Origin of the sequence: Marinifilum fragile (assembly GCF_963677365.1) — a bacterium.
Taxonomy (GTDB): domain Bacteria; phylum Bacteroidota; class Bacteroidia; order Bacteroidales; family Marinifilaceae; genus Marinifilum; species Marinifilum fragile.
Genome location: NZ_OY781962.1, coordinates 4,613,721 through 4,671,391, shown reverse-complemented (window position 1 = coordinate 4,671,391; position 57,671 = coordinate 4,613,721). Strand labels below are relative to the sequence as shown.

The 57,671-nt window shown below is 35.9% G+C and carries 48 protein-coding genes and 1 tRNA gene (2 of these 49 cut by a window edge); 27 read left to right on the top strand and 22 right to left on the bottom strand.

The genetic code is table 11. The features are described from left to right. Together ACKPCA_RS19020 and ACKPCA_RS19015 are read left to right on the top strand one after the other, a co-directional pair. A protein-coding gene (locus ACKPCA_RS19020; RefSeq protein WP_321280486.1) for a sensor histidine kinase crosses the window boundary here: on the top strand, window positions 1-939 show its 3' portion. It extends 420 nt beyond the left edge of the window; the window shows 939 of its 1,359 coding nt (coding positions 421-1,359); its start codon lies off the left edge, out of view; it ends in the stop codon at window positions 937-939. A 104-nt stretch (window positions 940-1,043) separates the two neighbouring features. Continuing rightward, the gene (locus ACKPCA_RS19015) at window positions 1,044-1,292 is read left to right on the top strand and encodes a hypothetical protein (protein ID WP_054714501.1); all 249 of its coding nucleotides are present in this window, start codon (window positions 1,044-1,046) and stop codon (window positions 1,290-1,292) included. A gap of 77 nt (window positions 1,293-1,369) precedes the next feature. On the opposite strand, the gene ACKPCA_RS19010 is transcribed toward ACKPCA_RS19015, so the two are convergent. The 3 genes from ACKPCA_RS19010 to ACKPCA_RS19000 form a co-directional block, all read right to left on the bottom strand. After that, window positions 1,370-2,023 (bottom strand): redox-sensing transcriptional repressor Rex, encoded by a 654-nt coding sequence (locus ACKPCA_RS19010; RefSeq protein WP_054714499.1) that lies wholly within the window; start codon window positions 2,021-2,023, stop codon window positions 1,370-1,372. Between the two features lie 150 nt (window positions 2,024-2,173). Next, window positions 2,174-2,248: transfer RNA gene (locus ACKPCA_RS19005), tRNA-Val, on the bottom strand. A 57-nt stretch (window positions 2,249-2,305) separates the two neighbouring features. Beyond that, window positions 2,306-3,592, bottom strand: a complete 1,287-nt coding sequence (locus ACKPCA_RS19000) for a bifunctional folylpolyglutamate synthase/dihydrofolate synthase (protein WP_321280484.1) — start codon at window positions 3,590-3,592, stop codon at window positions 2,306-2,308. A 268-nt stretch (window positions 3,593-3,860) separates the two neighbouring features. Between ACKPCA_RS19000 and ACKPCA_RS18995 the strand changes: the two genes are divergently transcribed. The 6 genes from ACKPCA_RS18995 to ACKPCA_RS18970 all read left to right on the top strand — a co-directional run bounded on the left by ACKPCA_RS18995 (window position 3,861) and on the right by ACKPCA_RS18970 (window position 10,543). Further along, window positions 3,861-5,192: a PhoH family protein gene (locus tag ACKPCA_RS18995; RefSeq protein WP_321280482.1), complete on the top strand. Its 1,332-nt coding sequence runs from the start codon at window positions 3,861-3,863 to the stop codon at window positions 5,190-5,192. A 101-nt stretch (window positions 5,193-5,293) separates the two neighbouring features. Beyond that, window positions 5,294-6,199: a Ppx/GppA phosphatase family protein gene (locus tag ACKPCA_RS18990; RefSeq protein WP_054714490.1), complete on the top strand. Its 906-nt coding sequence runs from the start codon at window positions 5,294-5,296 to the stop codon at window positions 6,197-6,199. A gap of 133 nt (window positions 6,200-6,332) precedes the next feature. Then, a complete protein-coding gene (mtaB, locus tag ACKPCA_RS18985) occupies window positions 6,333-7,664 on the top strand; it encodes a tRNA (N(6)-L-threonylcarbamoyladenosine(37)-C(2))-methylthiotransferase MtaB (protein ID WP_321280481.1) in 1,332 nt (443 codons plus the stop codon). A 71-nt stretch (window positions 7,665-7,735) separates the two neighbouring features. Further along, window positions 7,736-8,536: an inositol monophosphatase family protein gene (locus tag ACKPCA_RS18980; RefSeq protein WP_321280480.1), complete on the top strand. Its 801-nt coding sequence runs from the start codon at window positions 7,736-7,738 to the stop codon at window positions 8,534-8,536. Between the two features lie 25 nt (window positions 8,537-8,561). Beyond that, entirely contained in the window at window positions 8,562-9,437 is an 876-nt protein-coding gene (locus tag ACKPCA_RS18975; RefSeq protein WP_321280479.1) for a lysophospholipid acyltransferase family protein, read from the top strand. Between the two features lie 71 nt (window positions 9,438-9,508). Then, window positions 9,509-10,543 carry a glycosyltransferase family 2 protein gene (locus ACKPCA_RS18970; RefSeq protein ID WP_321280478.1) on the top strand — a complete coding sequence of 345 codons (1,035 nt, stop codon included), beginning with the start codon at window positions 9,509-9,511 and terminating at the stop codon, window positions 10,541-10,543. 886 nt (window positions 10,544-11,429) lie between these two features. On the opposite strand, the gene sugE is transcribed toward ACKPCA_RS18970, so the two are convergent. From sugE to gldJ, 3 genes are all read right to left on the bottom strand, one after another. Then, window positions 11,430-11,756, bottom strand: a complete 327-nt coding sequence (sugE, locus tag ACKPCA_RS18965) for a quaternary ammonium compound efflux SMR transporter SugE (RefSeq protein WP_305067095.1) — start codon at window positions 11,754-11,756, stop codon at window positions 11,430-11,432. 2 nt (window positions 11,757-11,758) lie between these two features. Next, entirely contained in the window at window positions 11,759-13,048 is a 1,290-nt protein-coding gene (locus ACKPCA_RS18960) for a UDP-N-acetylmuramoyl-tripeptide--D-alanyl-D-alanine ligase (RefSeq protein WP_321280477.1), read from the bottom strand. Between the two features lie 93 nt (window positions 13,049-13,141). Next, entirely contained in the window at window positions 13,142-14,656 is a 1,515-nt protein-coding gene (gene gldJ / locus ACKPCA_RS18955; protein ID WP_054714475.1) for a gliding motility lipoprotein GldJ, read from the bottom strand. Window positions 14,657-14,995: 339 nt separating this feature from the next. Between gldJ and porU the strand changes: the two genes are divergently transcribed. The 4 genes from porU to ACKPCA_RS18935 all read left to right on the top strand — a co-directional run bounded on the left by porU (window position 14,996) and on the right by ACKPCA_RS18935 (window position 20,979). Then, window positions 14,996-18,775: a type IX secretion system sortase PorU gene (porU, locus tag ACKPCA_RS18950; RefSeq protein ID WP_321280476.1), complete on the top strand. Its 3,780-nt coding sequence runs from the start codon at window positions 14,996-14,998 to the stop codon at window positions 18,773-18,775. Window positions 18,776-18,834: 59 nt separating this feature from the next. Then, a complete protein-coding gene (gene porV / locus ACKPCA_RS18945) occupies window positions 18,835-20,010 on the top strand; it encodes a type IX secretion system outer membrane channel protein PorV (protein WP_321280475.1) in 1,176 nt (391 codons plus the stop codon). Then, a complete protein-coding gene (gene ispF, locus ACKPCA_RS18940) occupies window positions 20,010-20,486 on the top strand; it encodes a 2-C-methyl-D-erythritol 2,4-cyclodiphosphate synthase (RefSeq protein ID WP_321280474.1) in 477 nt (158 codons plus the stop codon). The genes porV and ispF overlap by 1 nt, the downstream gene beginning before the upstream one ends. A 124-nt stretch (window positions 20,487-20,610) precedes the next feature. Continuing rightward, window positions 20,611-20,979 (top strand): CoA-binding protein, encoded by a 369-nt coding sequence (locus tag ACKPCA_RS18935; RefSeq protein ID WP_054714464.1) that lies wholly within the window; start codon window positions 20,611-20,613, stop codon window positions 20,977-20,979. 52 nt (window positions 20,980-21,031) lie between these two features. Here the strand turns inward: ACKPCA_RS18935 and ACKPCA_RS18930 are convergent, their stop codons facing one another. The 5 genes from ACKPCA_RS18930 to ACKPCA_RS18910 all read right to left on the bottom strand — a co-directional run bounded on the left by ACKPCA_RS18930 (window position 21,032) and on the right by ACKPCA_RS18910 (window position 24,834). Further along, window positions 21,032-21,355: a thioredoxin family protein gene (locus ACKPCA_RS18930; protein ID WP_054714461.1), complete on the bottom strand. Its 324-nt coding sequence runs from the start codon at window positions 21,353-21,355 to the stop codon at window positions 21,032-21,034. Between the two features lie 71 nt (window positions 21,356-21,426). Then, window positions 21,427-22,263: a zinc ribbon domain-containing protein gene (locus tag ACKPCA_RS18925; protein ID WP_054714458.1), complete on the bottom strand. Its 837-nt coding sequence runs from the start codon at window positions 22,261-22,263 to the stop codon at window positions 21,427-21,429. 4 nt (window positions 22,264-22,267) lie between these two features. Next, window positions 22,268-23,362, bottom strand: a complete 1,095-nt coding sequence (locus ACKPCA_RS18920; protein ID WP_321280470.1) for a Nif3-like dinuclear metal center hexameric protein — start codon at window positions 23,360-23,362, stop codon at window positions 22,268-22,270. 19 nt (window positions 23,363-23,381) lie between these two features. Next, on the bottom strand, window positions 23,382-23,717 hold the full coding sequence (locus ACKPCA_RS18915) for a MerR family transcriptional regulator (protein ID WP_054714452.1): 336 nt from the start codon (window positions 23,715-23,717) through the stop codon (window positions 23,382-23,384). A gap of 148 nt (window positions 23,718-23,865) precedes the next feature. After that, on the bottom strand, window positions 23,866-24,834 hold the full coding sequence (locus ACKPCA_RS18910) for a M23 family metallopeptidase (RefSeq protein WP_054714449.1): 969 nt from the start codon (window positions 24,832-24,834) through the stop codon (window positions 23,866-23,868). 132 nt (window positions 24,835-24,966) lie between these two features. Between ACKPCA_RS18910 and alaS the strand changes: the two genes are divergently transcribed. Further along, window positions 24,967-27,600 (top strand): alanine--tRNA ligase, encoded by a 2,634-nt coding sequence (alaS, locus tag ACKPCA_RS18905; RefSeq protein WP_321280466.1) that lies wholly within the window; start codon window positions 24,967-24,969, stop codon window positions 27,598-27,600. A 262-nt stretch (window positions 27,601-27,862) separates the two neighbouring features. Next, window positions 27,863-28,213: a DUF5684 domain-containing protein gene (locus ACKPCA_RS18900; protein ID WP_054714444.1), complete on the top strand. Its 351-nt coding sequence runs from the start codon at window positions 27,863-27,865 to the stop codon at window positions 28,211-28,213. A 219-nt stretch (window positions 28,214-28,432) separates the two neighbouring features. On the opposite strand, the gene ccsA is transcribed toward ACKPCA_RS18900, so the two are convergent. The 5 genes from ccsA to ACKPCA_RS18875 form a co-directional block, all read right to left on the bottom strand. Continuing rightward, window positions 28,433-29,218, bottom strand: coding sequence for a cytochrome c biogenesis protein CcsA (ccsA, locus tag ACKPCA_RS18895; protein WP_321280462.1), 786 nt, complete (start codon window positions 29,216-29,218; stop codon window positions 28,433-28,435). A 42-nt stretch (window positions 29,219-29,260) separates the two neighbouring features. Then, window positions 29,261-30,502, bottom strand: a complete 1,242-nt coding sequence (locus ACKPCA_RS18890) for a cytochrome c biogenesis ResB family protein (RefSeq protein WP_321280461.1) — start codon at window positions 30,500-30,502, stop codon at window positions 29,261-29,263. A gap of 110 nt (window positions 30,503-30,612) precedes the next feature. After that, window positions 30,613-32,130, bottom strand: a complete 1,518-nt coding sequence (gene nrfA / locus ACKPCA_RS18885) for an ammonia-forming cytochrome c nitrite reductase (protein WP_321280459.1) — start codon at window positions 32,128-32,130, stop codon at window positions 30,613-30,615. A gap of 18 nt (window positions 32,131-32,148) precedes the next feature. Then, window positions 32,149-32,748: a cytochrome c nitrite reductase small subunit gene (gene nrfH / locus ACKPCA_RS18880; RefSeq protein WP_054714435.1), complete on the bottom strand. Its 600-nt coding sequence runs from the start codon at window positions 32,746-32,748 to the stop codon at window positions 32,149-32,151. Window positions 32,749-32,778: 30 nt separating this feature from the next. Then, window positions 32,779-34,038: an alginate export family protein gene (locus ACKPCA_RS18875; protein ID WP_321280457.1), complete on the bottom strand. Its 1,260-nt coding sequence runs from the start codon at window positions 34,036-34,038 to the stop codon at window positions 32,779-32,781. Between the two features lie 491 nt (window positions 34,039-34,529). Here ACKPCA_RS18875 and ACKPCA_RS18870 point away from each other — a divergent pair, with 491 nt between their 5' ends. Then, complete coding sequence (locus ACKPCA_RS18870; RefSeq protein WP_321280454.1) at window positions 34,530-37,595, top strand: cytochrome c biogenesis protein; 3,066 nt, start codon at window positions 34,530-34,532, stop codon at window positions 37,593-37,595. Window positions 37,596-37,665: 70 nt separating this feature from the next. Here ACKPCA_RS18870 and ACKPCA_RS18865 read toward each other — a convergent pair whose 3' ends face one another. Together ACKPCA_RS18865 and ACKPCA_RS18860 are read right to left on the bottom strand one after the other, a co-directional pair. Next, window positions 37,666-38,499, bottom strand: a complete 834-nt coding sequence (locus ACKPCA_RS18865) for an FKBP-type peptidyl-prolyl cis-trans isomerase (RefSeq protein ID WP_321280452.1) — start codon at window positions 38,497-38,499, stop codon at window positions 37,666-37,668. Window positions 38,500-38,664: 165 nt separating this feature from the next. Continuing rightward, window positions 38,665-39,486: a DUF4412 domain-containing protein gene (locus ACKPCA_RS18860; protein WP_321280450.1), complete on the bottom strand. Its 822-nt coding sequence runs from the start codon at window positions 39,484-39,486 to the stop codon at window positions 38,665-38,667. 159 nt (window positions 39,487-39,645) lie between these two features. Between ACKPCA_RS18860 and ACKPCA_RS18855 the strand changes: the two genes are divergently transcribed. Continuing rightward, complete coding sequence (locus tag ACKPCA_RS18855; RefSeq protein WP_321280448.1) at window positions 39,646-39,807, top strand: hypothetical protein; 162 nt, start codon at window positions 39,646-39,648, stop codon at window positions 39,805-39,807. A gap of 5 nt (window positions 39,808-39,812) precedes the next feature. On the opposite strand, the gene ACKPCA_RS18850 is transcribed toward ACKPCA_RS18855, so the two are convergent. Beyond that, window positions 39,813-40,790 carry a hypothetical protein gene (locus ACKPCA_RS18850; protein WP_321280447.1) on the bottom strand — a complete coding sequence of 326 codons (978 nt, stop codon included), beginning with the start codon at window positions 40,788-40,790 and terminating at the stop codon, window positions 39,813-39,815. A gap of 845 nt (window positions 40,791-41,635) precedes the next feature. On the opposite strand from ACKPCA_RS18850, the gene ACKPCA_RS18845 reads away from it, so the two are divergent. Next, complete coding sequence (locus tag ACKPCA_RS18845) at window positions 41,636-42,418, top strand: DUF6261 family protein (RefSeq protein ID WP_321280446.1); 783 nt, start codon at window positions 41,636-41,638, stop codon at window positions 42,416-42,418. 81 nt (window positions 42,419-42,499) lie between these two features. On the opposite strand, the gene ACKPCA_RS18840 is transcribed toward ACKPCA_RS18845, so the two are convergent. Both ACKPCA_RS18840 and ACKPCA_RS18835 read right to left on the bottom strand, forming a co-directional pair. Beyond that, window positions 42,500-43,357, bottom strand: coding sequence for a ChaN family lipoprotein (locus tag ACKPCA_RS18840; protein ID WP_321280445.1), 858 nt, complete (start codon window positions 43,355-43,357; stop codon window positions 42,500-42,502). A 364-nt stretch (window positions 43,358-43,721) separates the two neighbouring features. After that, a complete protein-coding gene (locus ACKPCA_RS18835; protein WP_321280443.1) occupies window positions 43,722-45,164 on the bottom strand; it encodes a sodium:solute symporter in 1,443 nt (480 codons plus the stop codon). 108 nt (window positions 45,165-45,272) lie between these two features. Here ACKPCA_RS18835 and recR point away from each other — a divergent pair, with 108 nt between their 5' ends. The 4 genes from recR to ACKPCA_RS18815 all read left to right on the top strand — a co-directional run bounded on the left by recR (window position 45,273) and on the right by ACKPCA_RS18815 (window position 51,485). After that, window positions 45,273-45,893, top strand: coding sequence for a recombination mediator RecR (gene recR, locus ACKPCA_RS18830; RefSeq protein WP_321280442.1), 621 nt, complete (start codon window positions 45,273-45,275; stop codon window positions 45,891-45,893). Between the two features lie 320 nt (window positions 45,894-46,213). Continuing rightward, on the top strand, window positions 46,214-47,530 hold the full coding sequence (locus ACKPCA_RS18825; RefSeq protein ID WP_321280441.1) for a dihydrolipoamide acetyltransferase family protein: 1,317 nt from the start codon (window positions 46,214-46,216) through the stop codon (window positions 47,528-47,530). Between the two features lie 292 nt (window positions 47,531-47,822). Then, window positions 47,823-50,909, top strand: a complete 3,087-nt coding sequence (locus ACKPCA_RS18820; RefSeq protein WP_321280440.1) for a hypothetical protein — start codon at window positions 47,823-47,825, stop codon at window positions 50,907-50,909. Between the two features lie 39 nt (window positions 50,910-50,948). Further along, window positions 50,949-51,485, top strand: coding sequence for a GNAT family N-acetyltransferase (locus tag ACKPCA_RS18815; RefSeq protein ID WP_321280439.1), 537 nt, complete (start codon window positions 50,949-50,951; stop codon window positions 51,483-51,485). Here the strand turns inward: ACKPCA_RS18815 and ACKPCA_RS18810 are convergent. Continuing rightward, window positions 51,472-51,930, bottom strand: a complete 459-nt coding sequence (locus ACKPCA_RS18810) for a type I restriction enzyme HsdR N-terminal domain-containing protein (protein ID WP_054714382.1) — start codon at window positions 51,928-51,930, stop codon at window positions 51,472-51,474. The two genes, ACKPCA_RS18815 and ACKPCA_RS18810, sit on opposite strands and share 14 nt — an antisense overlap. Before the next feature lie 60 nt (window positions 51,931-51,990). Here ACKPCA_RS18810 and ACKPCA_RS18805 point away from each other — a divergent pair, with 60 nt between their 5' ends. The 6 genes in view from ACKPCA_RS18805 to ACKPCA_RS18780 are tightly spaced (at most 38 nt apart) and all read left to right on the top strand, a layout consistent with a single transcriptional unit that may run on beyond the window. Next, a complete protein-coding gene (locus ACKPCA_RS18805; protein WP_054714378.1) occupies window positions 51,991-52,761 on the top strand; it encodes an AMP nucleosidase in 771 nt (256 codons plus the stop codon). A gap of 9 nt (window positions 52,762-52,770) precedes the next feature. Then, window positions 52,771-53,772 carry a DNA polymerase III subunit delta gene (gene holA, locus ACKPCA_RS18800; RefSeq protein ID WP_321280436.1) on the top strand — a complete coding sequence of 334 codons (1,002 nt, stop codon included), beginning with the start codon at window positions 52,771-52,773 and terminating at the stop codon, window positions 53,770-53,772. A 38-nt stretch (window positions 53,773-53,810) separates the two neighbouring features. Beyond that, entirely contained in the window at window positions 53,811-54,494 is a 684-nt protein-coding gene (locus ACKPCA_RS18795; protein WP_321280434.1) for a T9SS type B sorting domain-containing protein, read from the top strand. A 2-nt stretch (window positions 54,495-54,496) separates the two neighbouring features. Continuing rightward, window positions 54,497-55,450: a PorP/SprF family type IX secretion system membrane protein gene (locus tag ACKPCA_RS18790; RefSeq protein WP_321280433.1), complete on the top strand. Its 954-nt coding sequence runs from the start codon at window positions 54,497-54,499 to the stop codon at window positions 55,448-55,450. A 5-nt stretch (window positions 55,451-55,455) separates the two neighbouring features. Then, complete coding sequence (locus tag ACKPCA_RS18785) at window positions 55,456-57,537, top strand: OmpA family protein (protein WP_321280430.1); 2,082 nt, start codon at window positions 55,456-55,458, stop codon at window positions 57,535-57,537. Window positions 57,538-57,548: 11 nt separating this feature from the next. After that, window positions 57,549-57,671, top strand: partial view of a rhomboid family intramembrane serine protease gene (locus tag ACKPCA_RS18780; RefSeq protein WP_054714363.1) — the beginning only. It continues 483 nt past the right edge of the window; only the first 123 of its 606 coding nucleotides appear in the window; the start codon lies at window positions 57,549-57,551; its stop codon lies off the right edge, out of view.

Here is a 57,671-nt window from a genome sequence, read left to right as displayed (position 1 = left end):
GCTTCTAAAAAACTGTTTCAAATAAGTAATCTTAAAATGATTCAGGATTTAAAAACTTTTAGTCCTGATTTGGTTGAATCCTTACTAAGCTTAAAACATGGTGAAAACACCTTGATAAAAGTTAATGACAATGACGACATTTTACAATTGGCTGTTTACGCAACCGAATTTAAAATCAACAATCGTCAGGTTATTTTGGTATCTATAAAGAATATTCAGTACGAATTGGAAGAGCAAGAGATAGAATCCTGGCAAAAACTAATTCGTGTACTGACTCATGAAATCATGAATTCTATAACTCCAATTTCATCCTTATCTACAACTCTAACTACAATCCTCGATGATTTTGGAGAAAACAACACAAATCGTTTCGAAGAACAAGATTTGGAAACGCTTAACGAAGTGAAAATGGCTTTGGAGACCATTCATAAAAGAAGCGCAGGACTTCTTCACTTTGTAGATACCTATCGTAATCTTACAAAAATTCCTAAGCCTAATTTCAGCATTTTCCAGGTTCAAAAGCTATTCGATAACATTCATCGATTAATGGAGGAAGAAATCAAGAGAAATGGAATTGAGTGTGAAATAAGCATTAATCCACAGTCCATAGAACTTTCGGCCGATGAGCAATTAATTGAACAAGTGTTGATCAATTTGATCAAAAACTCAATTCATGCTGTGGAACATACCAAAAATCCTAAAATTGAATTAAAGGCCTACATGAATACACGAGGCCGAATTTCAATTCAGGTAAATGACAATGGACAAGGAATTATTAAAGAAGTTTTGGACAAAGTATTTATCCCATTCTTTACAACAAAACCAAAGGGTTCAGGAATTGGATTGAGTCTTTCAAAACAAATTCTACGCCTACATGGAGGAACAATTACAGCTCATTCTGTACCTGATGAACGTACCAGTTTTACCTTAACTTTTTAATTAATGCTGTAAGAATTAACATTCTAATAATTTTAATTTAAGAAATTCTTTCATTAAATTTAAAGGGCAAATATATTTCTAACCCTTAATAAAATATACAGCATATGACTAAGACAATCACATTTAATGAGCTAAGACAAATTAAGGATCGTTTGCCAGATGGCAGCATGCAAAGGATTGCGGAAGATTTACAATTAAACGTAGAAACAGTTAGAAATTATTTTGGTGGAACAAATTTTGATGAAGGTAAAAGTACTGGAATCCATGTTGAACAAGGCCCTGATGGAGGGATTGTTGAACTCGATGATACTACAATTTTAGATCACGCTTTCCGCATTTTGGAGGATGCCTAAAAAGAAATTTGACATCAAATAAATAAAAAAGGGTTTTGAAAATTTTCAAAACCCTTTTTTAGTATATAATTAAATACTTATTCTTCTCTCTTCTCTTGGTGCAACTTATTAAAAATAATTGCAAGGTTTGAATACAAAGTTGTATTCTGAACTATAATATCATCAGGCACCTTAATTCTTGCTGGAGTAAAGTTCCAGATTGCTTTAATTCCCCATGCCACCATCAAATCAGCTACAGTTTGAGCATTTTCAGCAGGAACAGTTATAATCCCCATGATCACATTCAATTCCTGAGCTAAGTCTCTAAATTGATCGATATGAAAAACCTCAACATCATTAATTTTTCGGCCTATTGTAGATGGGTTTATATCAAATGCAGCCTCAATTTTTAATCCAAAATGATTTAATCCACTGTCATGCAATAAAGCTGATCCCAAAGAACCGGCACCAACAAGGAATGCATTATCCATTACTGAAAAACCAAGGAAATCAGATAAAACTTCTACAATTGCTTTTACTTCATATCCAACCCTGGTCTTTCCAACTATTTTAGTGTAAGATAAATCCTTTGTGACCTGCGTTGGGTCTATATTCATATAATTTGCAATTTGAGTTGATGAAACAAATTGCTGACCTTTACGCATCAATCCTTCAGCAAACGCTAAATATGAAGGCATACGTCTAATAGTTGGTTCTGGAACCGCCTGAATTTTCTTAGAATATTGAACCATAGTAAATTTCTTATACCAAAATCAAGACAAAAATAAAGAAGTTTTTATTAAAGAAAAATTTCTCTATTACTTTTTTTACGTACTACTAAAAAAATGATTTTTTGGCGCCAGGGATAAGTTGCTAGTTTTCACAACTTAACAAATAAAAAGTGGGCGATATAGGATTCGAACCTATGACCCCTTGGGTGTAAACCAAGTGCTCTGAACCAACTGAGCTAATCGCCCTCTGAAGGTGCAAATATAAACAGAAATTTTTACGATGCAATATTTTTTTGCTTTTGTTTATACTACTTCTGCAACAACAAATGTACTGCCTCCTACAAAAATCATATCTTCTATTTCCGCATCTGATTTTGCAGCATTCAACGCTTCCTCCACAGTTGAGTAGGCTTTTCCTCTTAAATCATAAGCACTTGCAAGTTCCTGAAGTTTAATCTCATTTAGTGCTCTTGGAATACTCGCACGGGTAAAATAATAATTTGCTTCTTTTGGCATTAGGCTTAATACTTCATCCGTATTTTTATCATCAACCAAGCCAAAAACAATATTCAATTTTCTGTAATCAGTCATCCTTATTTGCTCAATTATTTCTCTAATTCCAGCTGAATTATGACCTGTATCACAAATAATCTTTGGATTTTCCTGCAAAACTTGCCAACGTCCTAATAGTCCTGTTTCCTTTACAATTTGGGAAAGTCCAGAGTGGATGTTCTCATCTGAAATATTGAGACCTTGAGATTTTAGTTGTTCTAATGCACAAATTGCAGTTCTAATATTCTTCTGCTGATATTTCCCCAGCAAGTCACATTCAATTAAAACATTCTCTAACTGTTGAGTCGAAAAGTAGCTTAATTCTTGCTTACCAATATTTATATTAGCATTTCTAAACTCATACATATCCTCCGCAAAAAGAATATTTGATTCTCTCTCGCGTGCAATATTTCTAAAAACATCTTCAACAAATTCTTGTCTTTCTCCTATCACTACAGGAACTCCTTGCTTAATAATACCAGCCTTTTCTTTTGCAATATCACATATGTCATTCCCTAATAGGTTGGTATGATCTTTACTAATGTTTGTAATTACTGAAACCAAAGGTGAAATAATGTTGGTGGAGTCCAATCTTCCTCCCAATCCAACTTCAATCACAGCGATATCAATCTCTTCCGATGCAAAATATTCAAAAGCTAATGCAACAGTCATTTCGAAAAACGATGGCTTCAACTCTTCAAATTTAGCCTTGTGATTTCCTATAAAATCAACTACAGCAGATTCCGAAATCACCTGTCCATTAATCTTGATTCTCTCCCTAAAATCACGCAAATGTGGGGATGTATACAAACCAACTTTAAAACCCGACTTTTGCAATACCGAAGCAATAGAATGAGATACCGATCCCTTTCCGTTTGTCCCGGCAACATGAACCGTCTTAAATTTTTTATGTGGATGATTAAAGTACGCATCTAAAGCCAAAGTATTATCCAAATTGGCCTTGTAAGCTGCTTTACCTGTACGCTGGTACATAGGCAGCTGAGTGAACATATAGTCTAGTGTTTCCTGATAAGTCATTTCAAAAATCTTTACTGATTTTAAATCTTTTGCAAAGAAGAGTAAAAATTCTTAAAAAAATATTTCATAGGATGATTTTCCTATATTTTTTGCTAAATTAAAACTATTAAAGACTGTAATATTTGAATATTTCAAAATAGAAAAGCCTTATTCGCTGATTTTTAATCAGAAACCAAAGTTTAACCAATTTAAGTTGATACAGTTTTTTAATCGCATTTGTAAATCGACTAAATCTATTGGTCGAAATTAACCTCTAAGAACACCCAATATGGCAAAACTCAAAAAGATTTTCGTTTTGGATACAAACGTTATCCTACACGACTTTAATTCAATTTATAATTTTGAAGAGAACGATGTTGTTATACCAATTACTGTTCTCGAAGAGTTGGATAAATTTAAAAAAGGAAATGATCTAATAAATTTTCACGCCAGAGAATTCACAAGAGAACTTGACAGAATCTCAGGTGATAACCTTTTTAAAGATGGAGCTAAGCTTGGTAAAGGTTTAGGAACACTTTACATTGAGACAGGAAAGGAATTCTCTCCTACAATGAAAGCCTCGTTTCATGAAAATATTCCAGATCACAGAATCTTGGCAATAGCTGAACACATTTTTAAACAATACAAGCGCAAAAAAGTAATCTTGGTAACTAAGGATATCAACCTCAGAATGAAAGCCAAGTCGTTAGGTATACTTGCTGAAGATTACAAGAATGACCAGGTTCAGGATTTAGATGATGTAATGAGTCTTGGCATTACGACTCTTGACAATTTTGATGATGAAAAAATTTCATCTCTCTACAACAGTCATGAAGGCATTCCTGAAGAAGAATTTGGAGTAGACTTGCTTAAATCTGGTCATGAGTACTTTATTTTGAAAGGAAATTCTTCTAGCGCTTTGGCACATTACGATCCGGTTGAAAAGTTAGTTACTCGAGTTGAAAAACCAAATGCTTATGGCATTTATCCGAGAAATGCTGAACAAACCTTTTCGATGCATGCTTTATTGGATCCCAAAATTTCTTTGGTTGCCTTAACTGGTAAAGCTGGTACCGGGAAAACTCTTTTAGCCTTAGCCTCAGCTCTTGCCCAACACGATATGTACGATCAGATATTTTTGGCAAGACCAATTGTTGCCTTGGCAAATAAAGATTTAGGATACCTTCCTGGTGATGCAAAGGAAAAAATTGGTCCATACATGCAACCTCTTTTTGACAACTTAAGTGTAATCAAGCATAAGTTCAATATTCACAGTAAAGAATATCTTAAAATTGATGAACTTCTGAAGGAAGAGAAGCTACAAATTACACCTCTGGCCTACATTCGAGGCAGAAGTTTGTCAAACACTTATTTTATTGTTGATGAAGCACAAAACCTAACTCCACATGAAATAAAAACGATAATTACAAGGGCTGGCGAAGGAACAAAAATGATTTTTACTGGTGATATAGAACAGATTGATTCACCATATTTGGATAAAAAATCAAACGGCTTGGCATATCTATCAGATAGAATGAAAGGTCAGGATATTTTTGCACATGTAAACCTACTGAAAGGGGAAAGAAGTCACTTGGCTGAACTTGCTAGTAACTTACTGTAAATATACCAGTTGCATTACTGCTAAATTTCTTTTAAATTGATTAGAGAAAGCATAAAATGATTTGATGCTTGTAACCAAAATTAAAATCAAATCCACCGCGTATGAAAATAATGAAATTTGCTGCCATAGACATCGGATCAAATGCTATCCGATTACTGTTTATGAACGTGTTTGAGGAAGGCGGAAATACGCATTTTAAGAAATCATCATTAATCAGGGTTCCTATTCGCTTGGGAACTGATACTTTCATTGATAAATTTATTTCCCCTATAAAAGGTGAGAAGTTGATTAAATCGATGAAAGCCTTTCGACATTTAATGGAAGTTCACGAAGTTGTTAATTATCGTGCATGTGCTACCTCGGCCATGCGTGAAGCTGCTAACGGACCAGAAATCATTAAACGAATCGAAGACGAATCTAATATTAAAATTGATATTATTGATGGTAAAGAAGAAGCCAGTATCATATTCGACAATAAAATTGCCGATACTTTAGAGCCGAATAAAGATTATTTGTACGTTGATGTTGGTGGTGGTAGTACAGAAATCACTCTATTCTCGAAAGGCATTTGTACTTTCTCAGCATCTTTCAATGTTGGAACCATTAAAATCCTGAAAGATTGTGTTCCCAAAGGTGAGTTCATTCGAATAAAAGAATGTTTATTGGACATTTGCCCTAACTGCGAAAATATTGAGATTATTGGTTCCGGAGGTAATATCAACCGTTTGGTAAAACTTGCTACCCCTAGAAAAGAAAAATACATCAGCTACAGGGAATTAAAAAACATTTATTACGACTTAAAGCAATACACCTACGAAGAGTTGATGATTAATTACAATATGAATCCCGACAGAGCCGATGTTATTATTCCAGCAGCAACAATTTTCTTAAGCGTGATGGAATGGGCAAAAGCAGATACAATTCATGTACCTAAAATTGGAGTTTCCGATGGTATTGTTCATCAACTTTATAAAGAATATAAGTCCAATAGGCTTCTAATTAGTTAGGAATTGCCTTAAAACCTAATTCTTTTTATAAATTTGCAAACTATTTTATTTGCAATAATTAGAACTGATTCAATTGAAATTGATTCAGTTCTTTTTTATCGCAATAATTTAATAATCAGCAGAGGGAAAGAATATGTTGCAAGGTAAAACTGTTGCATTTTATACATTAGGATGCAAATTGAATTTTTCAGAAACTTCAACCATAGGTAGATCATTTAAAGAAATGGGCTTCGAAACGGTGAAGATGACAGAAAAAGCTGATATCTACGTAATCAATACTTGTTCGGTAACCGATCAGGCCGATAAGAAATGCCGACAAGCCATTAAGAAAGTAATTAAAACCAATCCGAATGCTTTTGTTGCGGTTATTGGTTGTTACGCTCAATTAAAACCAAAGGAAATCCTTGAAATTCCAGGTGTTGATTTGGTTTTAGGTGCAAACGAAAAATTCAATATCCATAAGTACATCGATCACCTTGAGAAAAAAGGAACTGGCGACTTACAGCCTTGTGAGGTAGAATCGGTTAAAGATTTTCACTCATCCTACTCGATGGGCGACAGAACCAGATGTTTCCTGAAAATTCAGGATGGTTGCAATTACTTCTGTACCTATTGTACCATCCCTTATGCCAGAGGACGAAGCAGAAACAACAGCATAGCCGACACGGTAAAACAAGCTGAAAAGGTTGCTGCCGAAGGTGCTAAAGAAATAATCCTTACTGGTGTAAATATTGGTGATTTTGGTAAAAGTACCAACGAGACTTTTCTTGATCTGATTAAAGAATTGGAAAAAGTAGAAGGCATTGAGCGTTTCAGAATTTCATCAATAGAGCCGAACTTGTTGAGCAATGACGTCATTGATTTTGTTGCCGGTTCAAAGAAATTTGTAAACCACTTTCATATTCCATTGCAGGCAGGATCGAACAAGGTTCTGAAGCTGATGAAGAGAAGATACGACAGAGAGTTGTTCGCTCAACGTATCGAGAAAATCAAATCTTTACTTCCCGATGCTTTTATTGGTGTTGATGTGATTGCTGGTAGCCGTGGAGAAAGCGAAGAAGATTTCAACGATGCTTATAAATTCATTAACGAATTACCAATTAGTCAGCTTCATGTGTTCCCTTATTCGGAAAGACAAGGTACAAAGGCGCTTGAAATTAAAGAATCTGTTCCAGTTGAAGAGAGAAAGCGTCGTGCTAAAATGTTCCAGATCCTTTCTGATAAAAAACTAAGAGCTTTTTATCAGGAACACCTAAACGAGGAACTTGAAGTATTGTTTGAAGGATACAATGACAATGGTAAAATGTACGGATTCACCGAAAATTACATCAAGGTAGAAATTCCTTACAACCAAAACCTAAGCAATCAATTGGCAAAGGTTCAGCTTGTAAACATTAACGAAAATGGACATGTTGATGCTAAATTGTTAAATGAAGCGGAGTTCAGTTTTAGACCGATTATTTAATCATATTTCAAGAATTGATATTAGCTTTGAGGTAAATTATCAATTTTAAATCACTACCAATCGCATTTGTCATGAACCAATTGGAAGATTTATGCCTGAAAACCAACGAAATTGCTAAAAAAGCTGGTGCTTTTATCAAAGAGCAACAGAATAAAATTAAAGCCGATATAGTTGAAACCAAAGGCATGCACGATTTTGTTACCTACGTTGACAAAACATCGGAAGAATTAATTATTACCGAGTTGAAGAAGATTCTTCCTGAAGCAGGTTTTATTGCCGAAGAAGGAACCGAAACCTATCGTGCCGATCGTTTCAATTGGATCATCGATCCGCTTGACGGAACAACCAATTACATTCATGGCTTCTCTCCTTTTGCAGTAAGCATTGCCTTGCAGGAAAACGATGAGATTGTTTTGGGCGTAGTTTACGAAATAAGTCTTGACGAATGTTTTTACTCTTGGAAAGATGCTGATGGTGCTTTCTTAAATGGCAATTCAATTCATGTTTCAAAGGCAAATACAGTTGATGCTTCTTTAATCGCTACAGGTTTTCCTTACTACGATTACGATTTACTAAAAAACTTCATGGCAACATTGGAGTATTTCATCCTGAATTCTCATGGTGTTCGTCGTCCTGGTTCTGCGGCTACCGATTTGGCCTATGTGGCTTGTGGTAGATTCGAAGCATTTTACGAATATAGCCTTCAGGCATGGGATGTTGCAGCTGGTTCTTTCCTTGTAAAGCAAGCTGGCGGAGCGGTTTGCGACTTTAAAGGAGGTGATAATTACATCTTCGGAAAAGAAATCATTGCATCAAACGGATTGGTTCAGGAAGAATTCAAGTCGGTGGTGCAAAAGTACATGCTTAAATAACTCTCTTTTTATTGATCTAATAAACATGGCTAAGTTTTTTTCCTATATCGCATATGGCTTTATAAAACTATTGAGTTATTTGCCTTTACGAGTACTCTATATTTTCTCAGATATCATTTTCTTTATTGTGTACCATGTTGTGGGATATCGCAAGCAGGTTGTTCACACCAATTTAAAGAATGCCTTTCCCGAGAAATCTGATAAGGAGATTAAAAAAATAGGAAGAGAATTCTTCTCGCATTTCTGCGATAGCTTTATCGAAACCATTAAACTATGGACCATAAGCGAGAAGGAAATCAAAAAAAGATGTAAGTTCCTACAACCTGATTTTTTCAATCAGTATAAAGAATCTGGTAAAAGTGTAATGGCTATTCTTGGTCACTATGGAAATTGGGAATGGATGACTTCCTTTCCTGCCTGGAAAGATGTTAATTTGCTTCCAATTTACAAACCACTTCACAATAAGGTTTTCGATAAATTATACATCCAATTAAGAGAACGATTTGGTGCCAAAACGCTTCCGAAAGATGATACTTTGCGAACCATGCTAAGGTATAGAAGCGAAAAAGAATTTACCGTAACTGTTTTTCTTGGCGATCAAACTCCAAACAGAAACAGCATTCATTACTGGACCAAATTTTTAAATCAGGATACACCGATTTTGCAAGGAACCGAGCGTATTGCCAAGAAATTGGATCAGGCTGTGGTTTTTATTAACATGCAGAAGGTGAAACGTGGTTATTACGAGGTTGATTTCATTCCTTTGTTTGATCATCCGAAAGAGACAGAAGAATTCGAAATTACCGAAAAACATACTCGTGTTTTAGAAGAATACATTAGCAAAAATCCTGCTTACTGGTTGTGGTCGCACAAGCGTTGGAAACACAAGAGAGACAGTTAACAGTGAGCAGTAAATAGTTATCAGTCAACAAAACAATAGAGTTACTGATTTTTAGATATTTTTAAGAAGAAATGAATAGAATTGGAATTGTAATACTAAATTGGAATGGCAAAGAGCTTTTGAAACAGTTCCTTCCTTCAGTTGTTGGCCACTCTAAAAGAGAATGGGCCGAAGTAATTGTGGCTGATAACGCCTCAACCGACGATTCCATTGCATTTCTTGAGCAGGAATATCCTGATATCAGATTGATTCAATTGGATAAAAACTATGGTTTTGCCGAAGGATACAACAGGGCCTTGGCTCAACTCGATCATGAATACTTTGTTCTGCTGAACTCGGATGTAGAGGTCAGTGAAAACTGGTTAGATTCCATTTACCAGCAGTTCGAAAACAATACCGATATTGCTGCTGCTCAACCAAAAATTAAAGCTTACCACAACAAGTCGGATTTTGAATATGCCGGTGCTGCAGGAGGTTTTATCGATTATTTGGGATACCCATTTTGCCGAGGTAGAATTCTTGATACCATTGAAGAGGATACTGCCCAGTACGATAAAAATATTGATGTGCTGTGGGCCAGCGGTGCTGCCCTGTTTATCAGAGCTGAAATCTACAAGAATACAGGTGGTTTAGATGGAGATTTCTTTGCGCACATGGAAGAAATCGACTTGTGCTGGCGTATTAAAAACCAGGGTCACAGAATCATTTGCGACACCAACTCAACGGTTTACCATGTTGGCGGGGCAACCCTTCCCAACCACAGTTCGCGTAAGTTGTTCCTAAATTTCCGCAACAACCTGCTGATGTTGTACAAAAACCTACCACCCAATAAATTCATATCCACATTCTTTTACAGAATGGTATTAGATGGTGTTGCAGCTTTTAAATTCTTGCTTGGTGGCGAATTTGCCAACTTTGCAGCCGTATTTAAGGCGCACATGTCATTCTATGCCATGATTGGCCAATTCCGTAAAAAGCGTAAAGAATTGCTGCCTCTTGTAAGTAAGAATCATCATAAAGAAATTTACCGCAATAGCATCATTTTTGATTACTTTCTCAGATCAAAGAAAAGATATTCTGAGATTGAACAGCAACTAAAAGCATAGCCATACTGCCTGTTTGCTTTAAATTCCTAATTATTAATAATGCTTAAATGCCTGGTTGTAGCAATCAGACCCTATTTTGCCATGCCTCATCTAATGGTTAAGCTTTAGAACTGATGTGTTACAGCATTCCACTGCCTATTTATAGTATTCCGTCGCTCGGTTATGATCTTCCTTCATCGTGTTGCAGATTTTCGCCAAACGGTTGCAATTTTCCACCCTCAGGTTGAAGTATTCCTGTGATCGGTTGCAATCTTCCAGTGCTAGGTTGAAGTTTTCCATCGCTCGGTTACGATCTTCCACCACTCGGTTGAAGCATTCCACCGCTCGGTTGAAGCTTTCCATTGGGGCTACATAATAATATATAAAGTCACAAGAACAACACTACAAGCATGTATTGCAATACATTACAAACAAACTATCTTTAGAAAAACAAGTATCTCAACCAAGTAGGTACAAAAGATAACTGAATAACAGAACAACAGAAGAAGTTGTATTCAATAAATGAAAAATAAATCAGTAACTATTTTTCATTAATGTTTCAATGCAAATAAATAGGATGTCTGTTCTTTCCACAGATCATAAGCCGCTAAATACGAATTCCTGGAGATAAATAATTGGAAAAATTACGGTACGCTGTACCCCTGTTCATTTATATTGAACCTTGAGCTATAAATATTCTGGTGTTCCACACCAATCCAATATGAGTTTCCTACTTTATTTTGTCTTTAAGCAGCAGCGCTGTTTAATATTTATAGATAGGTTGACATTGCAATTATCATTAAGGTGCAGAGCACCGCAATATCTTACCAATCAATAACAATCGATTCTGCTTGGGTAATGATTCCTAATTCATCAAATGGATCTCAAACTATCGACAAAAAAACATCTAGGTAGTAGCCGTAAACTTCAATCCAATAATGGCAACCAGCAAAAGGAACATGAAGAATATACGAGAGAAATGAACAGGCTCTCCAAACAAAACGATTCCTAGTACCGCTGTAGATAAAGCTCCTATCCCTGTCCAAACAGCATATGCCGTACCAACTGGTAAATTTTTAATGGCCAAAGCCAAAAAGTACAGGCTAATGCCCATAGCAACAATGGTGATTACACTTGGCCACAGTTTCGTGAATCCTTGTGCATATTTTAGTCCAATGGCCCAAACGGCCTCAAATAATCCCGCTACAATTAAATAAATCCAAGCTATTCCCATTTCTATAATTTTTCAACCAACTTCTCCAATTGAATCCCTCTCGATCCCTTTATCAGGATATAATAATTCTTAACTTCTTCTTTCTCCAATATGGCAGCTACTTCCTCTGCCGTAAGAAATGTTTTAAACTGATTCTCAGTATTCACCTTCGAAAAAACATCTCCAACCAGGTATACATTCTCCAAAGATCTTTCCTGCAACAAGTCAATTAATTGCTGATGTTCCTTTTCTGAATCTTCTCCCAGTTCCAACATGTCTCCCAAAATCACCAACTTGTTTTTCATTGGCAAATCGGCAAAATTGTTCACCGCAACTCCCATACTGGTTGGGTTAGCATTATAGGCATCCAAAAACAAAACATTCTTTTCGGTTTTCTTCAGTTGCGAACGATTATTGCTTGGTTCGTAGTTCTCCAAGGCCACTTTTATATCCGATTCCTTGATATCGAAATATCGTCCAACCGTAACGGCTGCCAAGGCATTCTCGAAATTGTAGCCTCCAATCAATTTGGTTTTGATGTAAAGCTTGCCAATTTTCGGAGATCTTAATTCCAATACCAAGTAAGGTGCAGCTTGCAAGAACTTGGCTTTGCTATCGGCCTCTTCGCTATTGCCATAGCTATATATTTCCTGATCATTCAGCATTCTCATTAAATGATCATTCTCGCAATTCACAAAAACCTTGCCTCTACCCTGCAAGTAATCGTACAACTCCTTCTTGGTTTTCTTAACCCCTTCGAACGAGCCAAAACCTTCCAAATGCGCTTTCCCAACATTGGTAATGATTCCAAAATTTGGTTCTGCAATCTCACACAAAAACTTTATCTCCCCTGGGTGATTTGCTCCCATCTCAACAACTCCAAATTCTGTTTCCTCGGTCATTGATAGCAATGTTAAAGGCACGCCTATATGATTGTTAAAGTTGCCTTGAGTCGCAAAAGTTTTGTATTTCATGCTCAATACAGCATTAACCAATTCTTTGGTTGTAGTTTTTCCATTCGTACCTGTAATGGCCAAAATCGGAATTCCTAAACTCCTGCGATGCTCTCTGGCCAAATCCTGCAATGCTGTCAAAACATCATCAACCAAAATACAGGAGTCGTTCACTGCAAATTCTTCTTCATCAACCACAGCGTATTTACATCCTTTTTCAATTGCTGATTCAGCAAACTTATTCCCATTAAAATTTGCTCCTTTCAATGCAAAGAAAATCGAATTGGGAACAATCTTTCTTGTATCAGTAACAACAATTGGATACTGTTTAAATAAGCTGTATAGTTTAGAATTTTCCATTGGAATTGTCTCATAATATTTGAATGACGAAATTAATAAAAAACCCCATCCTTTTATAGAATGGGGTTTTGTTTTATTTCGAAAACTACTTCTCTATTTTCTAGTAGGTCTACCTACGCGAGTCATCGCACAACGGAAACCAATATCATCTCTTGCTTCTTTCTGATCCAAGAATCTTCGAGCACTTGGTGCCAACCAGAAAGCTCTGTCTTTCCAAGAACCACCTTTATACACTCTTGAGTTATCAGTAACCATAGAGCTGAAATCGCTACCATCTTGTCCTCTACCTTGCACATACATACGGCTTGAACCTTGTGTTTGATGTTCTGGATTGTTCCATTCGTAATCAGAAACAATACTTGAACTTACATCACCATCACGATAGTTACGATTATCGGCAGTCTTATAGTTTTCACGTCCTACCAATTCCTCATCTTTTTGCAATCTGTAACGAATGCGTCCTAAACTATCTTTTTCAGCGATATTTCCTTCCTCGTCACGTACTTTTGTTTTAAATACATTTCCACGATATGGATTAAATTCTGCAATATCTTCTGGCGACATTGGTCGGTAAACATCAGCAACCCATTCGCTAACATTACCTGCCATACAATACAAACCATAGTCGTTTGGCCAGAATGAATTTACAGGTGCTGTTATATCACCAGCATCATTCAAAGCACCAGCAGTACCCATATAGTCTCCTCGTCCACGAGCAAAGTTAGCCATCATCTTACCACGAACTTTTTTATTCTCGTTTCTCACCCAGTGTCCATTCCATGGGAAAATTCTTTTATCTGTAATTCGTTCTTCTTCCGAATTTCCAATCAATGCAGTAGCAGCGTATTCCCATTCTGCTTCGGATGGCAGGCGGTATTTAGGAAGTAGAATACCATCAGTCCAACGAACTTGTCTTTCTTCGTTATCCGGATCTAAATCAGGTAAGTTCTTGTTTACTGAACCTTCATACTGTCCAGCTAAATATGCTTCTGTATTAAAGTTATTCTCATCTCTCTGTGCAGGATCCGGATTTAAAATACCCTTATCAATCAGAATTTGTTCGTTTACACGATCGGTACGCCACTCGCAGTAATCAACAGCTTGTTCCCAAGATACACCAACTACTGGGTATTCAGCATAAGCTGGATGACGCAGGTAATTATTTACATATGGTTCGTTGTAAGCCAACTCATCACGCCAAACCAAAGTATCCGGCAATGCTTTCTTATAAACCTCAGGATAAGAAACGTAAACTCTCTTTGTCCAATGTAAGTATTCAAGATAATCAACATTACGAACTTCTGTTTCATCGATATAGAAAGATGGAAGCGTAACTCTTCTAGGTACATTATTCCAATCGTACATTACATCTTGTTGGGTTCTACCCATGGTAAAAGTACCACCTTCTACAAATTTTAGTCCGGGACCTGTAGCCTGTTGGTAACCGCTATGATATTCAAAACCTCCATTGTCAGGATCATTGTATGCCCATCCCGTAGTTTTTGACTTTTCTCCTTTACCTACCAAACTCTTAACCTTCGAACATGATGGGAAGATCATTAATCCAGCAGCAAAAACAGCAATAACTATGCTATAATTTAGTTTCATAATAGATTGAATGTAGTTTATCTTCAAAAATACTTAACTCAACAAATATAACTAAAAGTGCTATAATTTTATTGTATATGATTTTAGTTTTTCGATTAAATATTTAACATTTTTCATTGAAAAATCTAATCTTTACTCATCTAACTGATACTCTGAAGTAAAATTTAAATCCTGATTTTCTCTTCATTTCGCAAGCTGAATCATTTTTTAATAAAAGATTTTCAGCTACAAGTAAAAATATCAAGTTTCAGATATCATATGCAGTTTACTCGCCAATGTGTAAAGTTTTATTTAATTTGCGTTAATTCTGTTTTCAATAACGATACTTAAACCCAAAAAATGCGCTATCTCATAATTGTTCTAATTTTATTGATCGGAAAACTGAGTTTTTCGCAAACTTCCGAAACTTTCAAGCTAAATTGGTCTGATACTTATATTTCATCTCCAGATGGAGAAAACATTAGAACCATAAGCTTTAATGGCGCATCACTTGATCTGACGAACAACTGGTTACCTGAATTTTATCACTTACAAAGAACAGGTTCAGACGGAGAAATTTTCTCTGTTGAGTTATTGGATACGCATTTTGAACAGTTAAGTTCCATAGAACAGCAAATTTTACGAAATAAAACTTTTTCTTCAGAAATAAAGCCTGAAACAGAGTCGGTTTCAATCAGGAAAATTCAGTATCAAAAAGTACAATTTGTTCCAATTAGAAAAAATCCAACAAATGGTGCTATCGAAAAACTAATCAGTTTTAAACTTCGATTCAAAAAGATCAGTCAACAAACAAGTGTAAAATCAGCAAAAAACTATGTTAGCAACTCTATTTTAAGCAGTGGAAAATGGGTGAAAATTTCAGTTGACACGACTGCAATTCACAAAATTACCTATCAGCAGTTAAGCGATATGGGAATTTCGAATCCTGCAAATGTTCGTATTTATGGTTATGGTGGAGGAATGCTTCCCAAGATGAATTCAGAATTGGTAACAGATGATCTTCCTGTGGTTCCAGTATATTTTAATACTGGCAGCGATGGAATTTTTAATGATGGTGATTTTCTGTTATTCTACGCCAAGGGACCAAGAAATTGGAGATACGATGAAGAGAACTCTGAATTCGTTCATGAAAATCATTTGTATTCCGATCATGCATATTACTTTTTGAGTTCAGACCAAGGAAGTGCACAAATTATACAACAGCAAAACTCCGAATCAAGTTTTACAAATACAGTTAATTCCTTTAATGATTTTAGAGTAATAGACATTGATGAAACCAATTTATTGGAAAGTGGCAGGTTATGGCTAGGACAGGAATTCGATGTAACAACAGAATTTGATTACAGTTTCAACTTCTCCAACATACAAAATACTGCCAGTGCAATTGTTACAGCACGTTTCGCTGCAAGATCATCCTCTACAACCACCTTAAAGTTGAGTTCTGGCTCAATTAACATTGGTGCAATTAATTTTTCGGCAGTTAACACAGGAAGCTATACCGCTACTTATGCAAAATTGGAGGAAAAAAGCTTTACCAGTTTCACACCTTCAAATGACAAAGTTGATATCCATCTGGAATATGAAAAAAGTTCTGCTTCATCCATTGGTTGGTTAGATTACTTAAGGGTAAATGCTCGCTGCAATCTATTTCTAAAAGGTTCACAAATGGCGTTTAGAGATATCGAATCTGTAGCAACTGGCAATATTTCACGCTTTCAAATTCAGAACTGTTCCGCCTCAACAAGCGTTTGGGATGTTAGTAATCAAAATGCGATAAAACAAATTCCTCTTAGTTTAAATGGAACTACAGGCAGCTTTAACACATCAACCAACAGCTTAAAAGAGTTTGTAGTTTTCAATCCTGAAGGTAATTTTCCTGAACCAACAGTGATTGGCAGCCTACAAAATCAAAATTTACATGCCTTGCCACAAACTGACATGCTGATTGTTAGTGCCAATCAATTTTTATCTCATGCCGAACAGCTTGCTGCATTTCACCGAAACCATGATGATTTACACGTTACTGTCGTAGATCAGAATGCAATTTTTAATGAGTTTTCTTCAGGTGCACATGATGTTTCAGCCATTCGAAATTTTGTTAAGATGTTCTATGATCGCTCAACTGGCGAATCAGATATGATCAAATACCTATTGCTATTGGGAGATGGTTCCTTCGATAATAAATCGGATAGAGAAAGTAACACGAATAAGATATTGACCTACCAATCTGAGAACTCACTTAGTCCAACACAATCCTTCGTAACCGATGATTATTTCGGGCTTTTGGACGATGGTGAAGGAGAAGCAACGGGACTTGTAGATATTGGAATAGGAAGATTCCCCGTCAATACTTCTGAAGAGGCGCAAATCGTAGTTAAGAAAATTCTAAATTACAATTCTGCAGAAAAAGGTGATTGGCAAACAATGATTTGTTTTATCGGTGACGATGAAGATAGCAATACTCACATGCGAGATGCCAACAGGCTAGCTGTCCAAATTGAAAACAATTACCCTCAATACAGAGCTCAAAGAATATTTTTAGATGATTTTGAGCAAATAACAAGTTCGGCTGGTCAGCGATATCCTAGTGTAAATACGGAAATCAATGAAAGTATTAACAAAGGAACATTGATCATGAATTACACGGGACACGGTAATGAAAATGGTCTGGCTCACGAGCACATTCTAATGACTGATGACATATATTCCTGGCAGAATCCTGTAAAACTTCCATTGTTTATGACTGCAACATGTGAGTTCAGTCGATTCGACAACTACAAAAAATTATCGGCTGGAGAAATAATCTTTCTTCGCGATAATGGAGGTGGGATTGGACTATTCACAACTACCCGACTTGTTTTTTCATCTCCAAATTTTACCCTGAATCAAAATTTCTACAATTATGCATTTGAACGAACCTCAGATGGTAAGTTTTATCGTTTGGGTGATATCATGAGACTGACTAAAAATGCAACCTCCTCGGGAATCAACAAGCGAAACTTTACTCTTTTGGGTGATCCAGCACTACGCTTAAACTACCCGGAACACAATGCCATTAGTACACACCTAAATGATGTGGTAATATCCCAACCCGTGGACACATTAAAAGCTCTTAGCGAGATTAAAATTTCAGGTAAAATTACCTCCGGGGCCGGAGCAAATCTAAATGGTTTTAATGGCATTGTTTACCCAACCATTTACGACAAAGCCATCAATAAATCAACCAGGGGGAATGATGGAGATCCATTCGAGTACACCAGCCAAACCAGCATATTATACAAGGGAAAGGCAAGTATTGAAAATGGTATTTTCAATTTCTCATTCTTTGTCCCAAAAGATATAAACTATCAATATGGTAATGGTAAAATCTCATATTATGCATCAAGCAGCACTTCCGATGCTGCTGGTTTTACTAATTCTATTATAGTTGGAGGAACCAATCCTGGTGCTAGCGATGATAAAATTGGTCCGGAAATAGAATTGTACATGAATGATGAACAATTTACCCCAGGAGGAATGACCAATGAAAATCCCCTTTTATTGGCTATCGTTCAAGATGCAAGCGGAATCAATACCGTTGGTAACTCCATTGGTCATGATTTAATAGCAATACTGGATCAAAAATCTGAAACCCCAATTGAATTAAATGATTTCTACGAAGCAGATCTGGACAACTACAAAAGCGGAAAAGTAAGTTACCAGCTTAGTGAATTGGAAACCGGAGAACATGAAATACAATTAAAAGTTTGGGATAATGTGAATAACTCATCGGTTGCCAGTTTAGACTTTGTTGTTGCCGAAACAGCTGATTTGGTGATCAAACATGTGCTAAATTATCCTAATCCATTTACCACAAATACTGGCTTTTACTTTGAACACAATCAAGCTTCGAGCGAATTGGATGTTCTCATTCAAATTCTAACAGTATCAGGAAAATTAATTAAAACCATCGAAACTACAATTAGTTCATCTGGCAACAGGGTTGGACCCATTCAATGGGATGGAAAAGATGATTTTGGAAATTCCATTGGCCGTGGAGTTTACTTCTATCGTGTAAAAGTTCGAGCTGATAATGGAAAAACTGTAAATAAATTTCAAAAATTAGTGATCCTGAAATAATAAAACTCCACAAAACTAGTTAATTGATTTATATTTGCAGACTATTATATATTTTTATTATGACTAAAAAACTAACTTTAATCACAATCGTACTATGTCTATTAATTGTTTCAGGCATTGGTAAGGTTTCTGCCCAGACTTCAACTTCTGGTGCAAACTACATTTCAACTGCGGTTTCTTTTTTAACCATTACTCCAAACTCAAGAGCTGGTGCAATGGGTGATGCGGGTGTGGCAACATCTCCTGATGTAAATTCTATGCATTGGAATCCGGCAAAATTTGCCATGATAGATGGAAATTATGGTGTATCAGCATCATATACTCCTTGGCTTAGGGATTTAGTAGATGATATGAGCATTTCTTACCTTACCGGATATTATCGATTGGATAAGAATCAAGTTATTGGCGCATCTCTTCGCTACTTCTCTTTAGGTGAAATTGCGTTTTTAGAAAGAGCTGAAGACATTCCGGTTGCACAAAACCCAAACGAATGGGCATTTGATATTGCATACTCAAGAAGACTGAGCGATGAGTTTTCAGGAGGTATTGCTTTCAGATACATTAGATCAGATTTAACCCAATCTCAATATGTAGCTGGCATAGAAACTCAAGCAGGAAATGCTTTTGCAGCAGACGTTTCTATTTATTATCAGCATGAATTCAGAAGAAATCGAAGAGACATGGTATGGTCCTGGGGACTAAACATTTCTAATATTGGTTCTAAAATCAGCTACACTAACGATGATGAAAAGGAATTTATTCCTACCAATTTGAAATTGGGTACTGCACTAAAAATGGAATTGGACAGATACAATTCGCTTACCATTGCTGCAGACCTGAATAAGCTTTTGGTTCCAACTCCAAATAGCGGATCATTAGATGAAGATAATAATGATGGCGTTATTGTTGGAAGTGAAACCTCAGATAAATCTGTAGTAAGCGGTATTTTTAGCTCTTTTACAGATGCTCCAGGAGGAATGAGTGAAGAGTTTAAGGAAATTGCATGGTCACTTGGTCTTGAATATTGGTATCAGGAGCAATTTGCACTTAGAGGTGGATACTACTATGAACACGAAGACAAAGGGAATCGCAAGTATTTCACAGCGGGTTTAGGAGTAAAACTAAACATGTTTGATATTGATTTTTCTTACTTGATTCCAACAACCCAAAACAACCCTCTTAAAAATACTTTAAGATTTACCTTAACTGCTAATCTTGATAAAATTATTAAGTAATGAAGATTAGAGTTGGATTTGGCTACGATGTACATCAATTGGCCGAAGGAGAAGAATTTTGGTTGGGAGGAATTAAAATTGAACACAACAAAGGTTGTGTTGCTCATTCGGATGGTGATGTTTTGATTCATGCAATATGCGATGCTCTTTTAGGAGCAGCAAACATGAGAGATATTGGCTATCATTTCCCAGATACTTCAAATGATTTTAAAGGAATTGATAGCAAAATTTTACTAAAAAAAACTATTGAAATCATAGCTGAGAAAGGTTATTCAATAGGAAATATCGACTCAACAATTGCATTACAAAAACCTAAAATCAAACCATTAATTCCTGAAATGCAAGAAACACTTGCAAAAGTAATGGGAATAGATTTGGATGATTTGGCCATCAAAGCCACAACAACCGAAAAATTAGGTTTTGTGGGAAAACAGGAAGGTATATCAGCTTATGCAACTGTTTTAATTGAGAAATAATTATTCAAGAATACAAAAAGAAGCCTTTTGCATATCTGTAAAAGGCTTTTTTTATTTCGTTTTGCAAGGCTACTTTCATCAATTTTACTATATTTATTACATATAGATATATAAATATTTTAAAATGCAAAATACAGGAAAAACACTCGTACTAGGCGCAAGTACTAATGAAGATCGATACTCAAATAAATGCGTAAAACTTCTTCGAAAGCACGATATTGAAACAGTTGCAGTAGGAAACAAGGAAGGAATCATTTCTGATGTTACAATCCAAACAGGAAAGCCATGTGAGACTAAAGTTCAAACAATAGCAATTTATCTTTCACCAAAAAATCTAGAGTCTTTCCATGATTATATTATTGGATTAAAACCTGAAAGAATACTATTTCCTCCGGGAACTGAAAATCCGGAATTTTATAAAAAAGCAAATGCCCACGGTATCGAAACCGAAGAAGCATGCCCATTGGTGATGCTGAACACAGGAGTTTATTAGAATAATAACATTAAAGGAATGCCGGTAATTGAATTACTGGCATTTTTTATTCTTAAAAAAACATCTTATAATATCGGTTTAACGACTCATTTACCTCATCCAGCCCAATCGTTCGACTTCTTCTTAAAACTTCTTGTCCATCAATAAAAACAAGCAATGAAGGGTTTGTATATAAACCTTCCTGGGCAGCAATGTCAGGCTGCAGTGCAGTATCTACATGATATGCTTTTAATTTGGCAAAATTAGTCTGAAACAAATCCTCCAATTTAGGTTGCAATGCCTTGCAAACGCCACAGTTTGGAGCTGAAAAATAAATATAAAACGATTCTCTCTCATTCTTCAAGCTCTGTAATTCTTTATAATCTGCTATATTCATATTGCAATATGCTATAATAAAAAACGGTTACCTTCATAAAGATAACCGTTTCTATATTTTTCAAAATCGTACTATTCTTTCTTACGAGTTCTTCTTTTTGGCTTAGCAGCAGCTGCAGCTTTATCTGCCTCCTCAAGACTGTTATCGTAATCGCAAATGTAACGGTCAACCAAAATACGTCCGCAATACTCACAAACGATAATCTTCTTACGAGAACGGATGTCCATTTGACGTTGTGGTGGAATCTTGTTAAAACAACCTCCACAAGCATCACGCTCAACAGTTACCACTGCCAATCCGTTTCTTGCATTCGAGCGAATTCTTGTATAAGCTGTTAAAAGTCTTTCTTCAATCTTATTTTTGAATGATTCAGACTTTCCCATCAACTTTTCTTCTTCCTTTTGAGTCTCGGAAACAATCGCATCCAACTCACCTTTTTTAGATTCCAAATCAGCTTTCTTCTCAGCAAAAATAGCTTCTGAATTTTCGATTAAAGCTTTTTTGTTACCCATTTCCGCAGTAAACTCCTTAATACGCTTTTCGCATAGTTCAATTTCAAGGTTTTGGAATTCGATTTCCTTAGAAATAGAATCAAACTCACGGTTATTGCGAACATTCATCTGCTGAGCTTCGTACTTTTTAATTAACAAACCAGCTTCTTTAATTTCTTGCTTTTTCTTAGCAATCGTATCGACAAGTTCTTTTACCTCGTTATTTAGATTTTCGATTCTGGTATCAAGTCCGGCAATCTCATCTTCCAAGTCCTGCACTTCCAAAGGAAGCTCCCCTCTTAGCGTTCTAATTTGGTCTACCTCAGAATCAACAGATTGCATTTCGTACAACGTACGTAATTTTTCTTCAACTGAAATATCCTTAAAATCTGAAGCTTTTGGATCTTGTGTTGTCATATGTTTACAAATAATTTATTGGATTCGAATTTATCTCAGAAATATGAACCGCAAAGTTAGGTAATTTTTTTGTAACTATCTCATAAAAAATATCTCGAGTAAACTGTTCACTTTCATAATGTCCAATATCGGCAATTATTAACTTGTCCTCAGCATCAAAAAACTCGTGATATTTAAAGTCTCCGGTAACAAATATATCGGCTTTAGCTGATATGGCATTTCTCAATAAAAAACTTCCACTTCCACCACAAACAGCTACTTTTTTAATCTTTTCCTTATTAATATTGGTATATCGGATACATCCACAACCGAATGTTTCTTTTATTCTTTTCAAAAAATCAATAGTATTTTCTTCTCTCTCCAATTCTCCAATCATTCCCAATCCAACTTGAGGATTATTATTGTCGAGAGAATAAATATCATAGGCAACCTCTTCATATGGATGAGCATTTAGCATTGCCCCCACAACTTTTCCTTTTAAGTGCTTTGGAAAAATAGTTTCAACTCTTACTTCTTTCTCGAAGTGTAACTTCTCTTTTTCTCCTACATACGGATTTGTTCCTTCTCCACCTCGAAAAGTTCCTTCTCCTTCCACATTAAAACTACACGAGTCGTAATTCCCAATGCTACCAGCTCCAGCGTTAAAAAGTGCATCTCTCACCTTTTGCGCATGATCATTAGGAACAAAAGTCACCAATTTCTTAAGATCTTCTCCAATTGGGGATAAAATTTTCTTGTTTTGCAAGCCTATTAAATCGCAAATTCTCTCGCTAACTCCTCCACGAACCGAATCTATATTGGTATGTGCAGCATAAATGGCAATATTGTTCTTAATGGCCATCATTACAGTTCGCTCAACATAGTTCGATCCATTAAATCTTTTTAATCCTTTAAATACAATCGGATGGTGAGCAATAATTAGGTTCGCTCCTTTTTGAATTGCCTCTTCAACAACTCTTTCAATTACATCAAGACAGATTAAAATACCACTAACTTCTTGATTGTATTCTCCCACAATAAGTCCAGCATTATCATACGATTCTTGGTACGATAGTGGTGCAACCTCTTCTATAGACGAAATAATATCCCGTACTTTCAATTCTAATAAGTTTTAATGATTACAATGCATCTTTGATTTCCAACAACAAATCTTTGATCTCTTGCAAGCGGGACACAACCGTAAAATTATTCTCCGTATCCTCTTTGTTCTCTTTGAGTTTTTGCTTGGCTCCCTTCAAAGTCATTCCTCGCTCTTTTACCAAATGGAAAATCAAATGAAAATTTTCAATATCATCCTGAGTGAAAAATCGGTTTCCTTTCTTATTTTTCTTTGGCTTTATGATATCGAATTCTTTTTCCCAATATCTGATTAAGGAGGTATTTACCTTAAACATATCAGCAACTTCACCAATTGAATAATAAAGTTTTTCTATTTTCTTCTCTTTGTAAGGCACGTCGATTAATTTTAAATCTTACCCTTTTTTTAACCAGGGCAAAGCTAAGTATATGGGAATAAATTATTAACTAAAGTAATAAATAAAATGGCACGGAATAAATTTTTCCGTGCCACTTTTTATGTTCTCCTAATTTTTGTCGGTAGAATTAATCCATTGTTTGACCAGTGTTTTCGGCATATGCAACCATTTGGTCATATTCTTCTGCTGTAAGGTCATTAAAATAGTAGTTAATTGGATTTAATGTTTTTCGTCCCTTTCTTACTTCATAATGCAAGTGAGGTCCTGTTGAAATACCTGTATTCCCCAGTTCTCCAATAATTTCTCCTCGCTTTACCTTTTGTCCTTTTTTTACCCTGTAATTATCCAAGTGAGCATAAATAGTTGTATAACCATATCCATGATCAATTACGATTTTCTTACCGTAACCTCTCTCTTTCCTTGCTGTTTTTACCACTCCATCTCCAGTTGCATATATCGGGGTTCCAATCTTTCCTGTAAAATCCATTCCATCATGAAATTTACGAGTTTTATAAATTGGGTGAATCCTCCAACCATAACCAGCTGAAATACGTCCAAAATCCTTTATTGCAAGCGGCATAATTGCAGGAATTGCAGAAAGCATTTTAAATTTATTCTTTACCATTTCTTCAACATCGTCGTAAGATTTGGTTTGAACATACAATGTTTTTGCAACCTGATCCAGCTTCTTGGTAGTTGAAATTACTAGTTCAGCATTATCCATACTCTCCAAATGCTTGTAACGATTTACCCCACCAAAGCCCGCTTTTCGAATATTTGAATGAATAGGCTCTGCTTCGAAAATAACGCGGTATATGTTATCGTCTCTTTGTTCTAAATCACTTAGAACCGTTTGCACCTGTTGAAGTTTTGTATTTAATAAACTGTATTGGGTAAGTAATCTCTGATTTTCTCTTTCCAATGATCTTTCCTTGGGTGAACCGAAGAAATAGAACAATACTACAACCATAAAAATAGCTAGTACTGAACTGGAAGCCATATGCTTAAGAACATTGACAAAACGTGTCTTAAAATTAATCTCTACCTTTTCGTAGCTAACAGACTCAGGGTTAAACCGATACTTCGTTTTCGCCATGTAATACTTTTAGGTTAATTTTTTACAGAAAAAGCCTAAATTTTTGCTCAATTAAGTCAACAAAATTAAGGAAATAATCTAACTTTGCAAGCTAAGTATCGAAATCTCATCTATTTAAAACATAATAGACTCATGAATTCTAGCGAAATAAGACAAGCATTTTTGGATTTTTTTAATTCAAAGCAACATAAAATCGTTCCATCAGCACCGATGGTAATTAAAGATGATCCTACCTTGATGTTTACCAATGCTGGTATGAATCAGTTTAAGGATATTTTTCTTGGTAATTCACCAGTAAAGTACAATAGAATTGCCAACTCTCAGAAATGCTTGCGCGTTTCGGGAAAACACAATGACCTTGAAGAGGTAGGACACGACACCTATCATCACACCATGTTCGAGATGTTGGGAAACTGGTCGTTTGGTGATTACTTTAAAAAAGAAGCCATTGATTGGGCATGGGAACTTTTAACTGAAGTTTATAAACTGCCAACGGATCGTTTATATGCCTCTGTTTTTGAAGGTAGCGCTGAAGATAAGTTAGATCGTGATGATGAAGCAGCTGGATATTGGATGAAATATCTTCCTGAAAACCATATTATCAATGGTAATAAAAAAGATAACTTCTGGGAAATGGGTGATCAAGGTCCATGTGGTCCTTGTTCTGAAATTCACATCGACTTGAGAAGTGATGAAGAAAGGAAAATTACTTCAGGTAGAGATCTTGTAAATATGGATCATCCACAAGTAATTGAGATCTGGAATCTTGTATTTATGCAATTCAACAGAAAAGCTGACGGTTCTTTAGAAGCTCTTCCTCATCAACACGTTGATACAGGAATGGGATTTGAACGTTTGTGTATGGCAATGCAAGGAAAAACTTCGAACTACGATACAGATGTATTCCAACCAATCATTCAAACCATTGCTAAAATGGCTGGCAAAGAGTATGGTAAAAATGAAGAAATTGACATTGCACTTCGCGTAATTGCTGACCATATCAGAACCATTGCCTTTGCCATAACTGATGGACAATTGCCATCGAATAATAAGGCAGGATATGTAATTCGTCGTATTCTTCGTAGAGCTGTTCGTTACGGTTATACCTTCTTAGGATTTAAAGATCCATTTATGTATCGTTTGATTCCTGTATTAATTGAAGTTATGGGACAGCACTTCCCTGAGTTGGTGAAACAGCAAACTTTAATTGAAAAAGTAATTAAGGAAGAAGAAAATTCATTCTTAAGAACACTTGAGAATGGTATTCGATTATTAGATCAGATTATAGAAAAAACAAAAGCTGATGACTTTAAGGTTATTCCAGGTAAATTGGCTTTTGAATTGTATGATACCTACGGATTCCCATTGGATCTAACTGAATTGATTTTGAAAGAGCAAGATTTGGTTGTAAACAGAAGGGAGTTTAATACGGAAATGGAAGCTCAGAAAAACAGATCTCGCTCTGCAACCTCGGTTGATACTGGCGATTGGGTTGAGCTTTTAAAAGATGATGTTGAGGAATTTATTGGTTACGATTACTTAAACACGGATGTAAGAATTACTCGTTACAGAAAAATCACTAGCAAAGGAAAAGATTCTTACCAAATGGTATTCAATATCACTCCTTTCTATGGTGAAAGTGGTGGACAAGTTGGAGATACTGGTTACATTGAAGCAAATGGCCAGAAAATTTCTATCATCGACACCAAGAAAGAACATGGTTTGATTGTTCATTTTGCAAAAGAATTGCCAACCGATCCAACAGCAACTTTTAAAGCTTATGTAAGTGATAGTAAAAGAAAACTTACTGCAAACAACCATACAGCTACTCACCTAATGCATCATGCATTGCGTGAAGTTTTAGGTGATCATGTTGAGCAAAAAGGTTCGTTGGTGAATCCTGATCATTTGCGTTTTGACTTCTCTCACTTCCAAAAAGTAAGCGAAGAAGAAATTGCCAAGGTTGAAGCAATTGTAAACAAGAAAATCAGAGAGAATATTGCTGTTGAAATCAAGAATCACATCCCAATGGCTGAAGCTGTAAATATGGGAGCAATGGCTTTATTTGGTGAAAAATATGGCGATTTGGTTCGTGTTGTAAAATTTGACGACTCTGTTGAGCTATGTGGTGGTACGCACGTTAAAGCAACAGGCCAGATTGGCTTATTCAAGATTATTTCAGAAGGAGCTATCTCTGCAGGTGTTCGAAGAATTGAAGCCATTACCGCTGATAAAGCAGAACAATACATCAACGACAAGCTGAATACTCTAAGAAATATTGAAAAAATATTTAAATCGAGCCAAAACCTACTTAAAAACATTGAAGACCTGATGTCCGAAAATTCAGGTTTGAAAAAGGATTTGGATGGCTTTATGAAGGATCGCTTAAAAGTGATGAAGAATGATCTTAAAGGAAACATTTCTGTAACCAAGGATGTAAATTTCATTACAGAGCCATTAACTGTTGGAAGTGCTGCTGACTTAAAAGATATCGCTTTCCAATTAAAAGGTGAAGTTGAGAATCTGGTATTCATTACAGGTGCCGATTTAGGTGGAAAAGCAAACCTAACCATCATGTTCTCTGACAACCTTGTGAAAGAATATGACTTGCATGCAGGAAATATTGTTCGCGAAGCTGCCAAAGAAATCAAAGGTGGTGGTGGTGGACAGCCATTCTTTGCCTCAGCTGGTGGTAAGGATCCTAAAGGATTGGAGCAAGCTATCGAAAAAGCCAAGAAAATGGTACTTCACAAAATTGAAGGATAAATAAAAGCTGCAAGTATAAAAAACGTCGATTCATTGGAATCGACGTTTTTTTATGAAAATCCTTCCTCTTAATCCATGATAGATTTAATTGATTCAATCATCAATAAATTCAATACTTCCAAAGCAAAAAGCATACTCAAAATAAGAAAGCATAATAATTTAATTTGTTACATTCGCGCCTGTTTAATAAATGGAGTCCAGAAACCATAAACGGGGCGAATCCGAAAAGCCAAACGAGTAGGAGAATTATTGAATTAAATTTATGACAATAGGATTACTTTTTTATTTGGGATTTATTGTGTTGATGATTGTTTCGGCATGGAAGATTAATACAAAAGCTAACCAACCAGGTTGGGCGTGTTTAGTTCCCTTCTACAATATTATTGTATTACTTAAAATAGTAGGTAAACCATGGTGGTGGTTACTACTAATTATTTTCTTATTCCCTATTTCTTTTATCTGGACGATTTGGATGACAAATCTTTTAGCAAAAAGTTTTGGAAAAGATACTGGTTTTACCTTGGGATTAATTTTCTTGCCTTTTATTTTCTATCCAATTCTAGGATTAGGAGATGCAACTTACCAGGGACCTGCAGGTCTTAAGCAAGAATAAGCAAGCTATTTATAATACAAAACGCCAATTCGTATGAACTGGCGTTTTTTTATACAATATTTAGTTTGACTTTCATACTCATCTTCATGGCACCCTCCCACTAGTACTTATGGCAGTCTCACATTAGTACTTATGGCGACCTACCATTAGTACCTATGGTGATGTCCCACTAGTAGCTATGGTGGTCTCCCACCAACCAATGGTAGCTAATAATTAACTTTAAGGCTGCATACTATAGGTGTGTACGCTAAACTGAGCTGATGGCAAGTAGTTCACTCCGAACCAACACACCAAAAGAATTACAAATGCTAGTGCTAAAATCCTCAAAGCCGAAACATACTTACTTGGTTTCTGATATCTACGATGAATGTATACCAAGTATCCCATCCAGGTGATGAATGCCCATGTTTCTTTCGGGTCCCAGGTCCAATAATGTCCCCAGGCCTCTTTGGCCCATAAAGCACCAAAAAGTAGTCCAAAGGTTAAGAAGGCAAAGCCAAGATATACCAAATTATCTGCCACAAGCATATATTTTACATCGAACCGTTCTCTTTTTACTTGATACAAACCATAAATGGCTACAAGCGAAGAGGCTGCCAAAAATGCATAGGAAATGATGTACACAACTACATGCGGAACAAACCATGGGCTTTGTAAGGCTGGCATTAAAGTTTTCGAAAAATTCTCGGGATGCATGTAATTGATAAACAAAAACAAGAGCGACATAAACAAGCAATAGTAAAGCATCCAAAGGTATCTCCAACGATAGTAGGTGATCAATCCAATAATTGATATAAACAATGAATACCACAATCTTGTTTCCCCAAGAGTTCTTAGAGGAGGGCGTTCAAGACTATTCCATAAAAATCCAATATAAACAGCCATGCTAAGAATGCCTATCAGCACCAATAAATTCCTGATAAAATCTTTTTTAGGAATTAATGCTGATAAAATCCAACTTGCAGAACTCACACCAGCTGCCATTAAAAAATAGTTCCAAATCATCTTATTCAGTTTACAGTTATCAGTAAACAGTTATCAGTAATATTACTGCTCACTGCTAATCGTTACTTTATTTCCTCTCCAAAACATGTATATAGACCCGATCATCATCATGAAAATGCCAATATATACATAAACTTGCCATGGATCTTTTACTACTTCTACTACACTTAGATTAGAGTATTTCCCCATTTTTTCATCGTAACTCAGCTGGTATATTTTCCATCCATTTACGCTTTGCGGTTTGTTTACTTCAAGAACCTGCTCTTCCTTTTGTCCATCAGGAGTGAAAATGGTGACTTTAGAAGAGAATTTTTTAGGTTCTGGTACTGTCATTAACAACGAGTACTTATCGTCAAGCTTTAGTGACTCATGAGGACGGTTAAAACTTCCACAAGAAATCCAGCCAGAAAGTGTATCTGATGAATTTACAACTACACTTACTTTAGCCGCCGGAGCTGCTCCAAAATCATACATCTGATGATACTTCTCACCTACCCTTCCTGATGACACAAGAAAATCATCAACTTTAATGTTCCAATCATGAAGCCTACACTCCAACTCATCTTCAATCATAATCATCGAAGGTTTTGTCGCTTCATAAAGCTTCCCCGATTCATTTTCGACCACTGCCAGCTTCGGATTAAACTCTTCAATCAAGAAATCGTTCAATTTAATGGCAAGCGGCAATTCGTAATAGTTCCCATTATTATCGTAAGCCTTCCATTCTGTTTTATTTGTATACAAATCCATTTTTAATCGCATTAAATCGCCTGAGCCTAATCCAGCCGCAAAAATGGTTATCCATAAACCCAAATGGCTGCATACAAAGCCCCAGTTCTTTAATCTAAAAGGAAAACTCTTACGTACAATTACCAATGCCAAAACAACCAACAGGTATAGGTTGATGAACAGAAACGGCCAAGAGGTGGTAAGCTGATTTAAACTCAAGCGTGTAATCAGGTTCTCTTCTTGCATCGAAACCTGAGGAGTAATACCCATAATAATAACCAAAAGCGTTAAAACAGCAATTGCACCCACCGAGGCAGGAACTCCCGATAAAAAATGATACAGATTTGATTTGCGAATCAATCGATAAAACACCAACAGAAAAGTTAAAAAAACTGCTCCCAAAATCAAGTTCATTGGATACCTAATAGATGTTCCAGAATTGGATTGAATGGTAAATTCTAACAGAAATCCAATCAACAGTAATCCAAACGCAATTAAAAAACTTTCTGCATATCCCCAGGGGGTTTGCCATAATGGTTTAGTGGGTTTCCTCATATCTCAAATTTTAAACAAGATTCCTTAAGATCGTAACAATTTTTGAATCTTATAAAAATGCCGTCCAAAAATGGACGGCACTTGAACCTGATATTTGAACGGTATCTAATTTACATTTTTACTTGATAGGTAGCTTCGCGTTCTTTAGCTTTCTTATCCCATTGAGGAAGAATATTCTTCTTGAATTCTTCCTTATCTTTCTTCAATTTATCAATTGGAAGTCCTATAAATTCCTGAGCTTTAGCTTTAGTAGCGATATCTGGATAAGGAACTTCACCTTCAAATCCATATTTGTGGAAAATTCTTACCAAAGCAATACGAGCTTCTTGTGCACGCTCTACTCCAGTTGTAATAACACGACCTATTTCAGTTGGAGCGTGGAATGATCCTCCATGAGAAGCAGCTGCATAATCCCAACGCCATTGCGCATGACGGATCATCTTTAGTACTGGCTTCATTTCTTCTTCAGTAGCACCAAGATCCCAAGCTTTTTTAGCTTCAACATGAGCACGTACTAACAATTCTTCTAATTTATCACGGTTTTCGATGATCTGATCTTGACGAGTATATACATTCTTAATCAAATTATCAGTCTCCTGACGGTGACAAACCTGACACGAGTTAGCTACGTTGTTCAAAGGAGATTGAATATGGTGATCTGTAAATTTCTGTCCACCTTCCGATTTGTAAGGCATATGACAATCGGCACAAGAAACACCACGATCAGCATGAATACCCTTTAGGTATACTTCGTAACCTGGATGCTGAGCCTTCAACATTGGAGCCTTACTTAGCGCATGAGTCCAATCTTTAAAGTCAATTTCATCGTAATACTCTTCCATAGCCTCAACGTCCATACCCTTATCCCATGGGAAAGTTAAGTAAGGAACACCTTCTGCACCGGTACGTTTTTTATTGAAATAGTACTCCACATGACACTGAGCACATACCAATGAACGCATTTCCTGATGAGATGCTTTATTGATATCTTTTCCTTGACGCTCGAAAGCCTCAATTAAAGCCGGACGGGAAATACGCAAATTCATTGTTTCTGCATCATGACAGTCAGCACAACCAATTGGGTTCACTACTTCATGACCTTTGCCTGCCCATTTTCCTTTATAAAATTCTGCAACTCCAATCTCATTCATCAAACGAGGAACATCAGGAGATTTACAAGTCCAACAAGTGTTAGGCATAGGACCATCATTTTCATTCTTTGGACCACCCGTACGCAATGTGTTACGAATATCTTCTACTGCATAGTAGTGCCCACGACCTTGATTATAGTCTTTTGAAAATCCATAACCAGCCCAAAGTACAACCAATCGAGGGTCAACCTCAAGCATATCAATCATTGCGTTACCATTATACTTGCTGCGGAAAATAGTATCAGCAGTTTTGTAGTACGATTGGAATTCTCTCGGGAAGTTTTCGCCCCACACTTCATTTCTTGGTTCCCACTGACCGTGCTCCACTTGAGGAGTATAGGCATAAACAGATTCTGCCCTTCTTTCCATGATAGATGAAGCTAACAATCCAAGTAGGAATACAACAACCAAAGTAACCAGGAAGATCAACCATCCCAACATTGGTTTTTTGCCTACAGATTCGTGTATTGGTTTCATAGTATATTAGTTTAAGTTTTATTCGTTTTCTAATTCAGTTTCTTTCATATATTCTTTTAGCCAGTCTGGCACTGGACTTTCTGGAAGTGGCACTCTGGCATGTGGAACACTAGATAAGCTATTCACTCTTCCATGTGGTACCTCCCGGTGACATTCCCAGCAAACTCTATCCTGAGTATTGTGGGCATGATTTGGCACTTGAGCTGCCAGTTTCGGATCAGTCAGTTGCTGACTGTGACAACGAATGCAGTTGTTATGAACTACTTTCTTCCCCTCATCGAGTATAAAAATTACCTCTGGTTCCATTCTCAATGCAAACATACTTGCATGACGCAATCCGTCCTTGGCTTTAAAATAGTACTTATTAAAGACATTATTGTGTGGAACATGGCAATCGTTACACGTGGCAACTTCCCGGTGTGAGCTATGGTTCCATGTAGCATATTGTGGAGCCATAACATGACAGTTTACGCAAGTCTCGGGAGCATCGGACAGATAAGATGCTGCTTTAGAAAGATAAAGCACATAGCACCCTAAGCCAAAGAATATCCCCAGCGTTACATAAACCGGAAGTTTCCATTTTGGAGGTGGTGTTAAAAATTTAAATAATCTTACCATTAGCAAAAGTTTAGATGTATTGAGTTTGCCTTATTTTTTCAAGAAATTTGGTTTAAATACAAGCATTACCCAAGCCCAGTTTTGAGTTTCATCTTTGTCACCCCCTTTTAATGCTTCCATCGAATCCGTTGCAAACATGTGTGAGTAACCAGCTTTAATCAAAACACTCTTTGAGTAATTATATCCTACAGATAAATCAACCTCTGTTCCTAAATATTTATCTTGTTTTTCCGTACCTGAATAAAGATCTGCAGCTGTTGAGAACAAATGAATTGCACTTGCAAATGACCACTGCCCCTTTGAATGATTTAATCCACCATAAATATCAGTTAAACCAACATCCCCTACGTGATTACCAACATAGAAGTAATCCATATGACCATTAAACTTATGATTTGTACCAAAAAGTGGAGTAAATGAGTTGTTATCTTCCAATTCTGTATCATCAGTTCCTGATAACATTTCGATACCTAAATTACCTTTCCAGTTATCAGCAACAGGGAATTTCATACCTAAATTGAACATGTATGCGCTTAAATCATTATCTCCAGCATCCTTACCTGTTTGACCATATAGCGAACCTGTAAAAGAAATTTTACCAGGACGATAATTCATATGAGTACCAAAAGTTTGACTATATCTTGTATCCCTATCAATGTCTCCTGAAGGATCAGCATCTCTTTCCAGTCCAACATTCATAAACAGTAAACTAAAATCAAATTGTTCCGATTTTCTGTTGTACCATGCAAACTGCATACTTTTGTAATTGGTTGTATACAATTGTCTTGTAAGGAATTCTGCATCATTGTTTACAGCAAAACCAACATGAAATTTACCATTTTCATCGGTTTTAAACTTAAGCAATGCCAAGTCATGACTTCTGGCTTGTTGAGCCCAACCTACATTACCCAAAATTCGTGAGTCATCATATACCAATTCCTGACGACCAACCTTTAAAGAGAAGTTTTCATTAAAAATAATTTCTCCCCATGCTTCATGAAGCATTAATTGATTCTTATCTGACATGTTTAATTGAGCAACATCTCCCCATGTACGGATATCCTGAACCGACAATCCGACACGGAATGTTTCTTCTGCATAACCCAGGTTTAAACGTGTACGCTGCGATGTTGCAAAAGCAGCATCATCAGACGAGTTAAAAAGAGACTTTAAACCATGACGATACTCTGTACGTGGTCTGATTTCTCCGGTAAAGGTAAGCTGAGCCATAACTAATGATGGCACCAGTCCTAGAAAAAGGACTAGCAATAGGCGAAATAGTTTTTTCATAGTTTGGTTAGATTTTAAATTAAAAATCTCTAATTCAATTCAGTAATTATATAATATGTTACAATACTAATTGAATTATTAAATCATTTCAAGATTAATGGATTATTTAAATTTATTATATTTAAATTTTAATACCTTTTTATCCTTTTTTACTCTTGACTTTCAGATGATTTTGATACAACACAACAAAATACCTTTATATCTTAATTTATTTTTAATCTTAATAAGAATACAAACTGAATTCCTAATTTTAAATACAAAAAAGATCACTGTAACCTAAAATTCGTTCCCATTCTCTTCAATTATCATCTAACAAGCAATAAGTTACACTTTTATGTTGACATAAAAACATAGATTTTTCATCATATCGACCGATATGCGTCGATTTTTAATTTATAAAGAAAAGCGTATCTTGAAATCCAATTTATATACACTAACATTCTAAACTAACCAGTAGTACTTGCGTACTTTTTAAAACTATATTGAATCAGATGAAGAAACTTTTGAATTTTCTATTCTCTATGCAGATGATGGGCGTACTCATTATCCTGTTTGCATTTTCAATTGGAACAGCAACATTCATAGAAAATGATTTTGGAACTCCGGCAGCTCGAGCAATGGTTTATGATGCTCGCTGGTTCGAGATTTTACTTTTATTACTTACGCTTAACTTGATAGCCAATATTTTTAGATATAAGTTATACAAGCGCGAGAAATGGTCTATTTTCATTTTCCATGCTTCTTTCATTGTAATAATTGTAGGTTCTGCATTTACTCGCTATGTAGGATACGAAGGAAACATGCACATTCGTGAAGGACACACTACCAACCAAATTACCACGATGAATTCATACATTGATATGAAATTGGAAAAGAATGGTAAAACATCTGAGGTAAGTGAAAAGTTCACTCTTTCAGCCGTTAAATCGGATGACTTTAAAGAGAGAATTTCGGTTGATGGCAGTAAAGTTGACATCAAATTAAAAACATTTATTCCTAATGCTCAAACTACATTAGTTCAAGACATAAGCGGTGAACCTGTAATGGAAATGGTAGCAGTGGGTAGTTCCGGAATGAGTGGAATGCAAAACTTTACTTTGGAGTACAACTCACAAAAAATGGTTGATAGCAACTTATTGGCTTTTGGAAGCAATCCTCATCCTAATGCGATTGTCTTTGATTACACAGATAGTTTAAGAATGATGAGTCCGATGCCAATGCAGGAGCTAAGCATGGTGGGTGGAGATGCCACTCCAATGGCTGCTAAACAATGGCACGTTGTTTCGCCACGCAAATTATACAACATTGGCGGTACAAAACTTGTAATTAAAAACTTCTATCCTGCTGCCAAATTTAAGTACGTTCAAGGTCAGGACAAGAATGCCCCTACTCTATTGGTATTCGATGTTAAAAATGGAGATCATCAGAAGGAGCTAATAGTAAAAGGCAAAAAAGATTATTTGGGCAAAGCAGAATTAACTTCGGTTGGCGATGTGAATATTTCCATAGCCTATGGTTCTAAAATATTGGAACTACCATTTTCTTTGAAGCTTAACGATTTTCAACTGGAAAGATATCCTGGTTCTAACAGCCCTTCTTCTTTTGCTAGTGAAGTAACACTTATTGACGAAACAAAAGACATAAAAAAAGACTACCGAATTTATATGAATAACATACTAAATTACGAAGGCTACAGGTTCTTCCAGGCTTCTTATGATACCGATGAGCTCGGAACCATACTTTCTGTAAATCATGACCGATGGGGAATGACAATTACTTACTTTGGATATTTCCTTTTAATGGTAGGAATGGCCTGGTCCTTGATTAATCCACATAGTAGATTCAAAATTTTGGGTCGCCAATCTAGAAAGATGAAGCTTATTGCCATTTTAGCTTTTGTTTTGGTTGGAAATAGCTTTAGCGCAAACGCTCAAGACCTAAAAGTTGTACCCATAGAGCAAGCTAAAAGTTTCGGCGAAGTCATAATTCAGGACAACGGTGGAAGATTTGAACCTGTAAACACCCTTGCCAGTGAAGTGGTTCGAAAAGTAACCAAAAAAGGAAAGTTTAAAGGTTATCCTGCCGAACAGATTTTCCTAAGTATGATTGTTAATCCACAAGAATGGCAAACTGTTAACATGATTAAAGTTGGCAATTCGGATTTGGCTAAAGAACTTGGTATCGAAGGTAAATACGGCGCTTTTAAAGATTTCGTAAATGAAATGGGCCAGTACAAACTAAGTAATAAGGTTCAGGATGCTTACTCGAAAAAACCTGCTCATCGTTCTTCTTACGACAAAGAGATTATGGCAGTTGACGAACGCATAAACATTACCTATATGGTGTTTACTGGTGAGTTCTTGAAAATCTTTCCTAATCCCAACGATAAAATGGGTTCATGGTATAACCCAACATCAAAGGTAAATGCAGCTACCGATGACTCCTTGTTCATTAAAAAGTCGGTTGTATTGTTGAGCCAGGCTTTAAACTCAGGAAATACAAAAGCCGCAGATACTTATATTGATGGCATCAAAAAGTTTCAAAAGAAATTTGGAAGTGAAGTATTGCCATCGGAATCAAAACAAAAAGTGGAAATCCTGTACAACAACCTTAATATTTTTAAGCGTTTGTTCCCTTACTATCTAATAATTGGATTCTTCTTGATTATTTTTCTGGTAACGCATATCCTACGCCCTAATTTTCCAATAAAATGGGTAGTAGGAATAGCTATGGTAATTTTAGGAGTTGGATTTGTTCTGCACACATCTGGATTAGCGGCTCGTTGGTACGTTGCCGGACGTGCACCTTGGAGTAATGGTTTTGAAACCATGACCTTTATTGCCTGGGGATGTTTGCTGGCCGGATTTATATTTGCGAAAAAATCGAAATTGGCTTTGGCCGCAACTGCAGTATTGGCTGGTTTGTTCTTATTTGTAGCGCACCTAAGCTGGATGAATCCTGAAGTAACCAACCTGGTTCCTGTATTGAAATCATACTGGTTGACCATTCATGTTGCCGTTATTACTTCGAGTTATGCATTTTTGGCCTTGGGTGCAATATTGGGAATGATCAACCTAACGCTGTATATTCTTCAGAATAAGAAAAACAAAGATGTTATTGCAGAAAATGTTGTTGATTTGAGTCGCATTAGCGAAATGACCATGACCATTGGTTTGTATTTCCTTACCGTTGGTACTTTCCTTGGCGGAGTTTGGGCCAACGAATCATGGGGACGCTACTGGGGATGGGATCCAAAAGAAACCTGGGCACTGGTTAGTATACTAGTTTATAGCTTTGTATTGCACATGCGTTTCATTCCTGGGTTAAAATCAATTTATACTTTCAATTTGGTATCGATATGGTCCTACTCATCAATCTTGATGACTTACTTTGGGGTAAACTATTACCTTGCCGGACTTCATTCCTACGCAAAAGGTGATCCTGTTCCAATACCAGTTTGGGTATATTACTCAGTGGCAATTCTATTTGCTCTTAGTTTAATAGCATACTTTAATTACAAAAAATACAATCACGAGCCTGAAACCGAAGAGGCTTAAAAAATAAAAGAGGCTGTCCCTTTATGGAGACAGCCTCTTTCTTTATATTCTTTAATTTAAGCAATTAAGCTTAGTTTACTTTTAATAGTTCAATTTCGAAAACCAAAACCGAACCGCCAGGCATTCCACTGTAATTGTAACTGCCATATCCCAAGTGTGCTGGAATAATCAACTTACCCTTTCCACCTTCTTTAAATAACGGAATCCCTTCTTTCCAGCCTTTAATTACTTGGCCTAAATAAATATCAACACCTACCGAACTACTTTCATCGAATTTTGTTCCATTTAAAAAGCTGCCTTTGTACACAACTTTCACATTCGATTCTTCAGTCGGTTGCGCTCCGGTTCCAACCACGTCCATGGTATAGTATAAGCCCGATTCTGTTTTTGTAGCATCCAAGCCTTTATTTTCGATGTAAGCCTGAATGTCAGTATCGTTTTTCTCAGCAATCATCTCAGGTGAGTACACCTCTACTTCGAAAATAAGAACCGATCCTGCCAATATGTTACCATGATCCTTACTGCCATAACCCAAATGTGCAGGAATCAATAAAGTAGCTTTACCTCCTTCGTTAAGGTAAGACAAGCCTTCAGCAAATCCTCTAATTGCATTTTGCAGATTGAACGAAGCCAAATCATCGCCCGTTGTATCAAACACTTCTCCGTTTGTAGTGTACCCCTTGTAAGTTAGCGTTACATCCGAAATCATGCTGATGTTTTTACCTGCACCCTCATCCTCAATTACGTAATACAAACCCGATTCAGATCGCGTTGCATTCAGATTGTTTTCTATTAGATAAGCGGCAATCTCCGCATCGTTTTCTTCTCTGTAGTCTTTCTCTCCATCGCTCGAACATGAGCTTACCACAAATGCCAATATCAAGGCAAGTAAATTGTACTTCATTTTTGTTGATTTTGTGTTAGAACGACAAATATAATGAAATACAGCACTTACAAAATAAAAAAGCTCTTTTGAGCGATTAATACCAATAACCAATAAAGCTTAATTAAAAATGGTATAAAATGCTCCAAGAGCTAATCAATTGCAAAATTTCTTCCCTTTTGATCCCTACTCTTCCATATTCTGAAAAATATGCTCTAAACTTACCTCTCTGCAATCCGAAGGTGGCGCAAAGGTAGAGGCAGGAAGATTCTTCTCCGATAATTCCACTACCTCTTCAACAACGGTATATTCATCCTGAAAATAAACTGTTTTTAATGGAATCCCTTTCTTGTGCAAATTCCAATACTCATCGGTATCCTCGTATTCCGACGAAGCCATTCCCATACGCATACTTTCGGCCAAATCCCTAAAAATCTCCGGATTCCAATCCTTGCTCGAAATCATATTTTCTGCCAGCCAAACCTCTTCCATCTTCTTTCCATCCGATTTTATAATGTATTTTTTGGCCGATCTTTTGGCAATCGTCATCACTTCTCCAGTTGACACAATATCTACCACAGGAGGCTTTGCTTTTGCACCTTGCATCTTGTTAAGCATCGGATTATTCGCCCCCATTTGTTCCATCATGGCACGTTGTTCGGGCGTAAGGTTTTTCATTGCCTCCTCCATTTGCGCAGAATACTGATCCATTGCCTTGCCAAAAAACTCTTTCATCTTGTTTTTGAAATCGTCCAGGTTTCCTTTCCAGTAGGTATTCTCTTGCACATTTACAAAGGTAAGATCGCGAGTATTTCCATTTAAAATGAAGATGTGCCCCTCATCAAGCATTTTAAATACATTGTTCTGCAAATACATCTCGTTCCAACTACTCTCATACTCACCCGTAGTTTTCGACTTAATAATCCATCCTGCCGATAATGGCAGATAACAAACCATCACAAACAATGCGGTAAACAACAAGGCTACCAGCAAATTTTTACGTTTCATCTTTTTCGTTTTTCAAGCTTTAAAGTTAATAGTGTTGTATATGCTTCATCCGAAAATTAATGCTTCGATAAAGCCAAAGAGAGGTTGTGTTTTGGGAATATACCAACACACTATTTTCATAGTAAAAATGGCATGAGAATAAAATTAAGGAATATGTAGATGCAAGTCAAGAAAAGGAAGGTGGGCTTTTGGGATACCGCCAAGCTGATGGCAAAAAAAGACCTGTCAGGTTTTGAAAACCAGACAGGTCGAGAAATATTTTCTTTATTGGAAGAATTAAAGCCACACAAAAGGATTTGTGCGGCAGAGAGGATAAGTTAATGATACTAAAAGGACTGATTTAAATCCTCTCCCCAACTATCATCCAGAGTTAAATCAAACATATTTCCTGTTTCCCCAACACCTACATAATTACCGGATAATATAGTCCTTTGATTTGGAAGAAGTAAAACATCTTCAATATCTTGTTCACTTACTATGTTGCCATTAATATCTTTATACTTTAAGGTAATGTGTATTGTATAAAACTGAGATTGTTCATGACTTAAATCTACATAATCACTTACTCCATCTACAGTTAATTCAGCAAACCAATCTTTAGTATAAGGTAAAAGGTCTAAATCATAAATATTATCATTATTTCGTTCAACCAAAATACTATACTCATTGCCTCGAGTTCTAAATCCAAACTTCGACTCATAATAATACCCACCAATATTATCTATAAATTTTTGAGAATAAACTTCAATATTTGTTATATTCTCAGGTAATTCATTAAGGAATTTTATTCTGAGCTTAGAACTTAATCGTTTAAACTTTAAATCCAACTTTAATTCTGTATCTTTTACTTCAAATGATTTTGAAATTACAAAAACAGAACCTTGGTTTAATTCTTTACATTCAAATAAATAATCACTACTTGAACTATTATTCCATTCAATTTCTTCCTTGTAACTATTACCCACAACCATAATATGATAATTACCCGCAGTAAGAACAGTATTTATTATATTCTCTGCATTATCACTTTCTCCTATAATAACAACCTTACTTTCTTTTAATAATTCATCATCACTGCCAGTAAGTTTCCATATCTTATAATGATATGAATTTATGTGATCAGCCAAAGAAGTCTTAGTCGAAGATTTCATTGGAATTGAATGATTAATATCTTCAATGGTTTGACTAAAAACAGATAAATTACATGAAATGTTGTATTCATCATTTTTAGGTTGGGATTCATCTTTTGAACAACTCATCAATATCATTGCTATTAACGAATACATTAAAATTTTCATCTTCATGATTTAAAGTTTTATTTAATTTATTAGTAGATCTAGTAATTCCAAATCAATATTACCATCCCCAAACCTACAAAATTATAATCACTTAATCGGTTATTTTTTGCTCTTCAGCCAAATATTTTGATTCAAAACATTTATTTGACCACCATTATTAACATCTAAATAAAATAATCAGCAATACGAGTAACAAATATGGCATTGAAAGACTTGCAATGAAGATATTGCCAACGCATTTGACATTGCAAGTCCTGCAATGGTCATAATGGTCCAAAAACGAGCGTAAAAAGTGAAGAAATTGCCGTTTTTGTACAAATACGAGCGTTTCTTCTTTTGCAATGCATCTATTTGTACAAATAGATGCATTGATAGTAAATAAATGGCCATTTTTGCGCAAATATGGTCGCTTATTAAATTGAAATTCTTGTTTTTGTCGTCAAAATGGGCTTTTCAAGCCTTGCAAAGGCCATATTTGTACAAATATGCCTTTTTCATGTGTTTCAATGGCTGTATTTGTAGCAAAACACCCCTTTCATCATTTTCAAAGCCTATTTTTCAATAAATAAACACTTCGGAGTATTTTATCTGAAGATTTTCAAAAATGAAATCCAAAAAATCACGTATACAGCATAATCAGTGACTTTGCAAAGGCTTAAGCTTTTATTTAACCTTACAAATAATATAAAGCCAATCAATTTAATGAATATTTTTCATACAAAGGCCTGTCAAGTTTGCCAAATTACATTTTAATACAAATCATAAATTATTTAATAACTTTTTGTTATTGTTCAATTTTTATTTTACACCTTAGCTTTCGACTCAAAAAAAATGATATGTAACTTAAATTTATGGAAACAAGCATACTAACCCATCAGATGTTTGTTTCTTTAACCCTAAAAACAAAAGAAATGGCAGAAAGTGTTTTTTATTATTGCGACAGCAAAGAGATTAACACCATTGCAAGTGTCGCAAGCTCGGAATTGGAAAAAGGAGATTGGTCTGCAGACTTTATCCTTAGTATGATTCTGAATGAGTTGAAACAGGAAAATGAATTATTAAGTCAGTCTATTGCCCATGTGCATGGCGATATTCTTGCTGAAAATGTGCGTAAGGAAGACAAAATTGCTGATGATGATTTTAAGTGTTTAAAGCAATTTGTTAAAGCCAACATGTACATGCCCGATGAAGAAATTGCCCAATGTGCCGAGGAGGTTTACGAGTTAATTAAATCGCACAACCTGCAATTGAACAAGCTTAACTACGAAATGCAAATTTCTATGAGTAAGGCTTTGCTGCAAAATCTGGGCAACGAAACATTTAAACCCAAAGTAGACAAGCTGCTGAGTGTATCAGATAGAATTGTAAAGTTTGAGGAATCGACCACTGCACTTACCAATGCTTTCAAAAAATTAAGCGAAAGCAAGGCCAGTAAAATTGAATACATCGCTCCATCGATTCAGAAAAATAAGGTTCGCGAAATTATAAACGAAAAACTTATTCCTCACCTGGAAGGTGCAGCTGCAGCACTTCCTGAAAAGTATGCTGCCAGCTTTAAAATCATTTGTGAACGTATTGAAGAAACAAATAGTAAGGTGCGTGCCCGCAAAACACGCAACCAAAAAGATACATAAGAAACTACCCTTGTTCAGTAGTCATTTTAAGTAAATTTAAGCTGGTTAGGGCAAACCTTCGGGTTTGCTCTTTTTTTTGTTCTAGTAAGTTTTAGTCATATCCTCGCGCACAACAATGCAGTAGGTGTTTTTTCCTTTTAATTCAGGATTCATTTTGCGGATCTCTTCGGCTGTTGCGGTGTAAATGCTTACAATTTTTAAATCGGGATTGGCTTGTTTCAAATACCAGATAATGCCCTCGTAATTGTTCGAATGATAAGCGCCATTGTAATGGATAAACTGCTGTCCTTTGCTCCAGTTCTCCAATATAAAATATGCCATGGTAGCATCTTTTATGGCTTGGGCTTTGGGAAAGTTATCCAGCATATCGGCACTCATGTGCATGCCCATTTTTTTCATGGCTTTATAGCCTGGCAATTCGGCATCGTATTTCACAGGCAGCGGAGCAATCCAGCTTTTTTCCTGATCGCTTAATTGCTCCAGAGCTTCAAAACCACCTCTAAATACCATGGATGCATATGGGCGCGGAATGTTAGTGGCTACAAAATGCAAATGCTTGTTTTTGGCAAAATCAAGCAATGGCTTGTAATCGGTTTTGTAATTCTGCCAAAGGCGCGTGGTATCCATAAAGCTCTCCTCATTCATCTCGCCTTTTACATACTTGCTCACGAATTCCTGGTTATCGGCCTCGAACATCTCGGCTCCCAATACCAGGTTTTCTCCTTTTCGTTGATGCAGATCTTTTGTAAGCTGCAATTCCAACCAATGCGAAATGGGATTGTTGTGCAACTCTCCAAACAGCACGATATCCGCATCAGCAATTTGTTTTATCATTTTCTGATATCGAATGGGTTTGCCATTCTCTTTAAACAGTCGGTAGGTCGGATTCCCATTGCTAAAGGCCATTAAAATAAAAGCCAAAAAGATAAGCTTTTTCATGTGTGAGATTTTAGAGTTGCTATCTAAGATATTGAAAAAACTTTAATTGCTGCATTTGTTACAAAGCCTTATATCGATAAAGACAAGGCATTGCCTTGTCTCTGCAAATATCCTATATGGGTAGAGACAGCATTAATGCTGTCTTTACTATATCACGCAATTAACATCAAAACACCTTTGTGCTACTTCGTGATATCCTTCGTTTTCCTTTGTGGTAAAATTATTTTCTCTATGCGATAACAAAACACCCCTCTCCCTGTCGGGATCTCCCCTGAAAGGGAGAAATTTAACTTGATAGTTCCAAAGAATTAATTTTCGAAGTGATGTTCTTTTCTCCTTTATGAAAAAGAAAGATAGAATGAGCTTATTTATTCTTCACACTAATCAACCATAAACCTATAAATGTCAATGCACCATTAATCATCAGTAATTCAAACCCAATGTTAATTCCAAACCAATCCACCGAATTGTCTTTAAGGATATAGCAAATAACAGGAGAAAGAATGGCGATTATCGGAACCCACTTGTCTTTTACTTGCAGTTTGGTGAACAAACCAAAAGCATAAAGTCCCAAAAGCGGACCGTAAGTATAACCAGCTACAGTAAAAATGGCAGCAATTACCGAATCGTCGTTTATTGCCCTAAATATCATGATTACCAATAGTAACAATGCAGAAAACAGGATATGCGACTGGCGTCGAAGTTTTCTTGTTTTTGCCTCATCACTCTCATCTGCATCTAAAATATCAACCGTAAATGATGTGGTAAGTGATGTTAAAGCCGAGTCGGCACTCGAATAAGCTGCTGCCATTAATCCCACCAAAAAGAAAAGGCTAACCACTGGTCCGAGATGTTGGGTTGCCAACAACGGGAACAAATCATCTCCTCGTTCGGGAATTGCAATTCCTTCGTGCTGGGCAAAAACCAATAGCAAGGCACCCAAAATAAGAAACAGCAGATTGGCAGGAATAAAGGCAAATCCATACCAGTACATGTTCTTTTTGGCTTCGCCCAGATTTTTACAACTTAAATTCTTCTGCATCATATCCTGATCCAAGCCTGTCATTACAATGGTGATAAAAGCTCCGGTAAAAAACTGCTTGAAGAAATTTTGTTTGCTATGCCAATCATCAAATACAAATACTTGCGAATATTCGCTTTCGCTGATCATGTTGGTTAATCCCGAAATATTCAGGTTCAGTTTATTCATGATCAGGAAAATACTCACTCCAACCGCAAGCAGCATAAACAAGGTTTGCAAGGTATCGGTCCACACAATGGTTTTAATTCCTCCTTTAAAAGTATACAGCCAAATCAACAGAATGGTAATAACTACGGTAACTGCAAAAGGAACGCCCCAGGCATCGAATACCGTTATCTGCAAAACATTGGCCATTAAAAACAAGCGGAAGGATGCACCAATGGTTCTTGATAGCAAGAAAAAAGAGGCTCCTGTTTTATAGGAAGCTCTACCAAACCGGCCATCCAGATAAGTGTAGATGGAAGTCAGATTCAATTTGTAATACAATGGCAACAGAATATTGGCCACCACAATGTATCCCAACATGTACCCCAACACCATTTGCATATAGGTAAAGTCGATGGATTTTACCCAACCTGGTACCGATATAAAAGTAACTCCCGATAAGGATGCTCCAACCATACCAAAGGCCACCACATACCACGGCGATTGTTTGTTTCCAACAAAAAAGCCTTTGTTATCAGCCTTGCGACCAGTAAAATAGGATATCAATAAAAGAAGGGCAAAATACCCAACAACAACAGATAGTATGGTAATTGGTGTCACAGTCGATTTTTTTTAGAATAAAAACCAAAAATAATCAAAGCTATCAGGTTTCTGAAACCTGACAGGTTTTTTATTACTTTTGAGCTAAACTTAAGAATTGAAGACAAAATGAGCTATACCAATTTCCCATCGAAACTATTGGAAAATGCAGTTGCCGAATTTTCTAAACTTCCTGGTATTGGAAGAAAAACTGCATTGCGTCTGGTTTTGCATTTGCTGAATCAGCCCAAGGAAGACGTGCATCGTTTTGGCTCTTCAATTACTCAACTTCGCGATGAAATCAAGCATTGTAAATCCTGCTATAACATTTCTGATACCGATGTATGTGATATCTGTTCGAACCCAAAGCGCGATCATGAAACCATTTGTGTGGTTGAAAGTATTCGTGATGTAATGTCGGTAGAACGCACTCAGCAATACAATGGAATTTATCATGTTTTGGGCGGCATCATCTCTCCTATGGATGGAATCGGTCCCAGCGATTTGCAAATTGATCCTTTAATTGCAAAAGCCGATGAAGGTAAAATGAAAGAGGTAATTCTTGCCTTAAGCACAACCATGGAAGGCGATACTACCAACTTCTACCTATACAAAAAACTAAACAAGTTTGATGTAAAAATCACAACCATTGCACGAGGTGTATCCATTGGTGATGAACTGGAATATACCGATGAAATTACCTTGGGAAGATCGATTCTACACCGTACTCCTTTCGATCAAAATTTGTAAGCAGCTAGTGCAAAGTATGAAAATTGATTTTAAATGAACTTAACTCGTAATTAACGATTCATAATTTTATTTCCATAAACGCCGCAGACCACACAACTTTATTACTTTATACTTTGAGCTTGTAACTTGAGCCTTTAGTTCTATCTATCTCCTTATCGATAAATTGTATCTTCGGATACGTTTGTCTTTTTCTTCAATTTTATTAAATTCGCATAGTATTTAGACTAAATAAACACAATCAATTAAACACTATGCCCGATTTCTATTTAAATATTCATCGGGATTGCCTAACTTAATGGGTATCAAAAAAACAATCACACATGGCTAAAATTGAAATATTGATTCCAGCAATGGGGGAAGGAATCACAGAAGCAACCATTACACAGTTTCTTAAAAAAGAAGGCGAGCATGTAGAAGAAGAAGAGTCGATTCTTGAAATCGCTACCGACAAAGTTGACTCGGAAATTCCAGCTCCTCAATCAGGGAAGATTGTAAAATTTTTATTCGAAGAAGGTGATGTTGCCCAAGTAGGCGACGTAGTTGCTATTTTAGTTCCTGATGGCGAAGAATTAAGTGCTGAAGAACTTACAAGCTCTGAACCTGCAAAGGTGGAAGTAGAAAAAGTTTTTGACTTACCAAAAGAAGAAACTGCTATTGAAGCTGAACCAAAACTAGCAAGTAAGACTGAAAATGGTTCGTTTATCTCTCCTCTGGTTCGTAAAATTGCACAGGAAGAAAACATCAGCTTACAAGAACTAAATCAAATTGAAGGTTCGGGAGAAAGCAACCGAATTACCAAAAAAGATATTCTTCAATTCATCGAAAATAAAAAATCACAACCTGTAGCTACAGAATCAGTAGTTGCTCCGGTTAGTGCTAAGCCTGCACCAGCGCCAGCTTCGGTTTCTCACCAATCTTACAATGGAGATAATGTTGAAATCATTGAGATGGACAGAATGCGTAAACTTATTGCACAGTACATGGTTCAATCGAAACAGGTTTCGCCTCACGTAACCTCATTCATTGATGTTGATGTAACAGGTCTGGTGCAATGGAGAAACAAAGTGAAGAACGAATTCCTGCAAAAAGAAGGTCAGAAACTAACCTTCACTCCTATTTTTGTGGAAGCCGTAACAAAAGCATTGAAAGATTATCCAATGGTTAATGTTTCAGTTGATGGTGACAAGATTATCCGTAAAAAATTCATTAACATCGGAATGGCGACAGCTTTACCTAGTGGAAATCTAATTGTTCCAGTCATAAAGTCGGCCGATGAAAAAAATCTTGTGGGAATTACCAGACAAGTAAACGATTTGGCTGATCGTGCCAGAGCAAACAAATTGCAACCAGATGAAATTCAAGGAAGCACTTTCACCATTACAAACCTGGGAGCATTTGGCAGTACTACTGGAACGCCAATCATCAATCAGCCCGAAGTGGCAATTCTAGCTGTTGGTGCTATTAAAAAGAAGCCCGCGGTTATTGAAACTCCTCAGGGTGACACCATTGGAATCAGAAGCATAATGGTTCTTTCCTTGTCTTACGATCATAGAGTTGTGGATGGAGCTCTTGGTGGAATGTTTCTTAAACGAGTTGCAGAATACCTAGAGAATTTCGACACAAACAGAGGTATATAATTGCATTTTTAATTAAAAATTGAGCCGTTGAATCTTATTCTTCGGCTTTTTTTGTGTTTTATAAATAGATATGCCTAAATAATGTTACATTTTTATTTATTTTGTCTATTCATTGCAGAATTATATAATTACATTTATCAAGAGGTAAATAAACCTGATAGAAAGGAAGTTTTTATTAACAATTCCATCTTTTTTATCAGATTCTCTGGCGTTATTAACTTATAAAAGTTATATTTAGTTATTGTTAATTAGATTAAAACATATAAAACCCACTACAGGCCCTAAGCTAAAAATGAAATTGTCTTCTTCTGCAAAGACGATTTTATTGGTCATTTTCTCTATTTACATAGGGATTTGTAGTCCATACTCTCTTAATGCCAGCCCCAAACAGCAAAAAGTTAAAGATCGTAGAAAATATCAAATAGCTGAAAAATTACTGGCAAATGGAAACTATTCCAAGGCTGCCAGCATTTATAAAGAGTTGTTAGATCAAGCTTCTCGCAATGCCGATTTGAATTTTAAACTTGGATTGTGCTATTTAAATATTGTTCCTGAAAAGTCCAAATCGGTTGAGTTACTGGAAAAATCTATTCAATACACCAGTTCAAAAAACAATGTTCCCATTGACGTGTACTTTAATCTGGCTAAGGCCTATCACGCCAATTATCAATTCAGGGAAGCATTAAAAGTTTATAAAGACTTACAGCAAATTATTTCACCTCAAAACACAGAGTTTCGTAACGAAATACAACGCGAAGTTAAGATGTGTGAAAATGGTTTGGAGCTGGTAAAAAATCCAGTGGATATCTCCATCATCAATCTCGGCAATAAAATTAACACCGAATATGATGAACACAGTCCTGGTGTTACTGCAGATGAAAGCACCATGATTTTTACTTCGCGAAGAAATGGCACTGGCAGTAAACTTGATATTGATGGTCAGTATTTTGAAGACATTTACATTTCGCATAAGGTAAATGAAACGTGGACTGAGCCGATTGGAATTCCAAAACTTAACACAATTGACCATGATGCTTCGATTTCTATTTCGGCTGATGGTCAGGAACTTTATATTTATAAAGCAGGATATCTGAGTCGAAAAGAATCAGAAGGTGGAGACATCTATGTGAGTAAATTACAAGGGAATGAATGGTCTGAGGCCAAAAAACTAGGACCAAATATCAATTCCAAAAGCAAGGAAAGTCATATTTCTGTTTCGGCAGACGGACGAACCATGTTTTTTTCAAGTGATAGACCTGGAGGATATGGTGGAATGGACATTTACACAGTAACCAAACTTCCTAATGGCAAATGGGGAAAAGCAAAAAACTTGGGGCCGGCTATCAATACGGAATACAACGACGACGCTCCATTTATCCATCCTGATGGAAAAACTTTATATTTCAGTTCAGCAGGCCACACATCCATGGGAGGTCTGGATATCTTTAAAAGTATCAACATCAAAGGACGTTGGACTACACCTGTAAATGTTGGATATCCAATCAATTCAACTGATGATGACATTTACTACACTCCTACTCCGGATGGAAAAAGAGCCTACTTTGCATCATACCGAACTGGTAGTTTGGGGAGAACGGACATCTTCCTGATTAAGACACCTAATGCTGATCAGGCTGGTCTTTTTGTATTGAAAGGAAAAATAGTAAACACCAATGGCAAACCTGTTGGAAGTGCTAAATTAACTGTTAGTAAAAATGGAAAAACCATTGGTATTTACTCTCCAAATACTGCTACTGGAAAATTTTTGTTCATTATTGATGCTGGTAAAAAGTACGATATTGAAATTGTGGCTGAAGGATACAGAACTTTAAGAACCGTTCTGAATATTCCACCTGAATATGCCAACAAGGAAAACCATAGTGTTATTACCCTTTTACCATTAACTCTGCGTACTAAAGACGAAGCTGATTATCCTCAAACCATTGAGTTAATCAATTTTGAAGAAAGTAAAATCAACCAGATCGGGGCTATGGAAAATAGCCGAGATTCTATGCCTGATGATAAACAATTTGCTACTCCTGAAGTAAAACAAGATAGTATCATCAGCTCTCAAAAATCAAAAGATATCAATACAATTGATCAAACTCATGATACAGGAACGCTAAAGGAAAGTAGTACGGTTAGAAAAGATATTCCTGTTTCCAAAATCAAAACGGATTCGAATATTGCGGTACCATCTAAAAATATTGTAACACCTACAGTTTTGCCAAATGTAAGTGCTCCAACAAAAGTTATAGTGCCGGATAAAGTAACAGAGCTGGCAAAAGTTGATGAAGCAATTCAAAAAGAAATTAAGGATAAACCAATTATCCAGAAAGAAGAGCCTATACAAAAAGAATCTACGATAGATTCTAAGAAATTAGATATCAAGGCAATTGACTCTGGTGCTCTTGCATTTACTTTGGATTTAGGAAACTTCAACTCTCCGCATCCTGAACTATTCGAGGAGTTGGATGGAGTGATTGAAACCAAAGGTCCCGATAATAAATATCATTACACCTATGGTAAATTTAAGGATTACAAAGAGGCCAGTAAAGCACAAAAAGTAATTGCGGAAAAAGGATTCAAATCACCTACAATTAAAATTTTAACCAACGATAAATTGGCTAAAGAGGAAAAGGGAGGTGAAATTTATTACACCATTCAGATTATGGCGCTAAAGATTCCTATTGATGCAGAGTTTTTCGATAATCTGGATAATGTAAAAGTGTATGTTGGTGAAGATGGTTTAACACGATTCACTTACCGCAAATTCAAATCATACGATAAAGCGGTTAAGGTTATGAATCGACTCATTAGAATGGGTTATTGGGATGCCTTTATTAGAACCGTTATTAACGATGAATTACTATACTCTGGCCTTCAATACACAGGTTCCTCCACATATACTATTCAAGTAATGGCACTTCGTTATCCAAAGCCTTTAAGCTATTTTAAAGATTTAGGAGATGTAAGTGTATTTGTTGATAAAACCGGATTGTATCGATACACTTATGGCTCTTACAATTCAAAACGAGATGCAATTCTTGATTTGGGCACAGTTTTAAAGAATGGTTACTGGGATGCTTTTGTAAGAAAATCATTGCGCGGCGAACGCTTACCGGCTAACAATTCATTAGAAACTGAAAACTATTATACCATCCAGGTAATGGCCTTAAAAAATGCTCGCCCTTTAAATTATTTCGATAATTTAGGAACAGACAACATGCAATTGTTTTATGGTAAAGATGGTCTGTCCAGATATACTTTTCAAAAATTCTCGTCGCAAGCAAAAGCAAAAAGTCGTCTTTCTTCTGTAGTTAAAAAAGGATATCTTGATGCCTTTACCAGAGAGATTAAATGGTATAACAAGCATTAATCTACAACTTGTTAAAACTAGTTTATAAAGTACTATAAAATGCAAATTCTAGAGAATAATAACATTCGCTTAAGAGCACTGGAACCAACTGATTTAAAATTGCTTTACAGTTGGGAAAACGATTCCTCAATTTGGGAAGTTAGTCATACTCTTAAACCATTCTCTTTATTTGTTTTAAAGCAATACCTGGAAACAAGTCACTTGGATATTTTTGAAAGCAAGCAATTGCGTTTGGTCATTGAACGAAAAGAAGATCAGGAACCGGTTGGACTAATAGATCTATTTGATTTTGACCCATTTCATCAACATGCAGGAATTGGAATATCTATTAACAACAGGGAACATCAGCAAAAAGGTTATGCCACCGAAGCATTGGAAACCTTATGTGATTATGCTTTTTCCGTTCTACAAGTTCACCAATTGTACTGTAACATCACATCAAAAAATGAGGCCAGTTTAAAACTTTTCCAAAACCAAGGGTTCGAAATAGCAGGTTTAAAAAAAGATTGGATAAAAACACAAAATGGCTGGTTGGATGAGTATTTACTTCAGAAAATAAACTCTACAAATCTTTAATCGATTGATAGTTGGGTATATCTTCCAAAAATTTAAAACTTTTTTTTTCGTAATCCATATAGCAGCAAAAATGCCTTAATCCGTTAGTTACTACCAAAAATGGAACTCTCAATTTCATGTTGTAGCGTGCAATTTGATTGAACACATCTTGTGTAATTTTAATTTTACTTGCTTTGCATTCTACAATCATAATTGGATTGGCATTGCGGTTGTACAAAACAATATCACTTCGTTGTGGTAGCAAATTAACATCAACTTTTTTTTCAACAGCTATTAAGGAGGCTGGATAATCTTTTTCCTCTACCAAATACCGAATAAAATTTTGCCTCACCCATTCTTCCGGAGTTAATACTACATACTTCTTTCGAATACTGTCGAAAATTAGTTTTCTTTGCAGATCAGATTTTATTTTGAAGGAATAAGTTGGTAAATTTAAATTTTCCATAAAAAAGCTGTTAATCGGCTAAAGTTACAAGATTATTCCTTATAAAACCGCTACACATTCATGAAGACCAAAGAAGAAATTGTAAAAAACTGGCTAACAAGATATACAGGCCGAGAACTTTCAGAATTCACTCCATATATTTTGCTTACCAATTTCAACCACTATGTTGAACTTTTTGCTGAATGGCACGGTTGCGAAATTTTAGGAGAAGACAAGGCAATGCCAAATGCATCCGCCGATGGAGTTACCATTATCAATTTTGGAATGGGAAGTCCTAATGCTGCAACAATTTTGGATTTACTTAGTGCAATTAAGCCGAAAGGCGTTCTTTTTCTTGGAAAATGTGGTGGCTTAAAAAGAAAAAACAAATTAGGCGATTTAATTCTGCCAATTGCTGCAATTCGAAGCGAAGGTACATCAAATGACTATCTTCCGCCAGAAGTGCCAGCATTGCCTGCATACTCATTGCAAATGGCAGTTTCACAGGTTATATCCAATCGAAATAAAGATTATTATACAGGAACCGTATTTACAACCAACAAACGTGTATGGGAATACGATGAACGTTTCAAGAAATACTTAAGCAAAACTCGTGCTATGGCAATCGATATGGAAACAGCTACCATTTTTACGGTTGGTTTCTACAATGAAATTCCAGTTGGCGCATTGCTTTTGGTATCGGATCAACCAATGATTTCGGAAGGGGTTAAAACAGATAAAAGTGATGCTTTGGTAACAGATAGCTATGTAAATAACCATCTGGAAATTGGAATTGAAGCTTTAAAAGAGATCATGCACAATCGCAAATCTGTTAAACACCTTAGATTTTAAGTTTGAACCATGACATACGAAGAGATATTTAAAAGTCTTAAGAAAAAAGAATTTGCTCCGATTTACTTTTTAATGGGAGAAGAAAGTTTCTTTATTGATAAGATTACCGATTATATTATAGACAATGCTTTACCTGAGCATGAAAAAGATTTCAATCAAACCATCCTTTATGGGAAAGATACTGACATAGGAACCATTGTTACAACTGCCAGAAGGTTTCCTATGATGGCCGAAAAACAAGTTGTAGTTGTTAGGGAAGCTCAAAATATAAAGAATATCGATCAACTATCATCCTATGTTAAAAATCCCTTAAAATCAACCATTTTAGTAATTAACTACAAATACAAATCATTGGATAAGCGAAAAGCTTTTACCAAAGATGTTGCTCAAAATGGAATTCTTTTCGAATCAAAAAAAATATACGAAAATCAAATTCCTGATTGGATTAAAAAATATGCTGCGAACTTAAAATATAAAGTTGATAATAAGGCCGCATTTCTATTGGCTGAATTCCTAGGTAACGATTTAGGCAAAATTACCAATGCCATCGAAAAGCTAACTATAAATATTACAAATAGCGATACAATCACACCTACTGATATTGAAAAAAACATCGGAATATCAAAAGATTACAACAATTTCGAGCTGCAAAATGCATTAGGTAAAAAAGATGTATTAAAGGCCAATCAAATCATAAACTATTTTTCTACCAACGAAAAAAATCATCCTATTGTTGTAACCATTGCTTTAATACACTCGTATTTCTCCAAAGTTTTAAAGTATTATTTCTTAAAAAATAAAACGAACGAAAAAGTTGTTGCTTCAAGTTTACGAATCAATCCTTATTTCGTAAAAGATTATAAACTGGCATCTAAAAATTACAATCCCAAGAAATTGGTTTCAATTATCGAGATGCTGCGGGAATATGATTTAAGATCGAAAGGATATGGTGATGTAGGAACGAAACAAGGAGATCTTTTAAAAGAATTGATCTTTAAAATTCTCCATTAGTAGCAGCGCTAAAACTTAATTTTACGCAACACCCTAATATGAGAATAAATCTACCCATTCGACTACTGTTACTTGGATTCTCAGTTTGCACAAGTTTATTGTGTTTGGGACAAACTGGTGAACCACCAGTTGCCAAAAACGATACGGTTTCCATTACAAACCAAAATTCGGCAAGCGAAGTGGTTTATATTGAAATAGACTTCCTAAAAAATGACAAGTTTTCATCTAAGGAAGAAATCGAAAAATCTATACTTCGCCAAACCGATCAGTTCGGAAAGGCTTATTTAATTGAAGATAATTCCTTAATGGTATATTATCCATACGAGATGAGTTTTGGAACTGACACGATTTACTACGAAATATGTGATCAGGCAAAACGCTGCAGTAATGCATTTGTAGTAGTTAATGTTCTTGATCCCAATCAGGTTGAACTAGTAATTCCTTCGTCATTCTCACCAAATAACGACAATATTAACGACAAATTTTACATTAAGGGAATTGAAAATTATCCGGAAAACGAGTTTATTGTATTCTCGCGTTGGGGTACCAAAGTTTACGAAAAGAAAAATTACAACAACCATGAAGCCTGGGATGGTGGTTACAAAAATGCTGGTGTAAAACTTGGTCCCGGAGATAAATTGCCTAAAGGAACCTATTTCTTTAAACTAATTATTAAGGATAAGGAATATGTTAAAAGTGGTTATATTGTGGTTAAATATTGAGAATGAATCAACTAAATAAAATTGCAATATTAATTGGACTCCTTTTATTACCCATTTTTAAATCGTGGGCACAAGAAGAAATCCGATTCTCAAATTTTTCTTATAATCGATTATTTTACAATCCTGCTTATGCAGGTAGTAGTCGCTTTATGGAAGCTGTACTTGCCTATCGTAATCAGTGGGTAGATGTAGAAGGATCGCCAGAAACAACCGTTTTATCAATACAAGCTCCTGTAAACTACACTAATTTTGGTTTAGGAGCAGTTGTGTACAACAACAGGTTTGGAATTCAGAAAGATAATGCTGTATTTTTAAATTATGCCTACCATCTGCAAGTTAGCATCGAAGGGACTTTGTCAATGGGAATTCAGGCAGGATTTATCAACAAGCAAATTAACTGGACAGAACTGACAACCTACGATCCTAATTTTCCATCTCTGGATGATCCAGCTTTTCCTAATCAGGATATTTCAACTTGGGTTCCGAATTTTGGAATCGGATTTTATTACTACACACCCAAATATTATTTAGGATTTTCAGCCCCAAGACTACTCTCAAACGATCAACCTGCTTCTGAAGGTTTTTCGGATAATATGAAGTTTAAATTCAAAAATACAGTCTGTTATTTGGGAGCTGGTGCTACCTTGCCTATTAATCCAGAATTTGCGTTTAAACCTTCTGCTTTGGTGGTCAGTTCCTATACAGGCACCACAACAGCCATGGCTAATTTTGATATGCTTCATGAAAGTGGTATATCTTTTGGTTTGGGATATAGAACTGATGATTCTGTGGCTGGTAACATTGGGTATCAATTGAGTCAGAAATTAAGTTTCTCATATTCTTATGAAAAATATTTCGGAAAATATCAATCAAAAGGCTTTACAAATCACGAAATAATATTAAATTACAATTTATCTTTAAAAAAGAGCAAAATTACGTCACCAAGATATTTCTAAGTACCATGAACAGTAAAGCTGGATTAAATATCATATTAGTATTTTTTCTAATCACTTTAGGAAGTATCTCTTCATCTGCACAATCACAATTAGTCGCAAAAGGCAATCGATATTTTGATAATAGTGAGTTTGCGCATGCAATCAATTATTTCGAAAAATATCTGGAAAGTTCAAATGATATTGATGTAAAAAGAAAATTGGCTGAATGCTATGTTGAAATCAATAAAGATACTGAAGCTCTTTACTTATTGGAAAAATTGGTTGTGGATCCAAGAGCCAATTCTGAAGATTTTCTTAGCTATGCTCTCCTTTTAAAAAGAACTAGAAATTATAGTGAAGCAAAAGTTTGGTTTGAAAAATACGCCAGGCTTAACCCTCGAGATAAAAACATTCAAAATTTAATTCTGTCCTGTAACCTTATCAACGAATTAGAGGACAATCAGCAATATATTGTAAAATCTATTCCTATAAATTCTCCACAGTCAGATTTTGCGTCAGCTCTCTACAAAAATGGATTGGTTTTCGTGTCAGGACGACATAACAAAACCTCAAAAGAAATTGATGGCAGAACAGGAGAGCATTATCTTGATTTGTACTATACCGAACGAATAGGCGATCGTTTTGTAGATCCAATTCCATTTAGCGAAACCTTTAATTCCAAATATCATGAAGGTCCGGCTTGCTTTACACCAAACGAACGATTTGTATATTTCACTCGCAACAAAGGAAATCTAAACCTTGAAGGTAAGTCAGAGTTGAACATTTATTCATCACGTTTTAATGGCAGCTCTTGGGACAAACCTGAATTGTTTCTTTTTGCAGGTCATGCCTATTCAATTGGGCATCCTAGTATATCTTCGGACGGGAGATATTTGTATTTCATCTCAAATATGAAAGGTGGATACGGTGGAACAGATATTTACGTTTGTCGAAAACTGGGATTCTCTTGGAGTAAACCAATTAATTTGGGACCTACGGTTAATACTTCCGGTAACGAAATGTTTCCTTTCATTGGTGATGACAATTACCTATATTTTGCCTCTGATGGACATATTGGTTTAGGAGGTTTGGATATTTTTAAAACAACATTTGAACAGAATAGCTGGACTTATCCAGTAAACCTTGGTCTTCCTTTCAATTCAGAAAAAGATGATTTTGGATTTATTTTTAAAGGATCGAAAGAAAGCGGTTATTTTTCTTCAAACCGAAGAGGAAATGATGATATTTATTCGTTTACTCAAAATCCAGAAAAAATTATTGCCTTACACGGAAGAATAGTTGATAATCATTCAAAGAAAAGCATTCCCGAGGTGGATATTGTTTTAATGGATAATTTGTCCAAAGAAAAGTCGTTTCAAAGTAGTGAGAATGGAATGTTCAAAATCGATATTTTCGACAATAAAGATTACAGTTTAATAGTTAGTAAACCAGGCTATAAAACGAAGAGGATTCTTTATTTTGCTCAAAATGATGCTGCACCTAAACAACTGAATATATCCATGGAAACAACACCTTGGATAAAATTTAAAGGAAGTGTTGTTGACCAGTTTTCCGGACGTGCACTAAAGCAAACCAGCATCGAACTTATTAATCGTAGTTATAAGATCAATAGCGTATGCGAAACTGATGATTACGGGGAATTTTCGCAAGATATAGATCCTTCAAAATCATACGATGTTATCATTCGAAAAGATGGATATTTCACAAAAGTGATAACAAATTATCGTTATCAATCGGATCATTTTGAGCAAATAGAATTGCAAAAGTTCAATAAAAATGAAAACATGCAACTATTTGGTGTTGAATATGAAAAAAACTCGGCTGAACTAAGTAAAAATACCATTCTTGAGCTTGATAATTTAGCGAATCTATTGATTGTAAATCCGAATATTGCCATTCAAATAATCGGCTTCACAAACTTTGACAATGGCAAAAGGGATAATAATATTATTAGCCTTGAAAGAGCTTCACAAGCTGCCGAATATGTAATTTCAAAAGGAATTACCACAAATAGAGTTGAATACAAAGCTGGAGGATTTGATCCAGGCAAACCTGCTTTAACAGTTAAACTGTTAGAAGCTTTTTAGAAAAATACAACATGACCATAATAATAATTGCCATAACAGTACTGATCTCACTAGCAGCTTTTCAGAACAACGATTTGCTGTACAAATATCAGTTTAATGCATATCAAATCACAAAAAGAAATCAGTGGTACAGA

Excerpts from the sequence above, each read along its gene's own strand:
- ACKPCA_RS18785 (WP_321280430.1), top strand. The coding sequence starts at position 55,456 with ATGAACAGTAAAGCTGGATTAAATATCATATTAGTATTTTTTCTAATC.
- ACKPCA_RS18855 (WP_321280448.1), top strand. The coding sequence starts at position 39,646 with ATGCAAGTCAAGAAAAGGAAGGTGGGCTTTTGGGATACCGCCAAGCTG.
- ACKPCA_RS18865 (WP_321280452.1), bottom strand. The coding sequence starts at position 38,499 with ATGAAGTACAATTTACTTGCCTTGATATTGGCATTTGTGGTAAGCTCA.
- ACKPCA_RS18930 (WP_054714461.1), bottom strand. The coding sequence starts at position 21,355 with ATGAATATAGCAGATTATAAAGAATTACAGAGCTTGAAGAATGAGAGA.
- ACKPCA_RS18860 (WP_321280450.1), bottom strand. The coding sequence starts at position 39,486 with ATGAAACGTAAAAATTTGCTGGTAGCCTTGTTGTTTACCGCATTGTTT.
- holA (WP_321280436.1), top strand. The coding sequence starts at position 52,771 with ATGACATACGAAGAGATATTTAAAAGTCTTAAGAAAAAAGAATTTGCT.
- ACKPCA_RS18815 (WP_321280439.1), top strand. The coding sequence starts at position 50,949 with ATGCAAATTCTAGAGAATAATAACATTCGCTTAAGAGCACTGGAACCA.
- ACKPCA_RS18890 (WP_321280461.1), bottom strand. The coding sequence starts at position 30,502 with ATGAGGAAACCCACTAAACCATTATGGCAAACCCCCTGGGGATATGCA.
- ACKPCA_RS18845 (WP_321280446.1), top strand. The coding sequence starts at position 41,636 with ATGGAAACAAGCATACTAACCCATCAGATGTTTGTTTCTTTAACCCTA.
- ACKPCA_RS19000 (WP_321280484.1), bottom strand. The coding sequence starts at position 3,592 with ATGACTTATCAGGAAACACTAGACTATATGTTCACTCAGCTGCCTATG.
- nrfA (WP_321280459.1), bottom strand. The coding sequence starts at position 32,130 with ATGAAACCAATACACGAATCTGTAGGCAAAAAACCAATGTTGGGATGG.
- ACKPCA_RS18805 (WP_054714378.1), top strand. The coding sequence starts at position 51,991 with ATGAAGACCAAAGAAGAAATTGTAAAAAACTGGCTAACAAGATATACA.
- ACKPCA_RS18825 (WP_321280441.1), top strand. The coding sequence starts at position 46,214 with ATGGCTAAAATTGAAATATTGATTCCAGCAATGGGGGAAGGAATCACA.
- nrfH (WP_054714435.1), bottom strand. The coding sequence starts at position 32,748 with ATGGTAAGATTATTTAAATTTTTAACACCACCTCCAAAATGGAAACTT.
- porV (WP_321280475.1), top strand. The coding sequence starts at position 18,835 with ATGACTAAAAAACTAACTTTAATCACAATCGTACTATGTCTATTAATT.
- ACKPCA_RS18960 (WP_321280477.1), bottom strand. The coding sequence starts at position 13,048 with ATGGAAAATTCTAAACTATACAGCTTATTTAAACAGTATCCAATTGTT.
- ccsA (WP_321280462.1), bottom strand. The coding sequence starts at position 29,218 with ATGATTTGGAACTATTTTTTAATGGCAGCTGGTGTGAGTTCTGCAAGT.
- ACKPCA_RS18995 (WP_321280482.1), top strand. The coding sequence starts at position 3,861 with ATGGCAAAACTCAAAAAGATTTTCGTTTTGGATACAAACGTTATCCTA.
- ACKPCA_RS18850 (WP_321280447.1), bottom strand. The coding sequence starts at position 40,790 with ATGAAGATGAAAATTTTAATGTATTCGTTAATAGCAATGATATTGATG.
- ACKPCA_RS18870 (WP_321280454.1), top strand. The coding sequence starts at position 34,530 with ATGAAGAAACTTTTGAATTTTCTATTCTCTATGCAGATGATGGGCGTA.
- sugE (WP_305067095.1), bottom strand. The coding sequence starts at position 11,756 with ATGGGAATAGCTTGGATTTATTTAATTGTAGCGGGATTATTTGAGGCC.
- ACKPCA_RS18875 (WP_321280457.1), bottom strand. The coding sequence starts at position 34,038 with ATGAAAAAACTATTTCGCCTATTGCTAGTCCTTTTTCTAGGACTGGTG.
- ispF (WP_321280474.1), top strand. The coding sequence starts at position 20,010 with ATGAAGATTAGAGTTGGATTTGGCTACGATGTACATCAATTGGCCGAA.
- ACKPCA_RS18900 (WP_054714444.1), top strand. The coding sequence starts at position 27,863 with ATGACAATAGGATTACTTTTTTATTTGGGATTTATTGTGTTGATGATT.
- ACKPCA_RS18980 (WP_321280480.1), top strand. The coding sequence starts at position 7,736 with ATGAACCAATTGGAAGATTTATGCCTGAAAACCAACGAAATTGCTAAA.
- gldJ (WP_054714475.1), bottom strand. The coding sequence starts at position 14,656 with ATGAAACTAAATTATAGCATAGTTATTGCTGTTTTTGCTGCTGGATTA.
- ACKPCA_RS18975 (WP_321280479.1), top strand. The coding sequence starts at position 8,562 with ATGGCTAAGTTTTTTTCCTATATCGCATATGGCTTTATAAAACTATTG.
- ACKPCA_RS18990 (WP_054714490.1), top strand. The coding sequence starts at position 5,294 with ATGAAAATAATGAAATTTGCTGCCATAGACATCGGATCAAATGCTATC.
- ACKPCA_RS18795 (WP_321280434.1), top strand. The coding sequence starts at position 53,811 with ATGAGAATAAATCTACCCATTCGACTACTGTTACTTGGATTCTCAGTT.
- porU (WP_321280476.1), top strand. The coding sequence starts at position 14,996 with ATGCGCTATCTCATAATTGTTCTAATTTTATTGATCGGAAAACTGAGT.
- ACKPCA_RS19010 (WP_054714499.1), bottom strand. The coding sequence starts at position 2,023 with ATGGTTCAATATTCTAAGAAAATTCAGGCGGTTCCAGAACCAACTATT.
- ACKPCA_RS18970 (WP_321280478.1), top strand. The coding sequence starts at position 9,509 with ATGAATAGAATTGGAATTGTAATACTAAATTGGAATGGCAAAGAGCTT.
- ACKPCA_RS18925 (WP_054714458.1), bottom strand. The coding sequence starts at position 22,263 with ATGACAACACAAGATCCAAAAGCTTCAGATTTTAAGGATATTTCAGTT.
- ACKPCA_RS18810 (WP_054714382.1), bottom strand. The coding sequence starts at position 51,930 with ATGGAAAATTTAAATTTACCAACTTATTCCTTCAAAATAAAATCTGAT.
- mtaB (WP_321280481.1), top strand. The coding sequence starts at position 6,333 with ATGTTGCAAGGTAAAACTGTTGCATTTTATACATTAGGATGCAAATTG.
- ACKPCA_RS19015 (WP_054714501.1), top strand. The coding sequence starts at position 1,044 with ATGACTAAGACAATCACATTTAATGAGCTAAGACAAATTAAGGATCGT.
- ACKPCA_RS18820 (WP_321280440.1), top strand. The coding sequence starts at position 47,823 with ATGAAATTGTCTTCTTCTGCAAAGACGATTTTATTGGTCATTTTCTCT.
- ACKPCA_RS18840 (WP_321280445.1), bottom strand. The coding sequence starts at position 43,357 with ATGAAAAAGCTTATCTTTTTGGCTTTTATTTTAATGGCCTTTAGCAAT.
- recR (WP_321280442.1), top strand. The coding sequence starts at position 45,273 with ATGAGCTATACCAATTTCCCATCGAAACTATTGGAAAATGCAGTTGCC.
- ACKPCA_RS18790 (WP_321280433.1), top strand. The coding sequence starts at position 54,497 with ATGAATCAACTAAATAAAATTGCAATATTAATTGGACTCCTTTTATTA.
- alaS (WP_321280466.1), top strand. The coding sequence starts at position 24,967 with ATGAATTCTAGCGAAATAAGACAAGCATTTTTGGATTTTTTTAATTCA.
- ACKPCA_RS18935 (WP_054714464.1), top strand. The coding sequence starts at position 20,611 with ATGCAAAATACAGGAAAAACACTCGTACTAGGCGCAAGTACTAATGAA.
- ACKPCA_RS18910 (WP_054714449.1), bottom strand. The coding sequence starts at position 24,834 with ATGGCGAAAACGAAGTATCGGTTTAACCCTGAGTCTGTTAGCTACGAA.